We start from the raw sequence: 57,432 nt of genomic DNA on the forward strand, positions 1-57,432 counted from the left end.
GCTCGTCAGGCTCATAACCTGAAGGTCACAGGTTCAAATCCTGTCCCCGCAACCAAAATTAGAAAAGCCTCCGCTCACAAAGCGGAGGCTTTTTTGCATGCGAACACCCCCATGATCGCGGCAGGTGAATCTCTCCCCAAACCTCCGGATAACAGCGGACAAGGTCAGCGGCGGACGGCGCGCCTCCCCGAAGCGGTACCGCGTCTCTATGATGTCGGGAAGGGGGGATGACGTGACATTCCTCGCTCGGGCGCCGTTCATCTGCCGGCGGAGCCCGTCCAGGAGGGGTGACGCGGTCGCGTGCCTGTCCGGCGCACAGAACAAGGAAAGGTCCGTTTGTCGGGCAGCTTGGTTGGGGGGCGAAACCGAGGTGGCGCGCCGATAGGCCCCGGGAAGCGGCTTACGATCGAGATCGGATGGCCCGGCGGGCGGAGCGGCGCGACGAGGATCTGTTCATTTCCTCGCTGACGGTTGCGACAATCCGGTGCACAGCCGTTGCTCGCCGCGGAAACCTTCCGATTCCCATCGTTCCCCGTCGAGCCGAACAAGCCGGATCGGACAGCCTATAGTCTTCGCCTATGCTGCCACATCCGGATCAATCCAATTGTCATCGGTGTGCAACGGTGTTGACCGCACAGTACATTCCGTCAGCCCAAGCAGCCCGAATACCTCATCACCTCTACCGCCTCACATCGGCCCGCCGAAGCTGTGGGGATGACAGGGTTTGCCTCGAGTTTGGGAGACGCATGACTCGGGCCAACACCCCTAACCTACGGAGAATCATCGATGAGCGACACGCCGGTAATATCAAAGGGCAACTTTGGCTACCCCGACCCGGGACCCCAGAACCCAACGGCCACTGACGTCACCAACAGCGTATTCTTCGTCTCGGATGAAGATTGGGACGCGATCAGGCAGGCCGAATACGACTACATTGTGCTCGGTAGCGGATTTTGCGCGCTGGCCTTTGTTGAACGCATCTATAAGCACAAGCCCAGCGCCCGCATACTGATGCTCGAGCGCGGCCCATTCTTCCTGCCTGTTCACTTTCAGAACCTGCCGACACCCTATGAAGCGACCGTCGGCGGAAAAAGCGAGACCTTTCCCTGGACGCTCTCGGGACAGACGGCCCTGCAGCCCCCCGGCAAGATCCAGTGGCAGCACGGGATGGTGCCCTTCTTCGGGGGGCGCAGCATCATGTGGAGTGCCTGGTGCCCCGACCCGACACAGTTCGAATATACACTCAATGGGTGGCCACGGTCGCTCATCGACGCCTTCAATCGCAACAAGTCTGATGCCGCGCGATTGATGAATGTGGTTTCCACCGAGCAGATCGACTCCGATCTCAGCGTGGAGGAACGCATGGCAGTGGGCCAGAGCCGGCCGGTTTACGGCACCATGCAACGCGGCCTTCTCGATATGCTGGCGGAAAATATCGACAAGCTCACATCGCCCAACGGGCTGAGGGTCCAGTATGAGGCGGCCAAGATCGCGGCCCATTCCAGGGCGACGGCTGGCATCGACTTCGCGAAGTTCTCGACGCCCGCTCCCTTGCTCAAGATCGTGGCCGACCAGCAGGCGGCAGCCGCAGCCGGCAGGGGTGCCCCCCTTCATATCGTCAACAATTGCGTTGCAATCCGGGCCGAGGAGGTCAACGGCGCCGCGACCGTCATCAAGACCAGCCGAGGCGACATCAACGTAAACGCTGCCAAGGTTGTCCTGGCCATGGGTTCTGTTCCACCGACGACCTTCCTGCTCAACTCGTTTCCAGCGCTCGAGCGCGCAGGGCAACGCTTTGCAGCCCACTTCATCACCGCTCTCGTGGGGCGAATTCCGCGCAGCGCCTTTTCCTTCGGCGCCGACCTGGCGTCCATGGAGCTCGCTGCGATCTACCTCTCCGGAGCTATCCAGATCTTTGGCTTCAATACGCAGCAGATCCATATGCAGTTGTCGGTGCTCAACAACGAGAACCCGGCACAAAATGCAGAGATTGCCGGACGGTACATGCCCGACGTGGTCGCCACGGCATCACGAGCCCAGATGGAAAGCTCGCCCGACCATATCCTTTTCGTCTTTGCAAGCCTGGGCGAGATGGATCCGGCCAATGCGGACAACTGGGTGCACAAGAACGGGGGCAGCGATCAGACCACCAATATCGAACTTCAAGCTCTCGCCAACGACAACGATAACAAGACGTGGGACGGAATGGACGATCTGACCTTCCGAGCCCTGGAAGACGTCCTGCGGCCGAACAACGCAACGGTCGAATATTGGCATGGCGATGCCAATAGCGGAACTTGGAGTCTCGACAGGCCTCCAGTCGGGCAGCGGCGCGCACCGGCCCTCGTTCATGAGGCTTCGACACTATGGGTCGACGCCGTGCCCGGAAACGGCGTGGTCGGCGAAGACTATCGCCCCTATAATGTCTCCAATGTCTACGTGACCGGTGGCGGGCTGTTTCCACGCGCGGAGTCCTGGAATCCGACGTTCTTTATGGTTGCGCTGGCTCAGGACCTCGCCGACCAACTCACCTGAAACGCGCAAGCCACGCATATGTCGCTGACGGATCCCCGTATGCTGGCTCAGGGACGCTTTCCGGTCCCGTGTGAACGGCCCGCGCTAGCGATGATCGATTGGAGCGAGGGCTTGATGTTCCTGGCAGATCAGACCACCCCTGTGGGAACCCGCAGGGGTGGTTTTGCGAATTTCTGAAACCCTATTAGTCAGTTCCACTGACCTCCATGGAATGGGAAGCGAACCGCTGACGGGCTCAGCTTTGCCGCAATTGTCGGGCAGCGCTGAGGAATGTCCTGAGATGAGGATTGCTGCTATCGACCCGCCAGAACAAGGCAAGACGATGGGAGCCAATCGACGGGTCGGTGTGCTTGAGCACGAGATCGTCCGGAATAGGCACCGTGCCTTCGGAGATCAGGCAAGCGCCGAGCCCGGCCGACGCAAGCTGCATGTGGGACTGCGTGGTCAAGACCTCAGCGTGGACAATTCTCGGCTCGATTCCCAGGGAGCGTAGACCCCGGAGTTGATAGTCATAGTGCGTGCGATGGTAGTCGGGAGGAGCGAGGACAATGTCGAGTTTGGCGATGTCCTGGCCCGTAAGGACCAGCCGGCGTGCGACGGGATGAGCTTTCGACATGCAAAGCCGATAGTCCGCCTTCCATATAATCAAGGAGTCCATGGCTTCGGACAAAAGCGCCGGCGTCGGCAAAGACATGAAGCCGGCGTCCAGTTCCCCCTCGTTGAGCATACGGCTCATCTCTTCGGCCGTGGCCTCGATCATAAAGGGACTGATATCGGGATGTGCTGCCCGGAACTCGCCGAGCAGCAAGCTTATCACCGGGTAGGAGAGGTAGCTGGGCATGCCGATGCGCAGGCCCTGGCCGGTTGAGAGTTCGGCAAATTCCTCGATCGTCGCGCTCAGCAGGTCCAATACCCTCTTCGAACGCTCGAGCAGCAGCTTTCCGTGCGGGGTGAGCCGCAAAAGGCGCCCTTTGCGCTCGATCAGGACCGCGCCCAGGCTGTCCTCGAGTTGGGCAAGCTGTTGGCTGAGCGTCGGCTGGCTGATCGACAGCGCAGACGCAGCCTTGCTGAAACTGCCGGAACGGTGCAGCTCTCGAAAGTAGATCAATTGCCGGACGCTCAATCGGCGCATGCTCGCAAATGTCGCGTTGGAAAGCGCAGTTCGCGCCATATATGGCCTCCCGTCGATGACCTGCCGGATCGCCAATCTATAGGCAAAACCTATACGACAGATGACAACCCGATGGATCCGTCATCCTCGTGAAATCCGCAACCGATATCGCTTTCCAGGGTTCTCTCGAGATTCAAGCGGCAGGTCTTTGGTGCCCATTTCAGTCCATGTTCTCGGCTCTTCGGGCGGATATCCCGCCAACGGGCAACCATGTTCGGGCTATCTGGTGCGCGGCACGGCCGGCGCAATCCTTCTCGACTGCGGCCCAGGCGTTGCGACCGCGCTGCTGAGAGATGGGCCGCACTGTAATCTTGACGCGATCGCGATCAGCCATCTGCATCCTGACCACACGCTCGACCTCATTCCACTCGCCTATTCGCTACTCACCGAGTGGCTGGTTGACGGGCGGACGGTTCCACTGCCGTTGTTCGTGCCCCTGGGTGGCATCGACTTCCTGCGGCGGTTCTCCGATCTTTTTGGTCATCGCCAATGGCGTCTGCCGACAGACGGCGGCAGCCCGGGAAAGCAAGCGATTGCGACATCTCTGGCGCAAGGTCAGGATTGGGTTTTCTCGGTCTTCGACATACGCGAATACATGCCCGGCGACGATTTCGGACGGGGCGACCTGACCGTCCGCACCCATCCGGTCGATCACGGCGTGCCCACTGCTGCGATGCGAATCGATGACGCCGACAAGAGCGTCGTCTATTCGGCGGACACCCGCTTTTTGCCTTCCCTTGCAAGCTTTGCCTCGCGCACCGACCTGTTTTTCCTGGACGCCCATCTCTCCGGGCTGTTTGCGCCCGGCGGCGCACATATGACCCCCATGGAGGCTGGCCGTCTGGGGGCGATGGCCGAGGCAAGCGAACTGGTACTTTGTCATCTCGCCACGCCGGAGGATGGCGACAGCGCCCGGCGGGCCGCCGCGGTCGAGTTCAAGGGGCCGATCCATCTCGCCTGCCAGACTAGCGAATACGCCCTATGAGCGTCTCTCCAGCATCCGTACTCCGCCCGATCACCATGCCCCGGGTCGGATTTGCCCCCTTGGTCGCTCCCTATGTTCTGGTGGCGCCGCTTCTCGGGCTGATCTTTATCTTCGCGATCCTGCCTGCGGCGCTGGCACTGTTTCTCACCTTCTTCGAGACCGATATCCTGGCGGGAACCATGCGTTTCGTTGGCACCGCCAATTTTGCGCGGGCGGCGGACCGTGGGAATGTCCTCAACAGCCTGCGGGTCACCTTCCTCTATACCGTCCTGACCGTGCCTCCCTCGATGATCCTGGGTCTTTCGATCGCGCTGGCGATCAATGGCCTGCGGCGCGGTCGCATGTTCTGGCAAGCCGTCTACTTCCTGCCCGTCGCGGCGACGCTCGTTGCCATGTCGATCGTCTGGCGCTGGATGTTCGTCGGACGCAAGGGCATCATCGACCAGACGTTCGGCCAGGCAATCGGGCTCACCGACTGGCTGAACTCACCGGTTCTCTCTCTGCCAGCCGTCGCGATCGTCGGCAACTGGCAGCAGATCGGCTTCGTGGTCATCCTCTATCTGGCCGCCCTGACGGCGGTTCCCAGGCATCTGCTCGAAGCGGCGCGGGTGGACGGTGCAGGCGCCTGGAGCCGCTTCTGGCACGTCACATGGCCGTCGATCGGACCGACGACGGTTTTCGTCGGCATCATCACCTCGGTCGACGCGCTGCGGGTATTCGATACGATCTCGACGATGACCGGCGGCGGTCCTTCGCGATCGAGCCAGACGCTGGCCCATCTGATGTGGGAGCGGGGCATCTATTTCTTCGATATCGGCGGCGGCTCGGTCGTGACGCTGGTGCTGTTGGCTCTGGCGCTCGCGGCGACCGCGGTTCAGCGCCTGCTCACCGCGCGCCTGGAGAGGGCAGGGACGCGATGACTACACATGCCGGTGAAACCCGTTCCCGCATCATGCAGGCCGGAATCCATATTGCCCTCGCGGCCGGGGCGGTATTCATGCTCTTGCCGTTCTGGCTCATGCTGCGCACGTCCTTTACCGCGCCCGACCAGATCTTTTCGGGTAATGTTCTGACACTTACCCATTTCAGCCTCGACAATTATGCAAGGGTCTTCGCCGAAGTCCCGTTGCTGCGTTATTACCTGAACGGGTTTGTTGTCGTTGGCACGATTTTTCTCGGCCAGGTCGTCATCTGCGTGCCGGCCGCATATGCCCTGTCGCGCCTGCGTTTTGCCGGGCGGGAGCTGGGCCTTTGGATCGTGCTGGCTGCGATGATGGTACCTTATCACGCAACCGCTATCCCAATCTATGTGCTGCTCTCGCAGTTCGGCCTGATCAACACCCATGGCGCGCTGATCCTGCCCTTTATCGGTTCGGCCTTCAGCGTCTTCCTGTTGCGCCAGTTCTTCCTGTCCATCCCCCAATCGGTGTTCGAATCCGCACGGCTCGACGGCGCGTCGCCTTACCGAATCCTGATCCACATCGTCTTTCCCATGGCCCGGCCGGCCATCATAACGTTCGGCATCCTGAGCTTTGTTTCTCACTGGAACGACTATTTCTGGCCCTCCTTCGTGTTGCGAAACGACTTTGCAGCGACGGTGCCCTTCGGGATCGTCAGGTTTCTCGATCAGGAGCTCGGCGCCGACTATGGCCCACAAATGGCCGCCGCGACCCTCACGGTTCTCCCCCTCCTGATCGGGTTCCTCATCGCCCAACGCCAGCTCATTGCCGGAATCGCCATGTCCTCCGGCCAGGTCGATTAATCCTCCGCCATGCTCAACTGGAGTTTTGCCATGATCCGCCTGCTTTCATCCGTCGCCCTCGGAGCCATGATCGGGGCCGCACCGGCCCTCGCCCAGACCGAGATCCGCATCGTCTCAGGCCAGGAGCGCCAGAATGGCGCCGTCCTTGTCGACATCTTCAAACGTTTCAACGCAGGCCAGAACCGGGTTCTCGTCGATCTCGAACTGGACAATCGGTCCGATCTCGACACAACCCAAAAGGTGCTCGCCGATATCGTTGCCGGCACGACGCCTGACGCGGTGCGCATCACCGGCGCGGTGCTGCGCTCCTATATCGACTCCGGGCGCGCCCAGCCCCTCGATGCGTGTCTCGCCTCCGCGCCCAAACTGGCCGCCCAACTCGATACCGGCCTCCTTGACGGTTTCCGCGTCAATGGCACGCTCTACGCCATGCCCTGGTACGTGACGCTGCCAGCCCTGTTCATCAACGCCGATGCATTCCGCGCCGCCGGTCTCGATCCCGAAAGCCCGCCTGCCACCTGGAGCGAACTGGAGGCGGCTGCCGCGGCACTCAGCAACGGGTCGGGCGACCGCTACGGGCTGCTCATGTACATGCCCAACACTTATATGTTCGAGGGTCAGCTCGCCTCTTCGGGAGGTGCCATGGTCGGTCCCGACGGCCAGTCGGGCGTCGCCGGTCCGGCGGCAGTCGACCAGATGGCCTTCATGCGGCGGCTGGTTAAAGACAAACGCATGCCCGCGCTTTCCCAGGCCGTGTTCTGGGGCGAAGCCGCACGCCTGTTTCAGGCGGGAGAGGTGGCGATGCTCCTGACGTCGTCGTCGAGCTATAATAGCCTCACCGCGAACGTCAACTTCGATGTGGCGCTCGCCCCTATGCCGGCCCAGGACGGCCATGATCCCATCACGATGGCGTCCGGCAACGGTTTCGTGATGCTGGCGACCGATCCGGCACGGCAGGAGGCGACCTGTTCGGCGCTGCTCTCGCTCATCACGCCCGAAAGTGTTGCGGCGACCGTCCGGGCGACGGCGTCTTCCCCCCTCAATGTGGCGGCGGCGGAGATCCCCGAACTGCTGGGCGATTTCTACGCCAAAAATCGCAAACTGGTTGTGATTAACAGCCAGATGAGCCGTCCCTGGTACACGCTGCCGGGCCGCGCCAACAACGAGTTCCAGAGCAATTTCGGTGACATCCAGCACGAAATCCTGACCGGTGCGACCTCGCCTCAGGACGGGCTGAACCGCCTTGCTGCACTCATGAACGAGCTGAACGCAGGACAATGACGGTACACCCCTTGGCAACCAGGATCGGTGCACCCACTCCCGTGGCCGTTCACAATCTCGCAAAATCTTGGCCGGGCGCGCAGCGCCCCGTCTTCTCTGAACTCGACATCGACTGTCCTGCCGGCGGCATCACCATCATCGTCGGCCCCTCGGGATGCGGCAAGACAACCTTTCTGCGCTGCCTGTGCGGCCTCGACGTACCGACGAAAGGAGAAATACGCTTCGGCGACCAGGACGTGACGCGCATCGACGCGCAGCATCGCGGTGTCGCCATGGTGTTCCAGAACTACGCGCTCTATCCGACCAAGACGGCGTTCGACAATATCGCCTTCCCGCTGCGCATGGCACGTGTCGGCGCGGCCGAGACCGCCGATCGGGTTCGGGCGGCGGCGGCACTGACGCGCATCGAAGGTCTCCTCGAAAGGTTGCCTTCCCAGCTTTCCGGCGGCCAGCGCCAAAGGGTCGGCATCGCCCGGGCGATCGTGCGCGGACCGTCGGTTCTTCTGATGGACGAGCCGCTGTCGAACCTGGACACCAAACTCCGGGTCGAGATGCGCGCCGAGCTCAGCGCTCTGCAGCGGGAACTGGGGGCAACCACGGTCTATGTCACCCACGACCAGACCGAGGCCCTGGCGCTGGCCGACCATCTGATTGTCATGCGCGACGGCAAGATCGAGCAGCAGGGGGCGCCGGAGGAGATTTTCCGGCATCCGGCCGATGTCTTCGTCGCCGATTTTCTCGGGTCGATGAACTTGTTGGCCGTCCGCCGGGAAGGTGAGGGCATGGTTCTGGCGGACGGGACGCGGGTTTCCAGCCTGCCGGGAGCACCGTCATCTGGGTCCTTCCAACTCGGCTTCCGGGCTGAGGATGCGCATATCGGTGGCTTGGCCGGCGACCGTGCGACGCTCCCGGCGATGGTCAGGCGCTCAGAATTGATGGGCTCGGAACGCCTGGTTCATCTCCATTGCGGCGGCGTGGCCTTGCGCGCCCGTCTCAAGCAGGCCGTCGCGCCCGGGGAACATATCGATCTTCACGTACACGCCTCGGCGTTGCACTACTTCTCCGATGATGGCCAACGGGCGGGCGCGGTTGCATGAAGGACATCCACATCATCTGGGACTGGAACGGCACGCTTCTCGACGATTTCGCCATAACCGCGCAGATCACCATTGACGCAATGGCCGAACTCGGCCACCCCGGTATCACGCCTCAAATGGTGCGGCGTCACTATCGGCGGCCTCTGGCCGACTATTTCACCGCGCTCCTGGACCGGCCCGCCACGGCCGAGGATATCGAGCATCTCAGTGCCGCTTATGCCGAGCATTATGACAAGAAGATGCACGAGTTGCCTCTGGCTGCCGATGCCCGACAGGCGCTCACCCAGCTCAGGTCCTATGCGGATCAGTCGCTGCTCTCGATGGCGCCGCATGAGCAGATCACGCTGCTTATCGACCATCACGGCTTGGCCGGCCACTTCGTTCGCATACAAGGGTTCACAGGGGTTGGGCATCCGACCAAGCGCGACAGCCTCCGGAACCATGGTCGCGATCTTGGCGTGGCCTTCGAGCAAAGCTGGCTGATCGGCGATACGGTCGACGATTTCCTGTCAGCCGCCGCGCTCGGCATCCGGAGCGTGCTGGTCACCACAGGCATGCAGGCCCGGGAGGAATTACGTGCCACCGGGGCGCCGGTGGTCGACAGCCTCTCGCAAGCTGCCGAGTTCATCCTGGACAAAACTCATTCAAAACCTTAGGTCAAATGCCCCACGGTCAACTCATCTCCGAACTGGAGGCCGCCTTTTTCGCAAGGGAAGGTCACGCCGACGCCAGCCACGACATCAATCACGCCCGCCGCGTCATGCGGTCCGCTCTCGACATCGCTCATGCCGAAGGCGGAGGGAACGAACGCGTCCTGATCGCCGCGGCCTATCTCCATGACTGGGTGAACCTGCCCAAGAATCATCCCGACCGGACGCGTGCGTCTGCCTTGTCGGCGGAAGGCGCCCGCCCGATCCTCCTCGATCTCGGCTTCGACGCCGCCGAGATCGAGGCGACCGCGCATGCCATTGTCGCGCACAGCTTTTCCGCAGGGATCGTCCCGGTGTCTCTCGAAGCCAAGGCCTTGCAGGACGCCGACCGTCTGGAGGCGCTGGGCGCCATAGGCCTTGCCCGCGTCTTCGTCATCGCCGGCCAACTCGGAACGGCGCTCTTTGACGGCGACGATCCGTTTGCGCAGCGGCGGCAACTGGATGACCGGCGCTTTGCCGTCGACCATTTCGCAGTCAAGCTCCTGCGGCTGCCGTCGAGCATGCAGACGCATGCGGGCAGAACGCTGGCCGCCCGGCGCGCAGAGGTGCTGCGGGGTTTCCTGGTGGCGCTGGCCGAAGAGCTCAGGACAGAGATGCCATGGTGAGGACGGTCACCGAGCTGGATGGCACATGGCTGTTTCGACCCGATCCACGACGCATCGGCGAGCTCTACCCCGAAGAACTCCATTATACCCATGCTTATCAGGCCCGGTGGTGCGAACCGGATCACGGCGTATCGTCATGGGTTTCCATCACGGTTCCGGGCCTGTGGACCCGGCAGGGGCATCCCGACCTCGAATGCGGCTGGTATCGGCTCGACTTCGCGAGCGAACCTTGTGACGGGATCGCCGCGCTCATTTTCGAGGGGGTGGATTATTATGCCGACGTCTGGCTGAACGGTCATTATCTGGGCAGCCACGAAGGATGCTTCGGTCACTTTGACTTCGAGATCGGGGACCTGCTCGTGGACAGGAACACCCTGGTCGTCCGCGTCGATTCTCCGCCGGACGTATCGGGAGTGCGTCATGAAATCGGCCAGATGAAGCGCATGTTCCGCGGGGCGCTCGAACGCTGGGACATGAACGATCCCGAGAGCAAGCCCGCGGGCATCTTTGGTTCGGTTCGGCTCGAACGATCAGGGCAGGTGCGGGTGCAAGGCGTTTCGGTCGAAGCCAATCCGGTCACTCTGCCACCCGCCGCGGCGACGGATATGCCGGTCTCCGTCGAGGGCCATCTTACCGCCCAATTGCGGATTGCCGCGGCGGTCGATGCTGTTATCCGCTATCGGATCGAACCGATTGGCTTTGCAGCCGCGGCAACGGAAGGCCAAGTCTCCTTTCGTTGCGCGCCGGGCACGCGAAGCCTGTCCCTCGAATTCGTGCTCGACCAGGCACAACTCTGGTGGACGTGGGATCTTGGCAATCCGCGCCTTTATGAGGTCAACGTCGAGATTTGGGTTGACGACGAGGTTCACGACCGACTTTCCCTTACGACCGGATTCCGCCGCGTCCACCTCGAAAATGGCTGGGACCTGCGCCTCAATGGGGTTCCGCTCTACCAGCGCGGCGCCAACTATCTTTCCGATCTCGATCTCTCCAGCATGACGGCAGAGAGGTATAAGGCCGATCTGGCATTGATGCGGGGAGCCAATCTCAACACCGCCCACCCTTTTGCCGTGGTCGAGAGGGACGAATTCTACGCGGCGTGCGACGCGGCTGGCATCATCGTCTACCAGGACTTCCCCATCTGGATGATGTCAGACCCGGGGTCGGAGGTCGTGCGTGGAGCGATCCGCCAGTTCGACGCTATGCTGGATCGCTTGCGCAATCATCCCTCGCTAGCGATCTGGAATTTCGGCAGTCAGCCCAGTGTGGCTAATTTCGAGAAGCTCTGTGTTGCGCTGGTTCGCCACGCCCGGCAGCGCGATTCCGCCCGAATCGCCCATCACGCCAACAGCGCCATTTCCTATAGCGCTTGTGATGACTTGCATCCCTTGCGATCGTTCTTCTGGAAGGAAGAGCGGGCGCGTAACTTCGAGGCCCGCTATGGATGGCGGCGCGATTGTCACATGTATCCCGGCTGGTATTTCGGCCGCACAGTGGACATCGCTAGACTGCCGGACAGCCATTTCGGACTGGTCACAGAGTTTGGCGCGCAGTCACTTCCGCGGTCAGCAACGCCTGCCCTGGACGGCGGCGAGGACACCGATCCGATCCCCTGGCACGTCCTTGCAGCAAAAGGTGCGCAACCGGCGCTTCTGCAAAAACATCATCCGGACGCTAGGAGCCTTTCCCAACTCGTGGACGGCAGCCAGCGCCATCAGGCGGAGGTGCTTCGCCACCACGCCGAGTTCATCCGCCGACGCAAGTTGAGCGGAGGCAATGGGCTGCATGTCTTCGCCTTCAACGATTGCTGGCCAGCGGTCAGTTGGTCGATCCTCGAATACGACCGTACCCCAAAAGCAGCTTATGCGGCGGTCCGGCAAGCGATGGAGCCTGTGCAGGTCTTTCTCGACAACTATTGGGATATCAATGAAGCTGATGAACTGCCGACTGCAGTCACTATCATCAACGATACGCCAGTTGTTCTTTCAAATGCCAGGCTGGAGGTTGTCGTTGAGGGATTGCAGTCTCCTGGCGCGATAACTCTACCGGATGTTCCAGCTTCAGGCGGATTGCGGGCGGCAGTTCCACGGCCGCTCCAGCCTGGACCGCAAACCATCGTATTGCTGCTGACTTGGGGCCAAGAACAAAGTGTCAGTAACACGTATGTTATAGTCGGTATGGCATCATGAGCCCCAAATGACACATCGCATACTCGGACTTTAACCTCCGTAATGCTCTGCTCCCCAGCCTTGGATCGCTACCGTCTCTCCTGGCGCGATGTCGAAAGAAATGTCACGGATGACGATCTTCCGCCTGGCGCCGACCTTGAATGAGGTCGCGATTGCAGAAGTCGGGAGCCGTGGACACGGGAGCTTCACCGGCGACAATCTCTTGAATTGGTGACGTCATTGCGCGCTCCTTGCCTTTGGATCGATAGCGTCGCGCAGCGCGTCACCCAGTATGTTCAGGGCGAGTACGGTCAGGAGGATCGCCAGCGAGGGGAAGACAACCAGCCACCAGGCATTGAGAATGTTCTCGAAGCCCTCGCGGATCATGCCACCCCACGTCGCGGTGGGCGGCAGAACGCCGAGGCCGATGAAGGCCAAGGACGCTTCCGTGCGAATGGCCGACGCCATCCACAATGAGGCGACGACGACAATGTCGGACAGGATGTTCGGGAGGATATGAACGCCCATGATCCGAAACGGGGAGAAGCCCAGCGACCGGCCTGCCTCGACGAAGTCACGGCGCTTCATGGCGATCGTCGGGGCCCTGGCCACGCGGGCAAAGGGGGCCGTCTCGGTAATAGCTATCGCGATGATCAGGTTCTCGAAGCTGGCACCGAGCATGGCCGCGACCATCAGGCCCAACAGCAGCGTCGGAAACGACAGCATCACGTCGACGATGCCCATCACGATCTGATCGAACACGCCGCCGATATAGCCTGCCAGGATCCCGAGTGCCGAGCCGACCAGCATGGCGATCAAGACGGACAGGAATCCGATCGATAGCGATATGCGGGCTCCATAGAGAAGGCGTGAGAGGACATCGCGGCCGTAGCTGTCGGTTCCAAGCCAGTACTGGGCGGACGGTGGGCTTAGGCGATGGAGGATGTTCTGCTTCAAAGGATCGTAAGGTGCGACGAGCGGTGCGAAGACGGCGAGCAGAATGATCACCGCCAAAAGGCCGATGCCGATCCACGAAAAGCGGTTGCGACGAAATGCCGTGAAGACCGGGCTTGGCTGTCGCCGGGGGGCGACTTGAGAAACTGCTGCGTCGGTCATCGGGCAAGACTCACTCTGGGATCGACGAGGGCGTAGATGAGATCCGTGACCGTATTCACGACGATGACGAAGGTGGCGAAGACGACCATCAGTCCCTGGAGCATGGTGTAATCACGGGACTGCAGGGCGCCGAGAATGAGCTTGCCAAGTCCAGGCCGCGTGAAAACGATCTCGGTGAGAACGGAATTCCCGATGAGGGTCCCAAAATAGAGACCGACGACCGTCACGATGGGGATTAGCGCATTGCCCAAGGCATGCCGGATGATGAGGCCTCGCGGGCGGACGCCCTTTGCGCGCGCGGTCCGGATATAATCCTCTCCCATCACGTCGAGCATGGACGAGCGGGTGACGCGCGCGATGTAAGCCGTCATGATCAGGCCGAGATTCAGCGCCGGCAGCAGAAGATTACGAAGATGATCGATCGGATCGCTCGTGGCCCGGCTCATCACGGGCAGCCATTGCAGCCAGACCGCGAAAGCCAGAAGCATCAGGATCGCCGAGACGAAGCCGGGGAAGGATAGGCCGACGAGCGAGAGAATGCGGCTGAGGTAATCCGGCCACTGGTCGCGGCGGATTGCGGCAATAATGCCGAGCAGAACCCCGAGCAACGTCCCGATCAACATTGCCGCGGCGGCGAGCTCCAGCGTATAGGGAAGAACGGTCGCCACCTCGTCCAGTACGGTGCGGCCGCTGACCATGGAGCGGCCCAAGTCGCCTGTAAGCATATCTTTGATGAACTTCAGATATTGGACGCCGATTGGCTGGTCGAGACCAAGTTCCGCCCGCAGCGCCTGAAGCGTCGCATCACTGGCGCGGTCGCCAAGCATCGCAACGGCGGCATCACCGGGCACCAGGCGGACGAGAACAAAGACCATGGTGAGCATCGCGATCAATGTCGGGATCGCGAGGAGAAGTCTTCGGATCACATAACCGGTCATGCGGCAACCCTTTCGATAGCGATACGGCTCGCACGGAAGGCGTCGAGATTGTGGTTTGTATGACCCTCACAGATCAGATCGGCGACCACCCGTCCGACCGAGGGGACGAGCTGGAACCCGTGTCCGGAAAAGCCGAAGACATGGATCAGTCCCTCGACCTTCTGCGAGAAACCGATCACGGGGATGTGGTCAGGCGTCATGGCCTCCATGCCGGCCCATGTCCTGACCATGCGCACGCCCCGGAGCTCCGGGAAAACCCGGATCGCCGCCTGTACCGAGGAGGCGAGCGCGGTGATATCGACGGCGGCCGACTGCCGGTCGGCTGCAAGCTTGCCTTGCGAGCCGCCGCCGATGAGAAGGGTTCCTTGCGATGTCTGCTTGAGGGACAGCCTGCGCCCGAAGGAACTGACGACCGGCTTGATCCTGGGCGCGACGCGTTCGGTCACCACCATCATCGACGTTCGGATCGCGTGCCGCAACGGGTCGCCGGCAAGGACCGAGATATGGTCGGCCCATGCTCCTGCCGCGTTGACGATCAGGCGCGCTTCAAAGATGCCGCGTATCGTCTCGGCTCGCCAGTGGCCGGCTGATCGTGTCAGGCTGGTCACGAGGCATTCTTCGACGATCGTCACCCCTGCCTTTTTCGCGGCGTCGCGAAACGCGCGAATGGCGCGATGCGGGTCGGCCGAGCCGTCCCCGGACACAAACGCCCCACCCACGCAATGCGGCGATACGCCCGGCAGGACGCTCTGCACGTCGTCAGCATCGACAAGGCGCTCATGGTGGAGCCCCATCGCCTCGAGACGGGCGATCCGTTTGGCGATCTTCGCGAGCGCCTCGCCGTCCTCGGCAAGCTGTAATTGCCCGCAGGCGACGAAACCGCAGTCGTCGTCGACGAGCGCCTTCATGTGATGCCAGCTTTCCGCAGCCTCCAGGCTGAGCGGCAATTCCGCCACATTGCGTCCGAGGGTTCGCACACCTGCCGCAGTCGCCCCCGATGCGTGCCGGCCCACGAAGTGGCGCTCGACGAGCTGGACGGAGACGCCGCGCCGGGCCGCCTGGAGGGCGGCGGAAAGCCCATGCAAACCGCCGCCGATTATCAGGACGTCGGTGCTCATGCGGCGCCCTCCGCATGTTCCAGGGATGCGATTTCGCCGAGCGTGATCGGTTTGAGCGGCGGGCGTATGTGGAAGAAACTGACATCTCCGATCGGCAGACCGTGCACCTCCGCCAGGAGCGCCTGAACCGTGTAGCCGCATTGACGTCCCTGGCACGGACCCATCCCGCAGCGGGTCGCGGCCTTGACCGCGCTCGGATCGGCGGGGCTGTTTCGGGCGGCGGACCGGATCGCGCCGGCGGTCACCTCCTCGCAGCGACATGCGATGACGTCGTCTGCAAGACGAGTGCGGGGCGGGGGATAAAGCGCGTCGAGGAATGGTCTCAACGCAAGCGCACGCGCGCGGCGCTGGTCAAGATGCGCGGCTTGGCGCAGATCGTCAGGATTGGCCGCAATCCCGAGCTGTCCGGCAATGCCGAGGGCTGCTATCTCACCAGAGACGGTCGCGGCCATCCACCCGCCGATGCCGCCGGCATCGCCGGCGACGAACAGATCTTTTCGACTGGTTTGTCCCCAGCGGTCCAGCTTGGGCGCCAGATACCCCTGTTCCTCGTTCCAGATATGCTCGCATCGAAGTGCAAGCGTTTCGTGAATGCGGGGGACGACCCCCTCGTGAACCAGCAGCACGTCGGCCTCTACCCGATGGCGCTTGCCCGCCGCCTCCCAGGTGAGATGTTCAAGGCGCTCCTCGCCTTCCGCCCGCAGATCTGAAAACCCCTTGATCATCATCCCGCTGCGTCTGACGTCGCGAAGCCACCGCAATCCCTTGGCGAGATTGCCGAACTCACGCCATGCGCCGGGCAGTCGGGCGAGGGCCGAGAGTTTCGGTGTCGTTGCGGTATCGAGATATCCGGCAATGCGACCGCCAAGGTTGAGCAGTTGTGTCGCGTAGAGAAGCGGCAGGGGGCCTGCACCGGCGATCCATATCCGCCCCTCCGGCAACATGCCGCCTGACTTCAGCAGGATCTGCGCTGCGCCGACCGTCATGACGTTTGGCAATGTCCAGCCCGGGAAGGGAACCGGCCGTTCCTGCGCGCCATTGGCGAGCAACACCGCGCGGGCGGTGATGTGCCGCGCCTTGCGTTCCGTCGTCAAAAACAGGTTCCATCCGTCCTCGATCTGCCAGACCTGTGTCGACGGCAGATATTCAGCGCCTGACGCCCGAAAGGCGGCGACAAGGGCGCACCCTTTCGCGTAGTCTTCGCCAAGCGCCGGGAAAACCGGACTTGCGGCATTCCGTTCGATACCTCGGAATATCTGGCCGCCTGGCGCTGGCTGCTCATCGATGACGATGACGGCAGCGCCGAGCGCGCGCAGGCGCACCGCAGCGGACATGCCGGCCGGACCTGCGCCGATAATCGCGACATCATAGCTCATCGGGATATCTCCCGCGGTCCGCGCTGGCTTTCGATGCGCATGCCGGGCTGGACCGGGACCAGGCAGCCTTGCGTGGACGCGATCCCGTCCACGATTGCCAGACACTCGAAACAGACGCCCATCTGGCAATAGGGAAGCCGCAGCGTCCCGCTGATAGGCGAGCGTCGCCCGGCATCGGGTACCCGCAGAAGCACGCTGGCCACCGTTTCGCCGTCCCAGGCCGGGGTTTCGACCCCATTCACGAGCACCATCATGTCGGGCGGCACGCCCGGCCGCTCAAGCACACTTTTGAACATCGAATCTTCCATTTGAAAAAGCGGCCAGGTCACGCGACAACCGTCCCGCAATCATCGCGGGTGCCACGATCGCGGCATGGGCGGCGGCGAGCGTCACCCCCGAATGACAGGCCGCCGCGAAGAGACCGGGATAGCGCTCCGATTGCGCATAGATCGGCGAGCCGTCCGGGGGCATGACCCGGAAGCCGCTCCATTGACGCACGAGCCGCGCCGCGCTGAGAGCTGGGATGATCCGCGTCGCGCGAAGCGCGAGCTTTGTGGCCGATGCGACTGTCACGCCCCGGTCCGTGGCTTCTTCCTTCGTTGCGCCAATCATCACCGTGCCATCGGCCGTCTGCCGCAACCCGCTCGCGGGGTAGGGAAGGATCGGCGCCAATCGTTCCGTCACCAGCAACTGGCCGCGTTCCGATCTCAGCGGAATTGTGAAACCGAGCGGTTCCGTGAGAAGCGGAGTAGCAAGCCCTGCCGCAACGACGACCTTTGGCGCTCTGAAAGAGCCGGAGGTCGCGTGCACGGTGAACCCGGTCTTCTCGGGTCGGATCGAGCCAACCGTGCTGCGAAAAAGAAGCTTGCTTCCCAGCGCGGTGATCGCCTGTTGCAACGCCGCAAGGAGCTGCAGCGGATTTGCGTGGCCATCCGCCAGACAATAGCTCGCACCGACCACTTCAGAGCCGAAGGTCACGGCGGGCATCATCCTCTCCAGCTCGCGGCGGTCGACCATTCTGGTATCCGCATACTCAGCCTGATTGTGCATACGCTTGTTCAAGGCATCGCGCGCTTCGTATTCATGATCACTGAGGCAGTAAAACAGGCCGCCTGGTCGCGCGTAATCGATACGTGTCTCAACGCAACCTTCCAGTTCCTGCAGAAAGGTTGGCCATAAGTTCGCGCTTTGGCGGGTCAGATCATGGTAAGCGGGCGCCTTGGCGCCTTTTCCCTGGACCCAGACAAGCCCGAAATTGGCGCGAGCGGCACGCATGTCGCCATCTTCGCCGTCAAGGACGAGCACACTCAGCCCCTGCCTTGCAAAGCCATAGGCCAGCGCCGTTCCCACGACACCGCCGCCGACAACGATAATATCCGCGTTCACCCTCATTCTCCTTGATTGTTGCCGAGCTTAGAAATCGAGGGTAGAAAGTCAAAGTCGTTTATTTGGATGATGTATTCTTGGAGGTTATAGATGCGGGAGCCTAGCTTGCGTCAGCTGGAGGCACTGATGGCTGTCGTGGAAGCCGGGACGGTCAGCCGAGCCGCCGAGGTGCTTCGCATCTCACAGCCCGCCGCAAGTAAACTGATCCAGGACCTGGAAGCCGATACCGGCTTGCAACTGTTCGAGCGCGAAAGTGGGCGACTGGTTCCGACCGGTCGAGGGATGCGTCTCTACGAAGAAGTCGAGCGCGTGTTCGGGGGCGTTCATCAGCTCGCCCGGGCCGTTGATGCTATCCGCCGCGAAGAACACGGACATCTGCTGATCGGCGCGATGCCGGCCCTGTCTGGGCCCTTTATTGCCCGGGTGATCGCCAACTTCAGAAAACGTCATCCGGACGTGTTTGTCTCCATCGAGGCCCGCAGTTCCCAGTTCCTGACGGAGGCGGTCCTGCTCCGCCGCCTCGACCTGGCGCTTGTGATCAGTGCCCACGAGCATCCGTCGGCACATGTCGAACCGTTGCGGTGTCCGCCTGCGATCGTGGCTCTGCCGCCTGGCCACAGGCTCTCCAAAAGGCGGGAACTGACCCCCGATGACTTGAAGGACGAGCCCTTCGTGGCCTTTGCGCCGACAGGCACGATGCGCAGCAAGGTCGATGCCGTGTTTGAGCGGTTCGGGCAAAGGCCGAAAATCGTCATCGAGGCTACGACCGCGCCGAACGTCGCCGCGCTGGTGGCCGCGGGGCTCGGCGTGACCGTTGCGGATCCCATCGCGCTGGAATCTGCGGGCGATCAAATCACCGTAAGGCCTTTTCGTCCGGTCATCGATTTCAACTACGGGATCATTCGCCCGGTCCGCGCCCGAAACAGCAAGCTGGTCGAGGACTTCGTCGAGGACGTGCACGCGGCCGCTCTTTCGCCAATGCTGAGAGTATAAAAGGCCCGGCTCCACGCGCACACGCTCGACCGGGTCCAGGCAGGACAACGGCGGTCAGCGATTCAAGGTCGCCTGTTCCGTGATCGGCGGCGCAAGATTCAGTGAACCTTTGAGCACGTAGCCGTAGTTGAGCGCCTTGTTATGCACCCAGACCTGCATCAGGCTGAAGAGGGGAACGCCGCAGACCTGATCGAAGATCTTCTTCTGGGCTTCCGACCAAAGCTTGATCCGCTCTTCGTCCGTCGCGGCTTTCCGCGCGGCGTTGATATCCGCGTCGGCGGCGTCGCAATGCGCAAAATTCGTCACGGCGGTCGGCTTTCCGATCGATGCATCGGAATGGTAAAACTGGCTGAGGTAGCTGTCTGCGACCGGATAGCGTGCCGCCCCATAAAAGACCAGATCGCTGAGATCCTTGCGGATTTGCTCGTGATAGGTGGGATGGTCGACGACTTTCATCTGCATATTGATCCCGACGTCCGCCAACTGCGCCTGGATGACCTCCATGATCGGCTGCTGGGCTGAACTCGAGGACACCACGGCCGACAGGGTCAGCCCGCTTTTGAGGCCGGCCTCCGCCAGGAGCTGTTTCGACGTTTCCGGGTCATATTTGTAAGTCCAGGTGCAATCCTCGCCGAGATAATCGTTCGGTACCGAAGAGCAGCCCTTGAGCGCAACGCCGGCGCCGACGAACTGGACGATCTGGTCGACATTGATCGCGTGAGCGATCGCCTCGCGCACCTTCACATTGTCGAGCGGCTTGCGTGCCATGTTGATGAACACGGTGCGATATTCACCCGGCGCGAAGATGTCGACGACGGCATTGCCCCAGGATTTGGCCTGATCGACCCAGCGTTGCTCACGCTTTCCGTAGATCAGATCGAGTTCACCGGAGCGGAACGCCAGTTCGCGGCTTGAGTCTGAGGGAATGAGATCGACGCGGATGTCGTCAATCTTCGGTGCGCCGCGGAAGTAGTCTGGAAAAGCCTTCAGATAGACCGACTGTTGCGTCACCGCCTTGTCGAACTGAAACGGGCCCGTACCGACCGGCGCCGCCTTGAACTTCGCCCCGAGAGCCTCTGCCGCTTTCTTGCTGACGATATTGCCGCCATGATAGTTGGCAAGGAGACCAAGGAAGCCGGGGACGGGCTCGCTGAGCGTGATGCGAACGGTCAAAGGATCGACGGCTTCGATCGATGTGAAGGCGGCGTAGTCGCTTGAAAAGGAAGAGGTGTCGGGGCTTTTGGCGCGCTGCAGGGAAAACACCACATCGTCGGCGGAAACAGTCCCATAATCCCCGTGAAACTTCACGTCCTTGCGCAGCTTGAATGTCCAGACCAGACCGTCAGGAGAGCTTGTCCAACTCTCTGCAAGATCCGGTTCAATCCTTTTCGGATCAGCGCTTCCCGGGGCAAAGCGGACGAGACCGTTGAAAATCCACGAGACAATTGCCACGTCCTGCGTGTTGCTTGCCCTGGCGGGATCGAGCGTGGAAATATCGGCGGCGCCCACCGCGACCCTGAGAGTCGCGGCATAGGCGACCCCGGGCGCGATCCAGCCGGTCAACGCCGAAGCCGCAATAGCAGCGATAATGCTCTTCCCGAACTTTTTTGACATGTTCCGCTCCGTAATTTTCTTTTCTGACGAATTATTTGGTAAACGTCATAAGTGTCAAAGTCGCTATTTTAGGCGCCCTATTCGCTATGGTTATACCGAAGAGGTTCCCCGGCCGACGCCATGCGTTCTCGCCATAGCTCATCCGAGCACCATCGGAGACCGTAGCTTTCCCGAACGGGAATCATGAGAGACTGCTCACCGCGACTGGGCCTTCTGGAGCCCACGCCGGCCCACAAGCCCGGCGCCGCATGAGAGACGCCATACGGCGGCTTCTGTCACCGTGCGGATTGCGGCCAGCATGTCTCCTTAGTGCTCCCGCGCGGGCTGGACACAGAGTCCGTTCTCTGCATATCGAGCCGATATCGCCAATGTATTGGTCTTTGGATATCCCGCGTGGCATCAATCCTGTGTCTAGGAAATATATAAAATAAAAAGGAGGGGTATAATGCGCGAATCGCCAGCCACGATAGAGTCATCATGGTTGTTAACAGTCGCTGTAACAACAGTTTGCCTTTCGATATGTCTGCACGCTTCACCGTCCCGGGCTCGGTTTTCGAAGCGAATAAACTGATACCTGACGCGATGCGCGATTTATGTCCTGTTGACGAATAGGCGTGTCCACAGGCGGACGGCGGCTATAGAAATGAAACCGCGGCCGCTGTCTGCCTTCGTGACATAGCGGGTGCAACGCCGCCAGTTTTTTCAGCGCGTTAAGCAGTTGTCGATCCGGTTACGTAGCGCGCAGATGACGTCCTTATCTGGTTCCCGCGCGGTCCACCCTCCGCCGCCTCACGGGACGGCTTGCCCGGTTACTCTGCTCTCGATGAATTCCGCCGCGGCGGTAACACCATCGTCCTGCCGGATCGCGATGCCAAGATTGGATGCCCGCTTGCGCATGCGCGGGTCGTCCATCGCCAGGATCGCCGCCGCCAGGCTTTCGGCCGAGAGAGCTTTTCGGTTGAGAGCAGCCGGGCCTACACCCAGCGCCGCGACCCGTCTTCCCCAGAACGGCTGATCGCCGAAGAATGGACAGATGGCCGTGGGCTTGCCTGCACGGAGAGACGCAGCCGTGGTTCCGGCGCCGCCGTGATGCACGGTGGCGGCGACCCGTGGAAACAATCTGTCGTGGGGCGCCCCGGCGATGACGTGGACGTTGCGAGGTACACGCCGCGCCTCCAGCGCCCCGCCCCCGATCGCCAGCAGACCGCGCTTGCCGGTTTTGGCGAGAGCCTCGATGACGATCGCGGCCATTCGCTGAGGATCGAGCCCGGGCATGCTGCCGAAGCCGACATAGATCGGTGGCTCGCCGGCATCAAGGAACGCCGTCAACGCGTCGGGCGGTCGCCATGTCGCACTGTCGAGGAACCAATAGCCGCTGACCAGCACATCTGGGCCCCAATCGGGCGGCACCGGAACGACATGCGGGCTATAGGCATAGAGCGTGCCGAGGAATTGGCCGGCGCCGGAGCGGCGGCCCGTAAGTCCCAGCGATGTCGTTCGCCAGTCGCGAATCTCCTTGCCGAATAGGAAATCCGCCCCCTTGATCGCCAGGGCATGACTGGCGCGGTTCAGCGGACCGAGCGAAGCAAACGGGAGCATTGGGCTGGGAAAGGCCGAGGTCGGCGTGAAGCCTGGCAGCGGCGATGCAAGTATGTGCGGACATCCAAGCGATTCGGCCATATGTGGCGCCGCAATCGATTTGGGATGGTGGACGATCACATCCGGATGGAAGGCTCTGACGGCCGCCCACTCGTCATCCAGCAGGCGTCGCATCAACGGGCGCACATGCTTCAAGAGTTTGAATCCGGCGCTGAAGCCTCGACCGCCGGCGATCGCAGCCTTCCCCTCCGGCGTGTCCATCAGCGCCAGGAACTCACCCGGAAGCGCCGCAAAGGCGAGGCCATGCTCCCGGACCATGACGTCGAACTGGGTGGGTGCCGCGATTTGCACGCCGTGACCGCGCCCGACCAACCCCAATGCAAGCGCGATATAGGGCTGGACGTCGCCTCTGGTGCCGAGTGTCTCGATGGCTATGCGCACCCGGTGTCCTTTTTGGCATGCCTTGGCCATTCAAAAAAATAAATGGCAAATTCAAAGGCTTGGATGGTGTCAGATGATTCCATTCAAGGCGGATTTGCTCCAGCCTAGCGTGCAACCCTCCATATCGAAATCCGGGATCGAACAGCCGGGCAACTTCCTCGGATTTTCCGATGAAGCTCCACGGCAAATCTGCTTAGTGAACGTCGCGCCATTGCGTCGGCCAAGGATTGGACTACCGTTCACGCATGCGACGGCAGCGTCGGACATGCATGTCGCGGATGCGCATCGTCCGCGTTTTCAGGAGAACCACATGACTGCCCCACCCGTTTCTTCCAGGGACAACAAGCGCAAGATCGTGCTGGAATTCGAGCGCGGCGGACAACTGGTCGCGGATCTGTTGGACAACGATGCGCCGCAGACCGCAGAGGCCTTCTGGAAGAAGCTGCCGATGCGCGAGATGTGCGAGCATGCCAAGTTTTCCGGCTTCGTGCTGTCCATCCTGCCTGACCTCGACGTCGACAAGGCGGAAAACTCGCGCGCGATCGGCGTTCTGCCCGGCCAGATTCTGTTCAACCCCCATCTGAACAATTCGACCTGGCACAAACGTGAGATCTCGATTGTTTACGGTGTGGCGGCCATGCGTGACTCGTTCGGCTACGCGCCCTGCAACCTCGTGGCCAACATCGTTGGCGATCTCGACCTGCTGCGTGAAATCGGCATCCGGATTCATCACGACGGTCGCGAACACGTCGAGATCAAGCGCTACGAGCCGGAAGAATAGGCAAGCACTCGGGATCCGAAATTGCCGACGCATGGCGACATCCCCCGCCATGCGAGGGGTTAGCTGTGCCGCCCTGTGAGCGTTAAGTCATGCGCATGCGAGTTGTCCTGGCCCTGCTTCTGCCCGTGCTGCTGCTGCTCGCAGTGTTCTTCGTGGTGCCGATCATCACGGTTCTCGCCGCGAGCTTCGACACCAGCGATCCGCAACGGGTCGCCGGCTGGGCGGCCTACTGGAAGCTGGCTTCGGACACGTATTACGTGCGTGTCTTCATTCAGACATTCGTGTTCGCGATCGCGCTGACGGTGCTCACGCTGCTGTTCGGCTATCCAATCGCCTCCTTCATAGCACGCACATCAGCGGTCGAGCGCGGGATCGTCATCTTTCTGGTCATCGCGCCGCTGCTGATCAGCATGGTGGTGCGTTCCTACGGATGGCAGCTCATCCTCGGCAATAGCGGGCTCGTCAATACTGTCCTCGCGGCGGCCGGCCTCGTTCCGGTGCACTTCATGGCGGGCTGGACGGCTGTCACGATCGCCTCCGTGCATGTGCTGCTGCCCTTCGCCGTCATCTCCATCGCAGGCGTGCTGTCGAGCCTTGACAGGTCGATCGAGGAATCCGCCGCCGTGCTCGGGGCATCGCCCGTCAAGGTGTTCTTCCTCGTCACATTGCCCATGGCTCTCAACGGCCTCGTAACCGCTGCGACATTCGTCTTCCTGCTCGCCATGGGCAGCTTCGTCACCATCATGATGCTCGGCGGGCGCGGAACCATGGTCGTGCCGCTTCTGATCTACCAGCAGGTGACGATCACCTATGACCAGCCCTTCGCGTCCGCGATGGCGGCGGTTCTGATGGTGGTGACGCTGGGGATGCTCTTCGGGCAGTTTCGCCTTCTCAGGAAGAGGAGCGTCTGATGCGCAAACCGGCTCATCCCCTGCTGCGCGGCTATGTCTGGGTGATGATGGTATTCATGGCCCTGCCACTCGTCGTCGTCATCGGCGCATCCTTCAACCGCGGGGCCGCGATCAGGTTTCCTCCCGAAGGGATGACGTTGCACTGGTACGCAGAGGTATGGCGCAACGCCGACATGGTGCGCAGCGCCACCAACAGCCTGCTGCTCGCAGTCTGCGCGACCCTCATCTCCTTTATTATCGGCGTGCCGGCGGCACTGGCGCTGGTGCGTCATGTCCACAGGCACAGGGAGGCCCTGCAGGCGTTTCTTCTGTCGCCGATGACGGTGCCCGCGATCGTGCTCGGCATCGCCTTCCTCGTCTTCTTCGGCTGGACGGGCATGGGGCTGTCCTTCACCACGCTGCTGATCGCGCATGTCATCATCACCGTGCCCTATGTCATCCGCTCGGTCGCCGGCGTCTATCTCGGCGTGGCTGTTTCGATCGAGGAAGCCGCCAAGGTGTTGGGGGCCGATCCGTGGCAACTCTTCACCAAGGTGACGCTGCCGCTCATCATGCCGGGCGTGGTCGCAGGCGGGCTGTTCTCATTCATCATGTCGTTCGACAACGTGCCCGTGTCGATCTTCCTCACCCGACGCGAGACGCTGACGCTACCCGTCTATGTGATGAGCTACCTCGTTCACAATTTCGACCCGACGATCGCCGCGGTCTCCTCCGTACAGGTCCTCTTCACGACGGCCGCCATCATCGTCATCGAAAAATTCTACGGCATCCGCCGCCTCACCGAAACGATCTGAGGCACCCCGCAGGAACCCCACATGAACGAGCTCACACCAAAGCGGTCGATCAGGGTGGCGTCCATCCAGATGGCGTCGAAGGCCGGCGATAAGGCGGCCAATCTCGAGAAGGCCTCTGCCTTCATCCGCGAGGCGAGGGCGGATCTCGCGGTGCTGCCGGAACTGTTCTCGACCGAGTTTTTCGCCTCGGAGAAGGACACGGGTTTCTTCGACTACGCCGAACCGGTTGACGGCATCACCGTTTCGACCATGGCGAAGGTGGCACGGGAAACCGGCACCGCGATCGTGGCGCCCTTCTTCGAATATGCGCCGAACGGCGCCTTTCACAACGCGGCTGCCATGATCGACCGCGACGGCAGCGTCCTCGGCGTCTACCGGAAGACGCATATCCCGTTCACGAAGAGCTTCGAGAAGTTCTACTTCCAGCCGGGCAGCGCGTTTCCGGTGTTCGAGACGTCACTCGGCCGCATCGCGATCCTGATCTGTTACGACCGCTGGTTTCCGGAAGGCTGGTCACGTGTCCGCGAGGCCGGTGCGGAGATCGTCTGCGTGCCCATCGCGAGCTGGCGCTTCGAGGGCCAGTCCGAAGCGCCCTTCTGGGACGCCCTGCATCGGATCAGGGCGCGGGAGAACCTTCTCTACGTTGCCGCATCGAACAAGACCGGCCGCGAAGGCGACTACGACTACATCGGCCACAGTCTGATCGTCAGCCCCGGCGGCGAGGTCCTGAAGGAAGCGGACGAAGTTTTCGAAGGCGTGGTCATCGCGGAATGCGATCTCGACGCAGTGCGGCGCGAGCGCTCGCGCTGGCCCCTGCTGAGGGATCGAAGGCCTGAACTCTACTGAACGGCGGCTCCAGCAGCCGGCGACCCGCTGTCGGAGAAGAATGAGCTCCTCGCACCCGACAGACCGACAAAAACCAACTGCACCAATACCAGAGGGTCAGATCATGCAGATGAACAGACGCAATCTTCTCAAGGCTGGCGGCGCGCTGGGTGCGCTTATGCTCACGGGAGCCGGCCGTGCCCTTGCCGCCGCGCCGAAGCTCACCGTCAACACCTACGGCGGTCTCTATGCCAAGGCGGTGAACGAGAATTTCGTGGCGCATTATATCAAGCAGACCGGCGGCGAAGCGGTCGCTGTCGTCGACATTCCGTCGGCTGCGCTGTCGAAGATCCGTGCAACGATGCCAAAGCCGGACTACGACCTTTACATCGCCACCGCGAATGACACGCTGCGCGCCATCGAACTCGGTCTCGTCGAAGAGATCGCGCCCGCCGACCTTCCTGACCTGGTCAACCTGCCGGAACCCTCCTACGCCCAGTGGGGCAACAAGGCCGTAAGCTTTTCCTACGGAACGGGCGGCTTCCTCTATGACACGCGCAAGATCCCCAATCCGCCCAGGACCTGGGTGGAGTTTGCCGAGCGAACCGCCAAGGGCGAATTCGGCCGTGCTGTCGCAATTCCTTCGGCCAACCAGGCCGGCGTTCTGGAGGCGTGCGTGTTCCCGATCGTCCATGCCTTCGGCGGCACGATGGCCAATCCCGATATCGGTTTCAAGAAGCTCGCGGCGATGACGCCCTATGTCGCCAAGTTCTACAGCGACATGTCGGAAGTCGTGCAACTGATGGCCACGGGCGAGATCGCCATTGCGATCTATGTGGACGGCCGCTCCTGGGCGTTCGTTGACCAGAACCCGTGGGCGAACTTCATCGTGCCGGAGAAGGGCGGCACCTTCCAGTCGTCGCAGATCATGAAGGTGAAGAACTCTCCTGCCGATGCATGGAAGCTGATGAATGCCTTCATCAACGCCGACGCGGCGAAAGGTTTCGTGGCCATGATCAAGTATCCCGTCACCAACACCAAAGTGGTCTATCCGGAATCGATGAAAAACCGCGTGACGAACCCCAAGGATATCCTCTACCCGCCTTTCGCGGAGATCGCCAAGAACACACCGGCGCTCATCGAACGCTGGAACAAGGAAGTTGGCGGCTGATCGATGACAATGTCCGAGGATACGGGGACAGCCCGTTTTCAGGTCGAGCTTCGCAACGCCACGAAGCTCTACGGCGATTTCGCCGCGATCCGCGACATCAGTTTCGGCGTCGCCAAGGGGGAATTCTTCTCCATCCTCGGGCCCAGCGGGGGCGGCAAGACCACGGTGCTGCGCGCCATTGCCGGCCTCATCGACCTCACCTCCGGCGATCTTCTGATCGCCGGAGCCCCCGTCAATGGCGTGCCGGTCTACAGGCGCGGCATGGGCATCGTTTTCCAGAACTATGCCCTGTTCCCCCACATGAACGTGTTCGACAACATTGCCTTCGGCCTGCGGATGCGCAAGGTGGGCAAGCCGGAGGTCCATGCCCGCGTGACGGAGGCGATGGCGCGGGTGCATCTCGACGGCCTCGGGGGCCGGATGCCCTCCCAGCTGTCGGGCGGACAGCAGCAGCGCGTTGCGCTCGCGCGGGCCATCATCGTCAATCCGCGTGTGATCCTGCTGGACGAGCCGCTCGGCGCGCTGGATCGGAATCTGCGTATCGCGATGCAGGCGGAGCTCAAGTCGCTGCAGCGCGAACTGGCCATAACGACTGTCTGCGTGACGCATGATCAGGAAGAGGCTCTGTCGCTCTCCGACCGTATCGCCATTCTCAACAAGGGTGGCGTCGAGCAGATCGGAACGCCGATCGAAATCTATGAACGGCCGGCCAGCCGCTTCGTCGCAAGCTTCGTCGGCGGCACCAACCTTATCGAAGTGGTCGTGCACAGGAGCGACGCTGTTTCGACCGAGCTTATTCTCCCCGATGCGGATAGAACGCTTGTGCGCGTGAACAGCGGTGACGCGACCGTCGGTCGCGCGGTCACGTTGTCGTTGCGCTACGAGGCGATACGCATTGCGTCTTCCCCTTCGCCATCTCCAGGCGACGCGTCGGTTTTAGGCACCGTCACCAATATCGCGTATGGCGGCTCGGTGAGCATTTTCCACGTCGCGATCAACAACGGGCTGACGCTGGTCGTTGCCGCGAGCGGCAAGCCCCTCTTTGGACTGGGCGATACGGTCCATCTCTCATGGCCATCCGGCGCGGGACAGATCCTGCAAAGCTGACGGCGGAGGCTCCTTCTCTCTTCAAAACGCTACGAGGCAGACATGTATGAAAATGTGCAACTCTTCATCGCAGGCCGATGGAGGGAGGGGTCGGATGGTGCTTCACTTCCGGTCGTAAACCCCGCCGATGAACGGGTGATCGGCCAAGTATCCGTCGCAACGATTGCAGATCTCGACGAGGCGGCCGAAGCATCATGGCGCGGGTTCAAGGCCTGGAGCAAGGTGTCTGCATTCGAACGCAGCAAGATACTGCGCAAGGCTGCCGACCTCCTGCGCGAGCGCGCCGATGAGATCGGCCGGCTGATGACGCTTGAGCACGGCAAGACTCTGTTCGAGTCGCGTTTTGAAACCGTGCTCGGTGCCGATATTATCGACTGGTATGCCGAGGAAGGCAAACGTGCATACGGCAGGATCATTCCCGCTCGCCTCACTGGCGTGAGGCAAATGGTGATCAAGCAGCCGGTTGGACCCGTTGCCGCCTTCACGCCCTGGAATTTCCCGATCAACCAGGCCGTTCGCAAGATCGCCGGCGCGCTTGCCGCCGGATGCTCGATCGTGCTCAAGGGGCCGGAGGAAACACCGCGCTCCTGCGCCGAACTCGTTCGTGCATTCGTCGACGCCGGCGTGCCGGGCGATGCGGTCAACCTCGTCTATGGCGTGCCGGCTGAAATCTCCAGCCACCTCATTCCGCACCCGCTCATCCGTAAGATCACCTTCACCGGCTCAACGGCAGTGGGTAAGCAGCTCGCCTCGCTGGCGGGCGCCCATATGAAACGCATCACGATGGAACTCGGTGGACACGCACCGGTGGTCGTCATGGACGACGCGGATGTCCCGAACGCGGTGACCGCGCTGCGAACCTCCAAGTATCGCAACAACGGCCAGGTGTGTGTGTCTCCGACGCGCTTCCTGATCCAGGATGGGGTCTACGACCGGTTCGTCGCGACCTTCGTTGAGCAGACGAAGCAGATCAAGGTCGGCAACGGTCTGGAAGAGGACATAGATGTGGGCGCACTCGCCAATGACCGCCGGCTCTCTGCGATGGAAGTCCTGATTGCAGATGCGACCGCGCGTGGCGGCAAGGTCGCGACGGGGGGGCGGCGCATCGGCAATTCCGGCTTTTTTTTCGAGCCGACTGTGCTGACGGACGTTCCGACCGACGCCCGCATCATGAATGAGGAGCCGTTCGGCCCGGTGATCATCGCCAATCGTTTTGGCCACATCGAGGACGCCATCGCCGAGGCGAACCGGCTTCCTTATGGACTGGCGGCCTATGCCTACACCCGCTCGGCGAAGTCGATTGATATTCTTTCCGAGGCGTTCGAGTCCGGCATGGTATCTGTGAACCAGCAGGGGCTGGCCCTCCCCGAAACGCCGTTTGGAGGCGTCAAGGATTCGGGATACGGCTCCGAAGGTGGCTCGGAGGCGCTCGAGCCGTTCCTGAACACGAAGTTCGTGTCCCAGATCGGCGCCTGAGCAATCACGCTCCGAGGCGGATAGCCTGTCTCGGAGCGTCCGGCAAAACGCGACGCGCCTTGTCTGAGCGTGACAAGGCGGCCCTTATCATCCGAAAGAAACGACAATGACATTCTCGCTCATCGCACGCGATCCGGGAACCGGCATGTTCGGCATCGGCATCACAACGTCCAGCATCGCCGTCGGCAATCGTTGTCCTTGGGTGCGAGCCGGCGTGGGCGCCGTGACTACCCAGAGCCGGACTGACATCCGCCTGGGATCGCGCGGCCTCGATCTTCTCGAATCCGGGCTTTCAGCCCAGCAGACCGTCGATCAGCTTGTCGTCGAGAGTGAGTTTCCGGAGCGACGCCAGCTTGCCGCCATCGATCGTAACGGAAATGTCGCCTATTATTGCGGCCCCAATATTACGACGTTGAATTCAGGTTTTGCCGGCAAGAACTGCGTCTCGACCGGCAATGGTCTGGATAACACCGAAGTGCCGCGCAAGATGGTCGCGTATTTCGAGGCCGCCAGCGATGTTCCTTTCATCGCGCGGCTGCTTGGCGCGATCGATGCCGGCATCGCCGCCGGCGGCGAGTATGGCCCGGTGAAGGCCGCAGCCCTTCTCGTCGCGCATGAACATGAATGGCCACTGGTCGATTTGCGGGTCGACTACGAGGACGAGCCTGAAAAGAAGCTGAGGGAGCTATGGAACCTGTACGAGCCGCAGGTTGAGCACTACGTTACGCAGGTCTTGCGTCCGAACGAGATCCCCGCATCCAGATTTTGAAGCCGCATCTCAAGCTGCGGTGAATTTTCTCGTTTATTGTGGAGTGGAGCAAGTCCGCAAAAGACGGACTTGTTCCAGTGCGGACGGCGGCTGCCAAAAATACTGCCGAGATCCTCCCCCTTTACAGGGGCAGGGGATCGGGCCCCCGCGGCATCGGCGGCCGAGAAGATGAAGCTGTGGCAATGACACCGGTCATCCCCGGTTCGGCGCCGGCACGGTCATCGGCCTTGCGAGCCTCGCTTGCGCTGCCAGCCGGATACCGGCATTGGGAGCGCCGTAGCCGGCATAGCCATCGCGCTGGACGATCTCCAGGAAGAGCCCTCCGTCCAGCGTCTGTGTGTAGGCCTGGCGGAAGCTTCCGCCGGCGTCGGCGTCGTAGAGAATGTTCAGCGCTTTCATCACGGCAATATCCGCAGGCGCGAGTTCGCTCCGGGCCTCGAGGTCGTCATAGTAGTTCTCAGGGATCGGCAGCATCGCAAGGCCATTGGCGACGAGTTTCTGCACGGTATCGACGATGTCATTCGTGGCGAAGGCGATATGCTGCACGCCCGAACCGAAGAAATCGGTGACGAAGCGGGCCGACAGCGTGCGGTGGCTCTGCGAGCCATTGAGGATCAGCCGCAGTCCATGGCCGGTCTGACCGTCGAGGCCGCTCTCGATCACCTGGCTCTGGACGACCCCGCCCGGATCGAGGACCGCCTGGCTCGGCGCCTTTCGCGTGTCGAAGAGCGATGAATAGAAGAGCAGCCACGTCAGCATCTCCTCGTATTGCATGCTCTGCGAAACGTGATCGACGCCGGTGAGACCGACCCCGGCCGCGCTCTCGCCCGTCGCCTCGAAATCGACCTCGGACCAGCGCCCGAGCGCCGATGCCCGGTCGATGAAATAGATCAGGCTGCCGCCCAGCCCGCGTACGGCGGGGATGTCGAGTTCCCCGGGGCCGACCGCGCCTGCATGGGGAACATCGAGCAGCGCTTCGGCGCGCGCTGTCGCGGCCTGCGCATCAGGCACCCGCAGCGCCAGGGCGCAGACCGAGGTGCCGTGCGTAATCTGGTAGCTGTGGGCAAAGCCGTCATCCTCGCTGTTGAGGACGATACGGATGTCGTGCTGCTGCCAGAGGTCGACATCCTTGGAGCGATGCCTTCCCGTGCGGGCGAAGCCGAGCGTGCGCAGCAGCCGCTCAAAGCCGGGCCGCTCGACCTCCGAGACAGCGAACTCGATGAACTCGACGGCTTCGACCGGGCCGGGTGCGGGCATCGGCACGGCGCCCGGGATCGGCTGGCCGATCGTGCGCGCGGTCTCGTCGAGCAACCAGATTAACGAGCGATGGCCGTCGAGCGCGACCGAGCGCGCTGAACCTGCGCGGAAGCGGTCATTGAAGATCTCGAGGGACAACACGCCGTCATAGCCGGTGGCGACCAGCGCGCGCATGAAGCCGCTGAGGTCGAGTTCGCCCTGGCCCGGCAGGCAGCGCCAGTGCCGGCTCCACGACAGATAGTCCATCTGCAGCAGGGGCGCGTCGGCCATCTGCACCATGGCGATCTTCTCGCGCGGGATCGTGCCGATGGTGGACAGGTCGAGCCGGCGCGAGAGAACGTGGAAGGAATCGAGCACGATTCCCACCTCCGGCCGATTGGCGCGGCGCACGATCTCCCAGGCGTCGCGGTAGTCGAAGACGTGGCGGCCCCAGGCCAGGGCCTCATAGCCGACCTTGAGGCCGCGCCGGCCGGCGCGCTCACCGAGTTCCGTGAAATCGGCAGCGAGCCGCCCGATGCCGGAAAGCGCTTCGGGGGAGGTGTTGGAACAGACGAAGAGCAGGTCGCTGCCGAGTTCCTGGAGGAGATCGAACTTGCGTTCGGCCCGGTCGAAGACGCGCTGGCGGCGACCGTCCGGCATGCCTTCAAAATCGCGGAAGGGCTGGCAGGTCACAATGGCAAGCCCGAGATCGCCGCAGATGCGTTTGACTTCGGCCGGGGAACCGGGAAAGGCAATGAGGTCAATCTCGAAGATCTCGACCGCCGTGAACCCGGCGGCGGCGATCGCCTCCAGCTTTTCCTGCAAGGTCCCCGAAACACAGACCGTGGCGATGGACGGAATCATGGCTTGGCTCCATTGCTTCTCGAGCAAATTCGCCTTGAAGGGTATTGTCGGATACCATCCAGGTTGGTGAATTTGCTCGGCGATTGTCGCGCGGAGTAAGTCCGCGGAAGACAGACTTGCTCTAGAGCATTTTCGAGCGAAGTGGACACCGGTTCGCGTGAAGAAAATGCGCTAAAACAAAGACATTGAGCATTTTCGCGATTCGGAGAAACGCGAAAATGCTCTAAAGGCTGGCGGCGAGTTCAGGCCTCCCGATGCACCCTGTTTCAAGGACCAGAACGTGACCAGCCGCCGCTTCGCGTTGCCCCGCACCGGAGCGGGCGTTCGCCCAACCTGTTGGGCGCCGCGGGCAGGAGGTCAACCAGCATGGGGCGACGTTGCTCCTTGTGCGCTCGGCGCGACATGTCCGCCGAGGAAGAGCTGGCCCACACGCGGATCAGCCAGGAGCCTGTCTGCCCGCTCATGCATGCGGGTCTGGCCAAGTTCGAGCACGAGGCCATAGTCCGACATCGCCAGCGCGGCTTTGGCGTTCTGCTCGACCATCAGCACCGAAACACCCTGGTCGCGCAGGCGAAGGAGCGTGCGGAACACCTCCTGGACGAGGTTCGGCGAGAGGCCGATGGAGGGCTCGTCGATCAGGATCAGCTTCGGATCGAGCAGCAGGGCACGGGCGACCTCGAGTTGCTTCTGCTGGCCGCCGGAGAGCTCGATCGCCTTGCGGTCGCGAAACTCCCGCAGCATGGGAAACTGGTCCATCACCGCATCGATGCGTTTGCGCAGCTTGACCTGGTCCTGGGCCGTGATGCCGCCCAGCTCGAGGTTGTGATAGACCGACAGTTGCGGCACGACATTGCGTCCCTGCGGAACGTAGGTCACCCCATGGCCGATCATCTGGCGCGGCGACTGCCGCGTGACATCCTGCCCTTCGAGCAGGACCTGGCCGGACTGGATGTTGAGCAGGCCGAAGATTGCCTTGAACACCGTCGACTTGCCGGCACCGTTCGGTCCGATCACCGTGGTGATGGAGGGCTTCGGGATGGCGAAGGACACGCCGTTCAGGATCGTGATCTTGCCGTAGCCGCCATGTATGTTGCGCAGTTCGAGCATCATCACCCTCCGAGATAGGCGTCGATGACGGTCTGGTTCGCGCGGATCTCGTCGGGGCTCCCCTCGGCGATGACGGCACCCTCGGCGAGCACGATGATACGCGTGCACAGGCTCATCACGAATTCCATATTGTGCTCGATCACGACGAAGGTCGTGCCGTGTTCGGCGTTGTAGGCGGACAGGCGTTCCTTGAAATGCGACAGCATCGTCAGGTTCACGCCGCCGGCGGGTTCATCGAGAAGCACCAGGCTGGGCCCCGCCATGAAGGCCATGGCGGCATCGACGAGCTTCTGCTGGCCGTAGGAGAGCGAGCCGGCGAGTTCGTCGCGCAGATGTGTCAGGCGGAAGAACGCGATCATCCGCTCGGCCTCGCCGGTCAGGCCCGCATCCGGCGCGCCGAAGAGGCGCGAGAGCATCGTGCCGTGATGCTCCTGGCCGGCGAGGATGATGTTGTCGAGCACGGACATCTTCGGGAAGACCGAGAGCTGCTGGAAGGTGCGGCCGACGCCGAGCCTGTTCATCTGGGACGCGCGCATGCCCGCGACGCTGCGGCCGTTGACCGAGACCTCGCCGGCATCCGGCGCAAGCTGGCCCAGGATGCAATTGAACAGCGTCGATTTGCCGGAGCCGTTGGGGCCGATCAGCCCCAGAACCTCGCCCTTGTGAACGTCGAAGGAGACGCCGCGCACGGCGCGGATGCCGCCGAAGCTCTTCTCGATGTTGCGGATGGACAGTACGGGATCGCTCATTGGAGACCTGCCCCCTCCGCCATATCCGTTCGCACCTGTTGCTTCGGCCAGACCTTCGCCTTGAGCCGTCCCCAGACGCCGATCAGCCCCGACGGCACGAAGACCAGCATCACGATGACGAGCGCCGAATAGATGATGAGGTAATAGCCCTCGGTGAAGCGCAGCACCTCCGGCAGCAGGATGACGACCGCCGCGCCGATGAAGGGCCCGAAGAAATAGCCGGCGCCGCCGACCACCACCATCAGGAGGATGCGCAGCGAATGCGCGAGCCCGAACGAGCCCGGTTCGATGAATTGCACGAGGGGGGTGATGAGCGCGCCGGCCAGCCCGCCATAGACCGAGCCGATCGCGAAGGCGAGCAGCGTCACCCTGCGCGTGTCGACGCCGAGGCTCTCGGCACGGACCGGGTTCTCGCGCAGCGCCTTGAAGGCGCGACCCCAGGGCGAGCGCACGATGCCCCACAGCGCGAGCGCGGCGATGACCGTGATGCCCAGCGTGAAATAGTAGAACGGCAGATGCTTGTCGGTGGAGAACAGCCCGAAATCCGGCCGCGGCATGCCTGACAGCCCATAGGTGCCGCCGGTCAGCCAGTCCTCGTTGCGCAGGACGAGAAAGACCAGCGTGTTGAAGGCGAGTGTGACGAAGGCCAGGAAATGCCCTTTCACGCGCAGGGCGGGATAGCCGAGGATGAGACCGACGACGAAAGAGATGATCAGCGCGGGGGGCAGGGCGGCGAGCCAGTGCCAGCCGGCCAGCGTCAAAAGCGCCGTGACATAGGCACCGATCGCCATGAAGGAGGCCTGGGCCAGCGAGATCTGGCCGGCATAGCCCAGGGTGAGGTTGAGCCCCATGGCCGCGATGGTGAAGATCAGCCAGGAAGTCAGCACATAGATGATATAGTTCTTCTGGCCGATCGGCAGCAGGATCGCGGCCACCAGCAGAAGGGCGATCGCGACAGACCGCCAGACGTCCCTCACAGACAAGCCGCGCATCAGACAGCCCTCCCTTCGGAGGTTCCCATGATGCCCTGCGGCCGCACAAGAATGATCACGATGAGCAGCACCAGCGGCAGCGCGGCACGGTACTGCGCCGTGACATAGGTCGCGGTCAGATTGTCGAGCACGCCGATCAGGAGGCCGCCGACGAGCGCGCCGCGGATCTGGTTGAAGCCGCCGACGATTGCCGCGATGAAGGCGATCAGGCCGAGGGTCTCGCCGTTGGAGAACTTCGCCAGATAGACCGGGGTGATGAGGAAGGAGGCGAGGGCCGCCAGCGCCGCGTTGATCAGAAAGGTGTAGAGCACCATCCGCTTGACGTCGACGCCGAGGATCTCCGCGACGCCCGGATTCTGCGCCGTCGCCTGCATGCAGCGGCCGGTGCGGGTGCGGTTGAGGAAGAGCGTCAATAGAATGACGATACCCAGCGAGATGACGAGGTTGAGCAGATCGCGCAAGGACACCGCCGCGCCGAAGACATCGATCTGATCGCCGGGGAACATGGCCGGGAAGGGCTGTGCCTCGGCGCCGTAGAACTCCTTTGCGCTTTCCTTGAGCAGGATACCGAGCGCCATCGTCGCGATGATCAGGGTGATGCCGCCATGCGGCAGGATCGGCTCCACGATCAGCTTCTTGAACAGGAGGCCGAGCACGACGATCGAGACGGCGAAACCGAAGAGCAGCGCCACCCAGAAGGAGAGGCCCAGCCAGTGCATGCCGATCAGCACGAAGAAAGCCGGCACCATGACGAACTCGCCCTGGGCAAAGTTCACGGTCTGGGCGGCCTGCCAGACGAGGGTGAAGCCGATGGCGACGAGCGCGTAGACGGCGCCGGTCGCCAGGCCGGAGAGAAAAACCTGCAGGAATTGGGACATCGCGCGTCTTTTCGCTGGATCGCCGCGGCGGCACGCCGCCGCGGCCACGAGGAAAGCCGTCAGTTGGCGGGAACGGTGCCGATCACGACGGGTGAGCCGCCCTTGACCTGCACCATGAAGCTCGGCCTGGACATCTCACCGCGATCGTCCCAGCAGGTGTCGAGCAGGATCTTGGGGTGGTCCGCCGCCTTCAGGCAGAGCCCGTGCATGGTCTTGGCGAAGGCCTCGCCGTCCACCTTGCCGACCTTGTCGGTGACGTATTTTGTCGCCCAGACGCCGACATAACCCTTGATCGCATCATGGGTCGGCTTGCGCTTGAACGTGTCCTCGAAGGATTTGGCGAAGGCCGCGATACCGGGAACTTCCGTCGCCGTCGCCGTGACGCCGACATGGGCGATCGCGCCATCGGCTGCGTTGCCGGCGAGTTCGATGACCTTGGCCTCCGTCAGGGTGACCTCGCCGACCAAAGGCATCGGCAGCGCCTGCTTCTTCGCTTCGATCAGGAAGCGCGCGGATTCTTCCTGGTTCATATAGACGAAGACGGCGTCCGGGTTGGCACTCTTGATCTTCGCGACGTCGGCGGCGTAATCCGTCTGCGCCTGTTCCGAGGCGGCATCGACGACCACGTCGATCCCGGCCTTTTTCATCTCGGCGATGAACACGTTGCGCCCGCCCTTGCCGAATTCGTTGTTGACCCAGGCAACACCGACCTTCTTGGCCTTCAGCGTATCCTTGAAATAGGGGGTCAGAGCGGGAACGCCCTTCTGCGCACCGGAGGAGGTGCGATAGACGAAGGGATTGCCTTTCTCCACGATGGCCGGAGCTTCCGAGCCGACGAATTGCGGGATGCTGTTCTGCTTCGCGACGAGCATGTTGACCATGGTCGATCCGGAATAGACCGTGCCGATGATGGCGATCACGCCCTCATCGATCGCCTTCTGGACAAGCGCACGGGACACTTGCGGATCGGTCTGCGTGTCGTATTCGGGCATCTCGACCTTCTTGCCGAGGATGCCGCCGGCCGCATTGACCTCGGCGACGGCGAGCTTGGCGCCGTCACGCCAATTGGTGCCCGCCGGGGCACCCGCTCCCGACAACTCGGCGACAAGGCCGAGCTTGACCGTATCGGCCGCCTGCGCCGTACCGAGAGCGGCGGGCACGGCGATGGAAACGGCGAGCAGCAGGCTGCGGTATCTGTGCGATCGTGTCATGAATATCCTCCCAGCTATTGACGAGGGGTCTTTTAGGCACCGTCTCCCCCAAGCGCCACCCGTTCGACTTTTTCGTTCAGGAGACAGAACGTTAGCAAGTTCCCCGATAAGCCGTCTTCATGTCCTCTTCCAGCAGGAAATCCGTCAGGATCTCGGCCTGCGCGTCGAACATTCCGGCGCCGGTCATGGTCCGGCAGCCGCGCCGGCGGGCTTCTGTGATGAGTGGCGGGACCTCAGGCTTCGTAACCGCGCAGGCCACGAACTGTGACGACTGCAATCGCGACACATCGACCGGCAGCGGATCCGACGGCTGCATACCCATCGGGGTGGCATTGGCGACGAGGTCGAAGCCGGACGGATCGGCGCTGCCGCGCGTCACCCCGCCAGGGAAACGCTCCGCGAGCTTCGCAATCAGCGCATCGCGCCGCGTCTCATCGCGGTCATGGATGAGGACTTGGGCCGCGCCGCGCTCAAGCATCTCCAGCGCGATCGCGGATCCTGCACCGCCGGCACCGACGAGGAGGACACGCTTGCCGATGACTGCGAAGCCATTTTGGGCGAGGCCGTCGACATAGCCGCGGCCGTCCGTGTTGTCGCCATGCCAGCCCGACGGTGCGCGCCGCACGACATTGACGGCTCCGACGAAGGCGGCCCCTTCGGTCAGCGTTGCGCAGGCGAACACAGCGGCATGTTTATGCGGAATCGTGACGAGCAGGCCGTCGAGGTTGCGTACGGCCAGAAGCGTGTCGAAGAGCCTGGGCAGGTCGGCCTGCGCGACATGCATGGGCACCACGGCGGCATCGATGCCGCGCCTTTCCAGAATGCGCGTGATCGCGCCTGGCGAGCGCACCTGGGCGATGGGGTCTCCGACGACGGGAAAAAGACGTGTGGAGCCCGAGGGCAGGAAACCGTTCATCGGCCGGTTCCGCGCGAGACAAGCCACCGTACAGTGCAAAAGCCGTCGCACCGGCAGGACGAAGATGTCCGCGCAGCACTGTTCCGCAATTCCCTGGCGCCCTTCCTCATGGCCCTTGCATGTCCCTCTGCACGCATTCTTGGTTGAGGCGATGCTAGCCGAATTGAACGCTGATATCGCGTACCAAATCCTTGGGGAAGCATAACATGATGTTAAGGTCGGCGTTCGGCGGCGCTCCTGATCATGGGCCGCGAGCGCTGTGACCATGCCGTCATGTCTGCGCGTAGGAGGGTGAGGAACTGCTCTGCATAGGCGGAGAGGGGCAGGTCATTGCGATAGGCCGCGTAGGTGTAAAAGGCGTTCTCGGCGTCGATCTCAAGGCTCTTCAGCCCCCGGACCGCGTTGTGCGCGACCGTGAATTCGTCGATGATCGCGATACCAAGCCCGGCGGCGACGAGGCTGCACACGGTCGTGCCGAAGCGGGCCTTGATGTTCATGCGATAGTCTATGCCCGCCTCGGTGAACATCGCCGCCATGATCGATCCATAGGGATCACGGGGATCGATGCCGATCAACGGATGCTCGGCCATCTCGGCCGGAGTTATGCGGTCTCGTGCCGCGAGCGGGCTGTCCTGCGGGACGATGCAGAGCAGCCTGCCGCGTGCCAGCAGGGCGAATTCGATCAGCGGGTGATCGAAGCGCGAAGAAATCGCGACGAGCTCGCCACGCCCCAAGAGCAGATAGTCGATCGCCTCCTCGATCTTGAGGATATTGATGTCGAGGCCGAGATCGGGATAGCGCAGGCGCAATTGCGCGACAGCGCGCGGCAGCATGACATTGGCGATGCTCGGCACCGATGCGATGCGCAGCTCCTGGCTTGTCCCGCGGCCGAGATCGGCAATGGCCGCCTGCAGATCGGCAATCTTGCCGTGCACCGAATCGAGCAGATTGAAGATGTGGCGGGCCTCTGTCGTCGGAACGAAGCGCCCGGCGCGTCGGTCGAAGAGGCGCACGCCGAGCGAAGCTTCGGTATATTTCATCAGCCGGCTGAGGCCCGGCGCCGAGACGTTCAGCAGCTTCGCTGCACCGGCGATGCTGCCGGTGACCATGATTGCGCGAATGATCTCGATTTGCCGGAGCGTCAGCATCGCGTCCTCGGAGAACCGTCGTATCGCCTCATCACTATCATTCTTTCAGATTGCGGGGGTCTGGCGCTGATCTGCCGGGCCGCGCGCCTTCCGACCATCGCCGCTATAGGGGATCGTCATCGAGGAGTCATTCTGCTGTCAACGGGGCGACATGCGTCAGCCCCAACCTGTCGGCTCACTCCCGACCCGAAGAAAGACTCACTCGATGATGGTCCGTCTCCTACGCGCGATGCCGCTGACCGCCGTGCTCGCGACCACCGTTCTTGCTCAGCCCGCTCTTGCCCAACAGCCTGCTCCTGCCCAACAGCCCCTTCCTGCAACGCTTGCGGGTCATGCCATCCTGCCCGCGAAGAGCTTTGTCGCGGCGCCCGCGGATGCTCCTGCCGATCTCAGGACATCGGGCAAGTTCACGACCGGCAAGCGCGTCGACGCGGTCGATACGGTCGAGGGATTGTCCAACGGACGTCCCACCGGCCTGAAGTTGCCGTTCACCGGCCAACCGCTGCAGGGCCATTCCGGCATCAAGAAGATGGCCGACGGCACGTTCTGGGTATTGACCGACAACGGCATGGGCGCCAAGGCCAATTCCCCGGATTCGATGCTTTATCTGAACCACTACCGCATCGACTGGGACAAGGGCGTTGTCGAGCGCCTGGGAACCGTCTTCCTGAGCGATCCCGACAAGAAGGTGCCGTTCCGCATTGCCAACGAGGGAACCGACAGGCGCTACCTCACGGGTTCGGATTTCGATCCCGAAAGCTTCCAGATCATCGGCGACAGGATCTGGATCGGCGAGGAGTTCGGCCCTTATCTCATCCGTGCGGACATGACCGGCAAGGTCGAGGCGGTCATCGAGACGATGGTGGACGGCAAGCCGGCCCGCTCGCCCGATCACTATGCCGTCACGACGCCGGCTGCGCCCAATCAGCCGGTCGCTTTCAACGTGCGCCGCTCGAAGGGCTACGAGGGCATGGCGGCGTCGACGGACGGCCGCTTCCTCTATCCATTGCTCGAAGGTCCCCTGTGGGACGCCGAGAAGAAGGACTGGGAAAAGACGGCTGATGGCAAGGAATATCTGCGTATCCTGGAGTTCGATGTTGCCGCCGGGGCGTGGACCGGCCGTCACTGGAAATATGTTCTCGAGCAAAACGGCAACGCCATCGGCGATTTCAACATGATCGACCCGGCCATGGGCCTGATCATCGAGCGCGATAACGGTGAAGGCACGGCCGACAAGGCTTGCCCCGAAGGCCAGAAGCGTCCGGATTGCTTTGCCGATATCGCCAAGTTCAAGCGCATCTACAAGGTGGAGCTCAACGATGCCAACGCCAACGGCTTGGCACGCAAAGTCGCTTACATCGATCTGATGAAGATCGCCGATCCGAACAAGAAGGCACGCAAACCGCTGAACGGTGATGTGCTGACCTTCCCCTTCTTCACCATCGAGGACGTTGATCTGATCGACGACCGTCACATCATCGTCGGCAACGACAACAACCTGCCATTCTCTTCGAGCCGCGAACCCAACATCCAGGATGACAACGAGTTCGTGCTGCTGGACGTCGCGGATTTCCTGAAGGCGCGCTGATCGCGCGACACATCTGCACAAATGGAGCGCCTCCGGAGCCATCCGGAGGCGCTTTCGATTCAGGGGGTCTTCCTCTCCGCTGGGTCGACTGAGGTGAGCGTCAGGGGCCGGCTTCCGACACCGCGCTTCCTTGATCACTTTGATTTAAGAAAAACTTTCTTACAAATGCGAATGGATCGCACTTGCAAAAAAGCTCCGGGATGGGCATTTTTGTAATGCGACTTAATCGCAATAAGGAGAAATCGATGATGGGTTGGGCAAGGCGGTCAGTGCTGGCGGGGGCGTTGGGTCTCGCCGCGGCATCGCTTCTCACCGCCTCACCGGCGACAGCCGAGGACAAATTCAAGGCTGTAACAACCTTTACCGTCATCGCCGATATCGCCAAAAACGTGGCGGGCGATGCGGCCGTGGTCGAATCCATCACCAAGCCCGGTGCGGAAATTCACAACTACCAGCCGACGCCCGGCGATATCCAGAAGGCCCAGGGCGCGCAGCTCATCCTGTGGAATGGGCTCAATCTCGAACTCTGGTTCGCGAGGTTCTTCCAGAACCTCAAGGATGTGCCTGGCGTCGTGGTGTCACAGGGTGTGGAACCGATGAGCATCAGCGAAGGGCCTTATACCGGCAAACCCAATCCCCATGCCTGGATGTCACCGACCGCCGCGCTGATCTATGTCGACAATATCCGCGATGCCTTCGTCAAATACGATCCTAAGAACGCAGAGACCTATCGGGCCAATGCCGAAGCCTACAAGGCCAGGATCACTGCGGCGATCGATCCGATCAAGGCCGAGCTCGCGGCCGTTCCGGAGAACAAGCGCTGGCTGGTGTCGAGTGAGGGTGCCTTTTCCTATCTCGCCCGCGATTTCGGCCTGAAGGAGATCTATCTCTGGCCGATCAACGCCGACCAGCAGGGCACGCCCCAGCAGGTTCGCAAGGTTATCGATGCCGTCAGGAAGAACGGGATCAGGGTCGTCTTCTCCGAGAGCACCATCTCCGACAAGCCAGCAAGACAAGTGGCGCGTGAGACGGGGGCCAAGTACGGTGGTGTGCTTTACGTCGATTCGCTGACCGAGGCGGATGGTCCTGTGCCGACCTATATTGATCTTCTGCGTGTCACCTCCGATACGGTCGCCAGGGGACTTGCCCAGTGAATGCAATGCCCCAAGCTGTCGCCGCCCAACACGCCCAAGCCGCCTTAGCCCAAGCCGCCTTAGCCCGCACGGGCCCCGTCGCTGGCGAGGGATTGTCCGTGACGGGCGCGACGGTCACCTATCGCAACGGCCATACCGCATTGCGCGATGCGACATTCACAATCCCGACCGGCACGATCACCGCCCTCGTCGGCGTGAACGGTTCGGGCAAGTCCACGCTGTTCAAGGCTATCATGGGCTTCGTCCGCCTGGCGAAGGGCCAAATTTCCATTCTCGGCCAGTCCGTCGATGCCGCGCTCAAGAAGAACCTCGTGGCCTATGTGCCGCAGAGCGAGGAAGTGGACTGGAACTTCCCCGTTCTGGTGGAAGATGTCGTCATGATGGGCCGCTACGGGCATATGGGGTTCTTGCGTATTCCCAAGGCGGCCGATCGCGAGGCGGTCTCGGCCGCCTTGGCGCGTGTCAACATGAGTGAATTTCGCAAGCGCCAGATCGGCGAACTCTCAGGCGGCCAGAAGAAGCGCGTCTTCCTGGCGCGCGCGCTCGCCCAGGACGGGCGGGTCATCCTGCTCGACGAGCCCTTCACCGGGGTGGACGTGAAGACCGAGGATGCCATCGTCGGCCTTCTGCGCTCGCTGCGGGAGGAGGGGCGAGTGATGTTGGTATCGACCCATAATCTCGGCAGCGTACCGGAATTCTGTGACCGTACGGTGCTGCTCAACCGCACGGTCCTGGCTTATGGTCCGACAGCGGAAACCTTTACCCAGGCCAATCTGGAAGAGACCTTCGGTGGCGTGTTGCGCCATTTCGTGCTGCATGACGGCGCCGATGGCAGGCAGAAGCCGGTCGGCGTGCTGACCGACGACGAGCGGCCCCTGGTGCTGCGCGATGGCCAGCTCGTCCCCCGCACGCGGACCGAACGCAACGGGGGCCAGGGCTGATGGACCTCATGCTGGAGCCCTTTTCCTATCACTACATGGTCAATGCCATGTGGGTTTCGGCGCTCGTTGGAGGGGTCTGCGCCTTCCTGTCCTGCTATCTCATGCTGAAGGGGTGGTCGCTCATCGGCGACGCGCTGTCGCATGCGATCGTGCCCGGCGTGGCGGGGGCCTACATGCTCGGCTTGCCCTTCTCAATCGGCGCATTCTTCTCCGGAAGCCTGGCGGCGGCGGTGATGCTGTTCCTCAACCAGCGGACCAAGCTCAAGGAGGATGCCATCATCGGTCTGATCTTCTCGTCCTTCTTCGGGCTTGGCCTTTTCATGGTGTCGTTGTCGCCGACTGCCGTAAATATCCAGACGATCGTGCTCGGCAATATTCTGGCGATTACACCCGAAGACACGCTGCAGCTCGCCATCATCGGCTTTGTCTCGCTCGCCGTGCTGCTCATGAAATGGAAGGATCTGATGGTCGTCTTCTTCGATGAAAGCCATGCGCGTTCCATCGGCATCAAGACGACGGCGCTCAAGGTGATGTTCTTCACCCTCCTGGCAGCATCCACGGTGGCCGCCTTGCAGACCGTGGGGGCGTTTCTGGTGATCTGCATGGTCGTGACACCCGGCGCCACGGCTTTCCTGCTCACGGATCGGTTTCCGCGGCTCCTCCTCATCGCTGTCGTCATCGGCGTGCTGACGAGCTTTGTCGGGGCTTATGCAAGCTATTTCATGGACGGGGCGACCGGCGGAATTATCGTTGTACTGCAGACCCTGATTTTCCTGATGGCCTTCGTCTTCGCGCCCAAGCACGGCATGCTCGCGGCACGTCGGCGTGCCGCGCAGGCGGTGGAGGCGGGCTCATGAACATTGTCACCATTCTGGCCGAGCCGTTCCAGTTCGCGTTCATGGTCAATGCGCTCGTCATCGCCACGCTGGTGGCGGTGCCGGCTGCCATGCTCTCCTGCTTCCTCGTGCTCAAGGGCTGGTCCCTGATGGGCGATGCGATCTCGCACGCTATTTTTCCCGGCGTGGTGATCGCCTATATCGTCGGCTTTCCCTATGCGATCGGGGCCTTTGCCGCCGGCATGCTGTGCGCCGTCGCAACCGGCTTCCTGAAGGACAACAGCCGGGTCAAACAGGATACGGTGATGGGTGTGGTGTTCTCGGGCATGTTCGGCCTGGGGTTGGTCATGTATGTCAAGATCCAGTCCGACGTCCATCTCGACCACATCCTCTTCGGCGACATGCTCGGGGTCGGATGGCGTGATATCGCGGAAACGGCTGGGATCGCGGCTGTGACGGCGGGTATCCTCGGGCTGAAGTGGCGGGATTTTCTTCTGCACGCCTTCGACCCAGCCCAGGCGCGCGCTGTCGGCTTGCCCGTGCGGCTGCTGCACTATGGGCTGCTGTGCCTCATCTCCTTGACGATCGTCGGCGCGCTCAAGGCGGTTGGCATTATCCTCGCCATCGCCATGCTGATCGCCCCCGGTGCGATCGCCTTCCTCCTGACCCGCCGGTTCAGCCACATGCTGCTGCTCGCCATCGCGCTCGCCGTTCTGGCTTCCTTCGGCGGCGTTTATCTGTCGTTCTTCATCGACAGCGCGCCGGCGCCGACCATCGTGCTCCTCATGACCCTGATGTTCATCGTCGCTTTCATCGTTGCGACCCGCAGGGCCGCGCGCATGGAGACCGGAGACGTGAACGTGTAGGACCTGATCTCGCCGACGGTCGAGCGCCTCAAGTCTGCCCTGTTCGGCCGGATCTCTTGCGCGGGAGCGGCTTCACATAGATTTCGAGCCGATGGCTGACAATGCTGTAGCCGTGCTTGCGTGCGATTTCTTCCTGAAGTCGCTCGATCTCGTCCGAATGGAACTCGATGACGTCGCCCGTCTCGACGTTGATGAGATGGTCGTGATGGCCATGATCCGCCGCCTCATAGCGGGCGCGCCCGTCGTTGAAGGTATGGCGCTCCAGGAGGCCCTTGTCCTGCAGGAGGCTGACGGTGCGGTAAACAGTGGCTATCGAAATGCCCGGGTCGATTGCGTTGACTTGACGGTGGAGCTCGACAACGTCCGGGTGGCCCGTCGTCTCCGACAGCACCTTCATGATGATCCGGCGGGGGCGCGTCAGCCGCAGCCCGTTTTCCCGGCATAGCGTGGCGATATCCGTCCCGAACTTCATTGTATTCCGTATAGCGATTCAACCGGTGAATTGGGGCACTGCGATCGCTTTAGCGCAAACGCGCCGCGATGACAAAAGCAAAGCTTGCCCTTGCGGTCCCCGGCTAGTGGAGCGAATTTGACATTTGAGTCCCGCCTGACATCAAGCTCCAGATCAAATGTCAAATTCAAAAGCTCCACTAGAACCAATAACTTGCTAGTGGTTTTCTTGACTCCAACATTTGCTCCGAGGGTGGTATCGGGCGGATGCAAATGTCGGAGTCGAACCACTATGCTGTGTAACGCGATGCTCTGACGTGTTCAGGCCGGAAGCCCAGCCCGATCAGCCGGCCCGCGAGATGGGCGAGCACCGGCCATCGGGCGATGCCGCGCATGAAGGCCGGAGGCCGCGAGCGCCGGCTGTCATCGCCTTCGCGACGGCGCTTGTCGCGCCGCATCATCAACTGCAGCGTCTGAGTCGCGCGGGTGGGGAAGCGACGGCGCGCCTCGACCGCGGCGAGATCATCATTGGTCAAGGTCGCCTCGCGCAGCGGCCGGGTGAGGATATTGGCCGCGGCGACAGCATCCTGGATGGCGAGATTGACGCCTACGCCGCCGATCGGCGACATCGCATGGGCCGCATCGCCGATGCAGATGAGGCCGGGACGCCACCAGCGCTTCAGCCGGTCGATGCGGACGCTGAGAAGGTGCACATCATCCCAGGACGTGATCTCGTCCAGCCGATCGGCAGGAAGCGGCGACACCGATGCGACCTCCTGGCGGAAGGCATCCAGTCCACGGGCGCGAACATCAGCGAAACTGCCCTTGCGGACGACATAGCCACATTGCCAATAGTCGCCCCGGTCGATCATGACGAAGCCCTGGCGAGGGCCGGCGTGGCCCATGGTCTCCACCGGGTCGCCGGGTTGGCGCGACAGTCTGATCCACAGGACGTCGCTCGGGCTGCCGAAGCTCTCGACCTCAAGGCCGGCGCGCTCCCGTATGCGGGAATTGCGCCCGTCGGCTCCGATGACAAGCGGCGCCGAGATTTCGACAGTACCTTCGCTTGTTCTGGCGCAGACCCCTGTGACTGTGCCGCCGGCCTCGCACAGTGCTTCCACCTCGGTGTTCATCAGGAGGCGGAAATTGGGAAAGGCTGCGGCTTGCGCGGCGATATAGTTGAGAAACTCCCACTGCGGCATGAACGCGATGAAGCGGCATCGCGTCGGCAGGCGGGAGAAATCGGCTATGGTGACGTTGGCGCCGCCCATCGTTGCGTGAAGCGTCGGCGCCTCCGTATGGGGCAGGGCGAGCAGGCCGTCGAGCAGTCCGAGCTCGTGCATCACTTCCAATGTGGAAGGATGAACGGTGTCGCCGCGGAAATCACGCAGAAAGTCCCCGTGTCTTTCCGCGACGACAACGTCGATCCCGGCTCTGGCCAGGAGAAACCCCAGCATGAGACCTGCCGGACCCGCCCCGGCAATTGCGCAGCCGGTCTTGATCCTGGCTGGGCCGCCGGCCATCACGAAGCGGACTTGGTCTTCCGCGAACGCTTGGTGGGAGCCGGCGCCGCTGCTGGCTCGGCCTTGCTCTTTCGCGAAGCACGCTTGGGCGAGGCCTCCGGGGCAGGCGCGGCCGCCTCGACGGCAGGAGCTGGCTCGTTGCCGCGGGCGCCGCGGATCTGGCCAAGGCCGGAGGCCCGTGCCAGCGCCGAGCGGGTCGCGGCATAGTTCGGCGCGACCATCGGATAGTCAGCCGGCAGGCCCCATTTCTGGCGGTATTCAGCCGGGGTGAGGCCATAGTGGGCCTGTAGATGGCGCTTCAGCGACTTGAACTTCTTGCCATCTTCGAGGCAGATGATGAAGTCCGGCGTGATCGACTTGCGCACCGGCACGGCGGGCTCGGGCTTCGGCTCGCTCGCAGCGACGGATGGTGCATTCAGGGCGATCAGCGCAGAGTAAATCTCGCCGATCAACTTCGGCAGCTCATCAGCCGGGACGAGATTGTTCGAAACATAGGCCGAAACGACATCGGCGGAGAGCGTTACCAGATCGCTCGTGTCCGTCTGTTCCGTAGGCGTGGTCAAAGTTCTATCCTCTTCGATATTTAAGGGGTGGTTGGTGCGGATGGACATAGGGACTATTTCGCTGATTTTGCGAAAATTTCAAACATTAGATTGCCCGGCAATGCTTTTTTTCTTCCCCTGATGCCAAAATTCAGGGATCGCAATCACATTGGGTCACGCCCTATAAGAATGAAGGCGCCTGCGACGATACGCGACAGCAGATTGCAAAGCGATGCAAAACAATCCTATTCATCACGACATGTCAGTGCCGTCCTTTCAATTTCTCCATGCCGCCGATCTGCACCTCGACAGCCCTCTGCGTGGACTTGCACGGCGCGGGGAATTAGCTGGCGCCTTCATTGAAGCGTCACGCCAGGCGCTCGACAATCTGGTCACGACCGCGATATCCGAGCGGGTAGCCTTCCTCATTATTGCCGGCGACATCTATGATGGCGACTGGCGGGATTATGCCACGGGTCAATTCTTCGTCAGACAGATGGGGCGCCTTGCGCAGGCCGATATTCCCGTGTTTCTGATTCGCGGCAATCACGATGCTGATTCGGTCATCACCCGGAATCTGCCGCTTCCGACGAACGTCTACAGTTTCTCGGTCCGGTCCGTGGCGACAACCACGATCGAGCCGCTGCGTGTGGCGCTGCACGGCCGCGGTTTCGCCAACCGCCACGTGCCGGACAATGTGGCTCTCTCGTATCCTCCGGCTCAACCTGGGTATTTCAATATCGGTGTACTGCATACATCGCTAACGGGCCGCGACGGTCACGACGTTTACGCCCCCTGTTCTATCGAGGACCTTCAGCGGGCCGGCTATGACTATTGGGCGCTTGGGCATGTCCATAAGCGCGAGATCGTATCCGAGCATCCCTTCGTTGTCTTTCCGGGGAATTTGCAAGGCAGGCATGCGCGCGAGATAGGGGAGAAGGGGGCGACCCTCGTCACCGTCAAGGAGGGCCGCGTCACCGCGGTCGAGGCGCTCACGCTCGATGCCGCCCGCTTTGATCACGCGCGTATCGATCTTGGTGGCCTCGCCGAGAAGGCCGCGCTCATGGCAACGGCGCGCGAGGCGATCGGCCAGGCCCATCATCGCGCCGGCGGGCGCCCTCTCGCGCTCAGGCTCAGCCTCTCCGGGGCGACGCTGCTTCATGCCGAGCTTTGCGCCCAGGCCGATCAGGTGAATGAGGACATGCAGGCGCTGGCCTGGGAGGTCGGGCCCGACATCCTGATCGAGAAAGTCCGCATCGAAACGTCAAGGCCTGCGGGACCTCCCGCCGATCACGCCGCGCTCGGTGACTTCGCCGCGGTGCTGGCCGCTGCCGCCGCCGACCCGGCCTTCCGGGCCGAGATCGCGAAAACCTTGGGCGACCTGCGGATGAAGGCGCCCGCCGATGCAGCCGCCCTCGTCGGCTGGACGGAGGCTGACGTTGACGCCATCGCCGCCAGCGCCATCGCCGCGGCGGAGGAGGTTATCCTTGCAAGGCTTGCCGATGCCTCCCTCGGCGGGGGAGAGCGGCCATGAAGTTGCTGTCGCTCGGGCTGGAACGGTATGGCCGCTTCACGGATCGCCGGCTGGAGTTCGATCCTGCGGCACAGGTCGTCGTCGTGCAGGGCGCCAACGAGGCGGGCAAGACGACCGCCCTTGCGGCCGTCACGGATGCCCTGTTCGGCATCGAGGAGCGCTCCCGTTTCAACTTCCTCCACGAATACAAGGCTATGCGGCTGTCGGCGACGGTCGAGGGGGCCGATGGCCGGCGCTTGTCCTTCGCCCGCCTGAAGCGCCGCGACAAGACCCTGGTCGATCCTGAAACAGACGCCGTGCTGGCCGGCGATTGTCTCGCGCCGTTTCTCGGCGCCTATGATCGCCGCGCCTTCCTCGAGATCTTTGGCCTCGATCAGGCAAGACTGCGCGAGGGCGGGCGCAAGCTGCTCGCCGGCGGGGGCGATCTGGCCGAGACCTTGCTCGCCGCAGCCCCCGGCCTCAGTCAGGTCACGACCTTGCGGGATCGCCTCAGGGACAGTGCGGTGCAGATCTTCAATCCGGATCGCCGCAGCGCCTCGCAGGGGCTCTACCGTGCGCTGGATCGGCGCGCCCAGGCCCAACGGCGCGTGCGGGAGGAGGAAGTGCGCGTCGATGAGGTCAAGAAGGTGCGCGAGGAGGCGGAGCATTGCGCCGGCCTGCGCAAACAGGCCGTGGCGGCGGAAATCGAGGCCGCGCTGGCCCTCCAGCGTGCGGAGGCCCTGGCGCGCGGCGCAAGGGAACTGCGGATCATCGATGCGGAGCTCGCCGCGCGAGCGGGGATGGGTGATCTTCCCATCGTTCCCCCGGGGTTCGTCCGGCGGGTGAAGAGCCTCCTGGCCAATTTCGAGGAAGCCCGCGCGGCGGCCGAGCGGGCGGCCGGTGAACAGCGCGCGGCCCAGGCGGCGCTGGACGCCGTTGCGCTCGATGATGCCTTCCTGGGGCTGAGCGAGGCGGTCACGGCCTGTGACGAGGAGCGTGCCGCCGTCGCGCGCGAGCTTGCGAGTCTGCCGAAGCGGAGCGCGGAAGTCCTTGAAGCCCGGGCGGCGCTGAAGGCGCTGGCCCTTGGTCTCGGCCTCACCGACGACGCGGCGCTGCTGGCGCTGAAGCCGGCGCCGCCTCTCCTGGCGCGGGCGGACAAGCTGGTCGATGGGCTGCGCGCCTGGAGCGCGCTGGCTGGGGCCCTTGGACGAGACAAGGCGAAACTGGCCGATCTCAGCCGCAAGGTCGAAGCTGCGCGCTCTCAGCTCGGCCATGTGGCCGATCCTGCGCCGGTCAGGCGCCGCCTCGCAGCCCTGGACGGTGCGGAGGAACGCGAGCGGGCGGTGCAATCCCTCGATCACCGGCTGAAGGTCGGGCAGGCGGAGCTTCGCGATCGCCTCTCCCGCCTCGGCATCGGCGTCCCCGATCTCGAGGCCTTGGCGGGTGCGCCGTTCCCCGATCTGGCGGCGGCCGAAGCCTGCCTGCGCGGCACCGGCCACGCGGCCGAGCATGTCGCGCGGCATCGCCAGGCGGCGGCCGATCTTCGCGAGCAGCTCGCCAGGGCGGAGGCGCGCCTGGCCCTGTTGCTGGCGGGGCGCCCGGCGCCCACCGAGGCCGCCATCGCCGCGGCGCGGCAGGCGCGCGACGATCTGTGGGGCCACCTGCGGCCGCTGGCCTCCGGCGAGCGCGGTGCCGGGGCCGCCGATGCCGAGACCGCGCTGGCTTTCGAGCGGGCCGTCGTGGCTGCGGATCAACTGGCCGACGATCGGCTGACGGAGGCCAAACGGTTGGCCGATCTCGCGCGTGCGGAGCTCGATATCGCGGAGCTCCGGGCCGGCCGCGATGCGGCCGACGGCCGCCTTCAGGATGCGATCCGTGAGGAAGGGTTGCGCCTTGGCGAATGGGCTGCGCTCTGGGCGCCCGTTGCGCTGGCGCCTGCCGCGGACGATCGCGCGCCAGCGCTCCTGCGCGAGGTCGCGGCGATCCGGCAGGCCCATGCGGCGCTGCGCCGGGATGCGGCGGACAGCGAAATCCTGCGCGAGCAGGCGCGTGCCGACCGTGCCGAGATCGGGGCCTTGCGTCGGGATCTCGGGCTGCCGCCGATCGACGATGCGTATCCCGGGGCGGCCTCGCGCGGTATGGCCGAGGTGCGCCACGCGGTCGCCGAGCTCGAGCAGCGCTTTCTCGGCGCGCGCGACTACGAGCGCGACCTGCAGCGCCTCGGCGAGAATGGCGTCGACATCACCCGGCGGAGCGAGGATCTGGCGCGCGAGAAGGAGGCCCTGGCAAGGGAAGCCGCGGCGATCTTCCCGTCGCTCGCCATCCGGAGCGAGGCCTCCGCGGAAGAAGCGCGCGCCGCGCTTGACCTGTGGCGGCAGGCCTTGACCATTGCCGAAACGCTGGGCACGGCCGAGCACCGCGTTGCCGGCATCGAGCGTGATCGCGATGCCTTCGTCGATCATGCCATGGCCCTTGCCGCGCAGGCCGGGGCAGCGGCGGTAGAAGACGATGCCTTCTCCGTTGCCAGATCCCTGCGTGCCCGGCTCGATGTGGCGCGGCAGGCGCGCACGAAAGCCGACGCTGCGCGTGAGGCGCTGGAGGCGCGGCGGCGGACGGCCGCAACCGCCGATATCGCCCTGGAGCGTGCGCGGCAGGCCCTGGACGAACAGGTGGCGCTCGCCGATCTGGCGGATCCCGCGATGCTGGCCGGCGTGATCGAAGGGCTCGAGGCGGCCGAGGCCTCCACGCTGCGCCTCGGAGAGGCGCGCGCGCGCCTCGCGGATATTCGCGGCACCGGCAGCGAGGAGGAGATGCGCGTCGCGATCGCCGACCAGGATGACGACAGCCTCGCACGGGGGATCGCGGAGGCGTCTGCGGCGCATCAGGAGGCGCGTCACGCGCGCGATCTCGCCATTGAGCGCGACACGCAGGCGCGGACCGCCGTGGAGATGCTGGAACGGCGTGCGGGCGCGGCCGGCATGGCCCAGGAGGAGCAGGACGCCGTCGCGGAAATCGCCGAGGCCATCGAGCGCTTCACCCACGATCATGTGGCGGCGCGGCTGTTGACCGCGGCTATCGAGCGCTACCGCCAGCAGCACCAGAGCCCGATCGTCGAGCGGGCGTCACAGGCCTTCGCGACGCTGACCGGCGGCCGCTGGAGCGGGATCGCGGTGGACTATGACGAGGACCCGCCGCGCCTTGGCGCGCTGCGGGACGGGCGGCTGCTCGGTGTCGATGCCCTGTCGGAAGGAACCGCGGACCAGCTTTTTCTCGCCCTGCGGATCGCCGCGATCATCGACCATGCCGGGCGGGCGACGCCGCTGCCCTTCCTCGCCGATGATCTCTTCGTGACCTTCGATGAGGGGCGCACGGAGGCGGGCTTCCGGCTGCTCGGGGAACTGGGGAAGACCACGCAGGTCATCGTCTTTACCCATCACGCGCATGTCGTCGCTGCAGCGTCCCGCGCGCTCGGTCCGGCCGCCGCCGTCATCGAGCTGTAGCTCGCTGTTAGCGTGAGACGTGCGGGCGGCGGCTGGACGCCCGGACGTCTCATCAATCGGCGAGCTGCCGCATGACGGCGAAGAGTTCCGCCTTGGTCTCGAAGCCGATGCCGGGGGCGTCGGGGAGACCGACATAGCCGTTCTCGACGCGGATGCCGTCGGCAAAGCCGCAGAACGGCCGGAACACGTCCGGATAGGACTCATTGCCGCCGAGATGAAGCCCGGCCGCGATATTGAGCGACATCTGGTGGCCGCCATGCGGCACCACCCGCCGGCTCGACCAGCCGTGCTCGGCCAGCACCTCGAGGGTCCTGAGATATTCGACGAGCCCGTAGCTCAAGGCGCAGTCGAACTGCAGGAAGTCACGGTCCGGCCGCATGCCGCCATAGCGGATGAGGTTCTGCGCATCCTGGTGCGAGAACAGGTTCTCGCCGGTGGCGAGCGACCCGTCATAATGCTCAGCGAGCTCGGCCTGGATGGCATAGTCGAGCGGATCGCCGGCCTCCTCATACCAGAACAGGCCATAGGGTTTCAGCGCCTTGCCATAGGCGAGGGCGGTCGCGGCATCGAAGCGCCCGTTGGCATCGACGCAGAGCCGGGCGCCCTCACCGACGACCTCCAGCACGGCATCGATGCGGCGGAGATCTTCGTCGAGCGGGGCCGCGCCGATCTTCATCTTGACGACGTGATAGCCGCGATCGACATAGCTCTTCATCTCGTCCTGCAGGGCGCCGAGGTCCTTGCCGGGATAGTAGTAGCCGCCGGCCGCATAGACCCAGACCTTGTCATCGGCGACGCCGCCCCGATAGCGGTCGGCCAGCACGCGGTAGAGCGGGCGGTCCTCGATCTTGGCCACCGCATCCCAGACGGCCATGTCGATGGTTCCGACGGCGACCGAGCGCTCGCCATGGCCGCCCGGCTTCTCGTTGGTCATCAAGGTCGACCAGATCTTGAAGGGATCGAGATTGTCACCGGCGTCGGTGACGAGGGTCTCGGGCGCGGCCTCCTGGATGCGTGGCAGGAAGCGTTCGCGCAGGAGGCCGCCGGCGCCGTAGCGGCCGTTGGAGTTGAAGCCATAGCCGATGACCGGCTTGCCGTTGCGCAGCACGTCCGTGATAACAGCCACCACCGAACAGGTCATCTTCGAGAAATCGATATAGGCATTGGCGATCGGCGAGGCGATCGAGGCCGTCATTTCGCGGACATCGACGATACGCATCAAGAATTCCCTGTGGCTTCGGGCGCGGCAGGCCGGAGGATAGCACCCTTTGCTGCGACGTCCCCCCGCCCGTGTCCATCGGCGTCGGGACATGACGGCCGGTGATGCTGTATGTCGTCCCATGGGCGGCTTGGGTCAGCGAGGTTCGGATGCGCAAGGTTCTCATTATCGGCATTGGCGCCGGCAATCCGGATTATCTCACCGTCCAGGCCATCGAGGCCCTGAACGAGGCCGATGTCTTCTTCATTCCCGACAAAGGAAGCGACAAGGCCGCTCTGCGCTCGCTGCGGGAGGAGATCTGCGCGCGCTTCATCCGTCAGCCCGGCTACCGCTTCGTGCCGATCGCGGTGCCGGTGCGTGCCAAGAGCGACGATTACAAGGCCGATGTCGCCGACTGGCATGCGGCGATCGAGGCGCGTTATACGGCCTTGCTCCAGAGCGAGCTGGCCGAAGGGGAGACCGGTGCCTTCCTGGTGTGGGGGGATCCCGCCCTCTATGACAGCACGCTGCGCATCATCCAGGCGATCGATGCGAAGGCCCCGTTCCCCTTCGCCTATACCGTCATCCCCGGCATCACGAGCGTGCAGGCGCTGGCCGCCCAGCACCGCATCGCGCTCAACCGCATCGGCGAGCCGGTGCATGTGACGACCGGCCGAAAGCTGGGCGAGGCCTTGCCGGAAGGCGCCGACACGGTGGTGATGCTCGACGGCGAGCAGGCCTTCAAGCGCCTCATCGGGCAAGGTCTTGAGATCTACTGGGGAGCCTATCTCGGCACGCCGGAGGAGATTCTCATCTCCGGTCCACTCGACGAGGTCGCCGAGGAGATCGATCGCCGGCGCCGCGAGGCCCGCGCGGCGAACGGCTGGATCATGGACACCTATCTCCTCCGCAAGTCGGATTCCAAGCCCAAGTCCGACGCGCCGCCCAAGTCCGACGCACCGCCCAAGTCCTACGCACCGCCCAAGTGCGGCGCGCCTTGATCTTCAAATCCGGCGCCGCCGCCAGCAGCCGGCTTGCCGCGACGCTCTGCATATTGTATATTTTATTCATTGAAGGATCGTGTCGGGCCCGGACGGCCTCGTTCCCGCTGTTGGCCGAGGTGTTGCGGACAGTGCGCGCCTTGCCACGCGGACACGCATTCCATTGCTTTCGGAGGGAATAGGCATGTGGTCAGGTGTTCTTCCCGCAGTGACATCGAAGTTCAAGGAAGACGGCTCTCTCGATCATGACGAGATGACCCGCTGCTTCGGCCTACAGATGGATGCCGGCTGCGATGGCCTGATCGTCTGTGGTTCGCTGGGCGAAGGCCCGATGATGACGCTGGACGAACGCATCGCGGTGATGCGCACGGCCAAGGCTGTCAGCGGCGGTAAGCCCGTGCTGATGACGGTTGCCGCGGCCTCCACCCGCGAGAGCTGCGAGATTGCACAGCGCGCCGCCACGGCCGGCGCCGACGGGCTGATGGTGGTGCCGAGCCTCGTCTATCAGACTAACGACGCCGAGACGGTCGCCACGCTCCGCGCCGTGGCGGAGGCGGGCGATCTGCCGATCATGATCTATTCCAACAAGATCGCCTATCGCGTCGACGTCACGCCGGCCCTGATGGAGGAACTCGCCTCGGACAAGCGCTTCGTCGCCATCAAGGAATCCTCCGACGACATTCGCCGCACGACCGAGATCTTCAATCGTCTGGGCGATCGCTACGCGGTGCTGACGGGCGTCGACAATCTCGCCTATGAGGCGCTTGCGGTCGGTGCGGTCGGCTGGGTCGCCGGCCTCGTCTGCGCCTTTCCCAAGGAAACGGTGGCGATCTATCGCTTGATGAAAGAGGGGCGGAACGCCGAGGCGCTGGCGCTCTACCGCTGGTTCCGTTCGCTGCTTGACCTTGATGTGAGCACCTATCTCGTCCAGAACATCAAGCTGGCGGAGGCGCTGGCCATCGGCTCGAACGAGCGCGTGCGCGCGCCGCGCCAGCCGCTGTCCGGCGAAACGCGCAAGCGGGTGGAATCGATCATCAGGGCGGCGATGGAGGTTCGCCCTGCGCTGCCGGCCTTCGGCTGAGCAGAGGGGGCGGGCGTGGCCGAGGCCGCAGGCGATTCACCAAGCCATGTCGACATTGACGTCGCGATCGTCGGTGCCGGCATCATCGGCATCGCGGCGGCGTCCTTCCTGCAGGACGAGGGGCGCGACGTCCTCCTAATCGACAGGGGCGAGCCGGCGCAGGGTGCGAGCTTCGGCAATGCGGGCGCCTTCGCCTTCTCGGACATCCTGCCGCTGGCGTCCCCGCGCATCATGCGCAAGGCGCCACGCTGGCTCATCGATCCGCTGGGGCCGCTCTCCATCCCGCCGGCCTATCTGCCTGAGATCCTGCCCTGGCTCATCCGCTTCTGGCGGGCGAGCTGGCCGGATCGCGTGCGCGGCGCAATGGTGGCGCAGGCGGCGCTGATGCGCTTGGCCTCGCGGGAGATGGCCGCGCTCGTCGCGGCAGCCGGTCTCGACGGCATGGTGCGGTCCGATGGATCGCTTGAACTCTATGAGCACGAAGCCGAGCTGACGGCCGCCATGCCCGGCTGGGACGCCCGCGCGCAGGAGGGCATTGCCTTCCAGCATGTCCGCGGCGCCGCGATGGCGGATCTCCAGCCCGGGCTATCCCCGCGCTTCGTGGCGGGCACGTTCGTCCCCGGCTGGAAGACAGTGTCGGACCCTTACGACTTCGCCAGCGCACTCGCCGCGCGTGTGGTGCGGCGGGGCGGGCGCATCGCGCGCCATGAGGTCGCCGCCATCCGCCCCGTCGCGGGCGGTGTCGCTCTCGATTGCCGGGATGGCCGCACCATCACGGCGCGGCAGGCGGTCATCGCCTGCGGCGCCTGGTCGAGGCCCCTGGCACGCGCCCTGGGAGACGACGTGCCGCTCGAGACGGAGCGTGGCTACAACACCACCCTGCCGCCCGGCGCCTTCGACATCCGGCGGCAACTCATCTTCGGCGGCCATGGCTTTGTCATCACGCCGCTGTCGTCCGGCATCCGCGTGGGCGGCGCCGTCGAGCTCGGCGGGCTCACACGCGCGCCCAATTTTGCCCGCTCCGAGGCGATGCTGCGCAAGGCCGCGGATTTCCTGCCGGGACTGAAGACCGATGGCGGCCGGCAATGGATGGGCTTCCGTCCGTCGCTGCCGGACAGTCTGCCGGTCATCGGCGCATCCCGCGCCAGCGCCGACATCGTTTACGCCTTCGGCCACGGCCATCTTGGCCTGACCCAATCGGCGGCAACCGGACGGCTGGTGGCGGATCTCCTCGCCGGTCGCGCGCCGGCGCTTGATATCTCACCCTTCTCACCGCAACGATTTTGACCAGCAAGCTGATGAAAGATGGTCGTGTGAGCCGCTCAGTTGTCATCCCCGGCGAGATTGGCGAAGCCGATCGAGGGAAGGGGATCCAGAACTATCGAAGGCTGGCGTGGGTACCGTGGATT

50 protein-coding genes are annotated in these 57,432 nt (G+C 63.2%); 29 read left to right on the forward strand and 21 right to left on the reverse strand.

The annotated features are described in order from the left end of the window. Together C7450_RS34345 and C7450_RS28000 are read left to right on the forward strand one after the other, a co-directional pair. The coding region (locus C7450_RS34345) for a hypothetical protein (protein ID WP_210206561.1) at positions 1–231 on the forward strand (231 nt) is incomplete at its 5' end. 555 nt (positions 232–786) lie between these two features. After that, positions 787–2,535 carry a GMC oxidoreductase gene (locus C7450_RS28000; protein ID WP_110377792.1) on the forward strand — a complete coding sequence of 583 codons (1,749 nt, stop codon included), beginning with the start codon at positions 787–789 and terminating at the stop codon, positions 2,533–2,535. A gap of 235 nt (positions 2,536–2,770) precedes the next feature. Here the strand turns inward: C7450_RS28000 and C7450_RS28005 are convergent, their stop codons facing one another. Next, positions 2,771–3,742 (reverse strand): LysR family transcriptional regulator, encoded by a 972-nt coding sequence (locus tag C7450_RS28005; RefSeq protein WP_146227575.1) that lies wholly within the window; start codon positions 3,740–3,742, stop codon positions 2,771–2,773. Positions 3,743–3,767: 25 nt separating this feature from the next. Between C7450_RS28005 and C7450_RS28010 the strand changes: the two genes are divergently transcribed. The 8 genes from C7450_RS28010 to C7450_RS28045 are packed head-to-tail and all read left to right on the forward strand — an operon-like array spanning position 3,768 to position 12,335. Next, positions 3,768–4,691, forward strand: coding sequence for an MBL fold metallo-hydrolase (locus tag C7450_RS28010; protein ID WP_110377794.1), 924 nt, complete (start codon positions 3,768–3,770; stop codon positions 4,689–4,691). Then, positions 4,688–5,611, forward strand: a complete 924-nt coding sequence (locus C7450_RS28015) for a carbohydrate ABC transporter permease (RefSeq protein ID WP_110377795.1) — start codon at positions 4,688–4,690, stop codon at positions 5,609–5,611. The genes C7450_RS28010 and C7450_RS28015 overlap by 4 nt, the downstream gene beginning before the upstream one ends. After that, the gene (locus C7450_RS28020) at positions 5,608–6,453 is read left to right on the forward strand and encodes a carbohydrate ABC transporter permease (protein ID WP_110377796.1); all 846 of its coding nucleotides are present in this window, start codon (positions 5,608–5,610) and stop codon (positions 6,451–6,453) included. The genes C7450_RS28015 and C7450_RS28020 overlap by 4 nt, the downstream gene beginning before the upstream one ends. A gap of 30 nt (positions 6,454–6,483) precedes the next feature. Beyond that, positions 6,484–7,734: an extracellular solute-binding protein gene (locus C7450_RS28025; RefSeq protein ID WP_170147486.1), complete on the forward strand. Its 1,251-nt coding sequence runs from the start codon at positions 6,484–6,486 to the stop codon at positions 7,732–7,734. After that, on the forward strand, positions 7,731–8,831 hold the full coding sequence (locus tag C7450_RS28030; RefSeq protein ID WP_110377798.1) for an ABC transporter ATP-binding protein: 1,101 nt from the start codon (positions 7,731–7,733) through the stop codon (positions 8,829–8,831). Before C7450_RS28025 ends, C7450_RS28030 begins: the two co-directional genes overlap by 4 nt. Beyond that, positions 8,828–9,487: an HAD family hydrolase gene (locus C7450_RS28035; protein ID WP_110377799.1), complete on the forward strand. Its 660-nt coding sequence runs from the start codon at positions 8,828–8,830 to the stop codon at positions 9,485–9,487. Before C7450_RS28030 ends, C7450_RS28035 begins: the two co-directional genes overlap by 4 nt. 5 nt (positions 9,488–9,492) lie before the next feature. Further along, positions 9,493–10,146, forward strand: a complete 654-nt coding sequence (locus C7450_RS28040) for an HD domain-containing protein (RefSeq protein ID WP_110377800.1) — start codon at positions 9,493–9,495, stop codon at positions 10,144–10,146. Next, positions 10,140–12,335, forward strand: coding sequence for a glycoside hydrolase family 2 protein (locus C7450_RS28045; RefSeq protein WP_110377801.1), 2,196 nt, complete (start codon positions 10,140–10,142; stop codon positions 12,333–12,335). The genes C7450_RS28040 and C7450_RS28045 overlap by 7 nt, the downstream gene beginning before the upstream one ends. Positions 12,336–12,551: 216 nt before the next feature. Here C7450_RS28045 and C7450_RS28050 read toward each other — a convergent pair whose 3' ends face one another. Genes C7450_RS28050 through C7450_RS28075 form a run of 6 tightly spaced genes read right to left on the reverse strand, consistent with a single transcriptional unit; the run spans position 12,552 to position 18,254 of the window. Then, positions 12,552–13,430 carry an ABC transporter permease gene (locus tag C7450_RS28050; RefSeq protein ID WP_110377802.1) on the reverse strand — a complete coding sequence of 293 codons (879 nt, stop codon included), beginning with the start codon at positions 13,428–13,430 and terminating at the stop codon, positions 12,552–12,554. Beyond that, positions 13,427–14,368, reverse strand: coding sequence for an ABC transporter permease (locus tag C7450_RS28055; RefSeq protein WP_110377803.1), 942 nt, complete (start codon positions 14,366–14,368; stop codon positions 13,427–13,429). The genes C7450_RS28050 and C7450_RS28055 overlap by 4 nt, the downstream gene beginning before the upstream one ends. Further along, positions 14,365–15,486 carry an NAD(P)/FAD-dependent oxidoreductase gene (locus tag C7450_RS28060; RefSeq protein WP_110377804.1) on the reverse strand — a complete coding sequence of 374 codons (1,122 nt, stop codon included), beginning with the start codon at positions 15,484–15,486 and terminating at the stop codon, positions 14,365–14,367. Before C7450_RS28060 ends, C7450_RS28055 begins: the two co-directional genes overlap by 4 nt. After that, complete coding sequence (locus C7450_RS28065) at positions 15,483–16,862, reverse strand: NAD(P)/FAD-dependent oxidoreductase (RefSeq protein ID WP_110377805.1); 1,380 nt, start codon at positions 16,860–16,862, stop codon at positions 15,483–15,485. Before C7450_RS28065 ends, C7450_RS28060 begins: the two co-directional genes overlap by 4 nt. Beyond that, a complete protein-coding gene (locus C7450_RS28070) occupies positions 16,859–17,158 on the reverse strand; it encodes a (2Fe-2S)-binding protein (RefSeq protein WP_110377806.1) in 300 nt (99 codons plus the stop codon). Before C7450_RS28070 ends, C7450_RS28065 begins: the two co-directional genes overlap by 4 nt. Continuing rightward, positions 17,139–18,254, reverse strand: a complete 1,116-nt coding sequence (locus C7450_RS28075; RefSeq protein WP_245450162.1) for an NAD(P)/FAD-dependent oxidoreductase — start codon at positions 18,252–18,254, stop codon at positions 17,139–17,141. The genes C7450_RS28070 and C7450_RS28075 overlap by 20 nt, the downstream gene beginning before the upstream one ends. Before the next feature lie 84 nt (positions 18,255–18,338). On the opposite strand from C7450_RS28075, the gene C7450_RS28080 reads away from it, so the two are divergent. Further along, positions 18,339–19,241, forward strand: coding sequence for a LysR substrate-binding domain-containing protein (locus C7450_RS28080; protein WP_110377808.1), 903 nt, complete (start codon positions 18,339–18,341; stop codon positions 19,239–19,241). A gap of 54 nt (positions 19,242–19,295) precedes the next feature. Here C7450_RS28080 and C7450_RS28085 read toward each other — a convergent pair whose 3' ends face one another. Together C7450_RS28085 and C7450_RS28090 are read right to left on the reverse strand one after the other, a co-directional pair. Next, positions 19,296–20,855, reverse strand: coding sequence for an ABC transporter substrate-binding protein (locus C7450_RS28085; RefSeq protein ID WP_110377809.1), 1,560 nt, complete (start codon positions 20,853–20,855; stop codon positions 19,296–19,298). Between the two features lie 789 nt (positions 20,856–21,644). Further along, entirely contained in the window at positions 21,645–22,895 is a 1,251-nt protein-coding gene (locus C7450_RS28090) for a glycosyltransferase (protein WP_110377913.1), read from the reverse strand. 73 nt (positions 22,896–22,968) lie between these two features. Here C7450_RS28090 and C7450_RS28095 point away from each other — a divergent pair, with 73 nt between their 5' ends. The 8 genes from C7450_RS28095 to C7450_RS28130 all read left to right on the forward strand — a co-directional run bounded on the left by C7450_RS28095 (position 22,969) and on the right by C7450_RS28130 (position 30,729). After that, the gene (locus C7450_RS28095) at positions 22,969–23,676 is read left to right on the forward strand and encodes a DUF3830 family protein (RefSeq protein WP_170147487.1); all 708 of its coding nucleotides are present in this window, start codon (positions 22,969–22,971) and stop codon (positions 23,674–23,676) included. 89 nt (positions 23,677–23,765) lie between these two features. After that, positions 23,766–24,587 carry an ABC transporter permease gene (locus C7450_RS28100; RefSeq protein WP_110377810.1) on the forward strand — a complete coding sequence of 274 codons (822 nt, stop codon included), beginning with the start codon at positions 23,766–23,768 and terminating at the stop codon, positions 24,585–24,587. Further along, entirely contained in the window at positions 24,587–25,381 is a 795-nt protein-coding gene (locus C7450_RS28105) for an ABC transporter permease (RefSeq protein ID WP_110377811.1), read from the forward strand. Before C7450_RS28100 ends, C7450_RS28105 begins: the two co-directional genes overlap by 1 nt. 21 nt (positions 25,382–25,402) lie before the next feature. Further along, positions 25,403–26,227 (forward strand): carbon-nitrogen hydrolase family protein, encoded by an 825-nt coding sequence (locus C7450_RS28110; protein WP_110377812.1) that lies wholly within the window; start codon positions 25,403–25,405, stop codon positions 26,225–26,227. Positions 26,228–26,330: 103 nt separating this feature from the next. Beyond that, positions 26,331–27,377 (forward strand): ABC transporter substrate-binding protein, encoded by a 1,047-nt coding sequence (locus C7450_RS28115; protein ID WP_170147488.1) that lies wholly within the window; start codon positions 26,331–26,333, stop codon positions 27,375–27,377. A gap of 3 nt (positions 27,378–27,380) precedes the next feature. Continuing rightward, a complete protein-coding gene (locus tag C7450_RS28120) occupies positions 27,381–28,484 on the forward strand; it encodes an ABC transporter ATP-binding protein (RefSeq protein WP_245450166.1) in 1,104 nt (367 codons plus the stop codon). A gap of 42 nt (positions 28,485–28,526) precedes the next feature. Next, complete coding sequence (locus C7450_RS28125; RefSeq protein ID WP_110377815.1) at positions 28,527–29,960, forward strand: NAD-dependent succinate-semialdehyde dehydrogenase; 1,434 nt, start codon at positions 28,527–28,529, stop codon at positions 29,958–29,960. Between the two features lie 106 nt (positions 29,961–30,066). After that, positions 30,067–30,729: a DUF1028 domain-containing protein gene (locus tag C7450_RS28130; RefSeq protein ID WP_110377816.1), complete on the forward strand. Its 663-nt coding sequence runs from the start codon at positions 30,067–30,069 to the stop codon at positions 30,727–30,729. A gap of 192 nt (positions 30,730–30,921) precedes the next feature. Here the strand turns inward: C7450_RS28130 and C7450_RS28135 are convergent, their stop codons facing one another. The 8 genes from C7450_RS28135 to C7450_RS28170 all read right to left on the reverse strand — a co-directional run bounded on the left by C7450_RS28135 (position 30,922) and on the right by C7450_RS28170 (position 39,830). Next, positions 30,922–32,829: a bifunctional sugar phosphate isomerase/epimerase/4-hydroxyphenylpyruvate dioxygenase family protein gene (locus C7450_RS28135; protein ID WP_110377817.1), complete on the reverse strand. Its 1,908-nt coding sequence runs from the start codon at positions 32,827–32,829 to the stop codon at positions 30,922–30,924. 357 nt (positions 32,830–33,186) lie between these two features. Then, a complete protein-coding gene (locus C7450_RS28140; protein WP_110377818.1) occupies positions 33,187–33,936 on the reverse strand; it encodes an ABC transporter ATP-binding protein in 750 nt (249 codons plus the stop codon). Between the two features lie 2 nt (positions 33,937–33,938). Next, on the reverse strand, positions 33,939–34,685 hold the full coding sequence (locus tag C7450_RS28145) for an ABC transporter ATP-binding protein (protein ID WP_110377819.1): 747 nt from the start codon (positions 34,683–34,685) through the stop codon (positions 33,939–33,941). Further along, positions 34,682–35,677 carry a branched-chain amino acid ABC transporter permease gene (locus C7450_RS28150; RefSeq protein ID WP_110377820.1) on the reverse strand — a complete coding sequence of 332 codons (996 nt, stop codon included), beginning with the start codon at positions 35,675–35,677 and terminating at the stop codon, positions 34,682–34,684. The genes C7450_RS28145 and C7450_RS28150 overlap by 4 nt, the downstream gene beginning before the upstream one ends. Continuing rightward, positions 35,677–36,555 (reverse strand): branched-chain amino acid ABC transporter permease, encoded by an 879-nt coding sequence (locus C7450_RS28155; RefSeq protein WP_110377821.1) that lies wholly within the window; start codon positions 36,553–36,555, stop codon positions 35,677–35,679. Before C7450_RS28155 ends, C7450_RS28150 begins: the two co-directional genes overlap by 1 nt. 59 nt (positions 36,556–36,614) lie before the next feature. Next, on the reverse strand, positions 36,615–37,766 hold the full coding sequence (locus C7450_RS28160; protein ID WP_110377822.1) for an ABC transporter substrate-binding protein: 1,152 nt from the start codon (positions 37,764–37,766) through the stop codon (positions 36,615–36,617). A gap of 91 nt (positions 37,767–37,857) precedes the next feature. Continuing rightward, positions 37,858–38,682, reverse strand: a complete 825-nt coding sequence (locus C7450_RS28165; protein ID WP_110377823.1) for a shikimate dehydrogenase family protein — start codon at positions 38,680–38,682, stop codon at positions 37,858–37,860. Positions 38,683–38,894: 212 nt separating this feature from the next. Continuing rightward, positions 38,895–39,830: a LysR family transcriptional regulator gene (locus C7450_RS28170; RefSeq protein ID WP_110377824.1), complete on the reverse strand. Its 936-nt coding sequence runs from the start codon at positions 39,828–39,830 to the stop codon at positions 38,895–38,897. A gap of 205 nt (positions 39,831–40,035) precedes the next feature. On the opposite strand from C7450_RS28170, the gene C7450_RS28175 reads away from it, so the two are divergent. From C7450_RS28175 to C7450_RS28195, 5 genes are all read left to right on the forward strand, one after another. Next, the gene (locus tag C7450_RS28175) at positions 40,036–41,418 is read left to right on the forward strand and encodes an esterase-like activity of phytase family protein (RefSeq protein ID WP_245450168.1); all 1,383 of its coding nucleotides are present in this window, start codon (positions 40,036–40,038) and stop codon (positions 41,416–41,418) included. Between the two features lie 245 nt (positions 41,419–41,663). Continuing rightward, complete coding sequence (locus tag C7450_RS28180; protein ID WP_110377826.1) at positions 41,664–42,572, forward strand: metal ABC transporter substrate-binding protein; 909 nt, start codon at positions 41,664–41,666, stop codon at positions 42,570–42,572. Between the two features lie 98 nt (positions 42,573–42,670). After that, positions 42,671–43,513, forward strand: a complete 843-nt coding sequence (locus C7450_RS28185) for a manganese/iron ABC transporter ATP-binding protein (protein WP_245450169.1) — start codon at positions 42,671–42,673, stop codon at positions 43,511–43,513. Next, positions 43,513–44,370, forward strand: coding sequence for a metal ABC transporter permease (locus C7450_RS28190; RefSeq protein ID WP_110377828.1), 858 nt, complete (start codon positions 43,513–43,515; stop codon positions 44,368–44,370). Before C7450_RS28185 ends, C7450_RS28190 begins: the two co-directional genes overlap by 1 nt. Then, positions 44,367–45,215, forward strand: coding sequence for a metal ABC transporter permease (locus C7450_RS28195; protein WP_110377829.1), 849 nt, complete (start codon positions 44,367–44,369; stop codon positions 45,213–45,215). The genes C7450_RS28190 and C7450_RS28195 overlap by 4 nt, the downstream gene beginning before the upstream one ends. Before the next feature lie 28 nt (positions 45,216–45,243). Here C7450_RS28195 and C7450_RS28200 read toward each other — a convergent pair whose 3' ends face one another. The 3 genes from C7450_RS28200 to C7450_RS28210 form a co-directional block, all read right to left on the reverse strand. Further along, the gene (locus C7450_RS28200) at positions 45,244–45,687 is read right to left on the reverse strand and encodes a Fur family transcriptional regulator (protein ID WP_110377830.1); all 444 of its coding nucleotides are present in this window, start codon (positions 45,685–45,687) and stop codon (positions 45,244–45,246) included. A 268-nt stretch (positions 45,688–45,955) separates the two neighbouring features. After that, complete coding sequence (locus C7450_RS28205; RefSeq protein ID WP_110377831.1) at positions 45,956–47,188, reverse strand: FAD-dependent oxidoreductase; 1,233 nt, start codon at positions 47,186–47,188, stop codon at positions 45,956–45,958. Then, complete coding sequence (locus C7450_RS28210; RefSeq protein ID WP_110377832.1) at positions 47,188–47,799, reverse strand: Ros/MucR family transcriptional regulator; 612 nt, start codon at positions 47,797–47,799, stop codon at positions 47,188–47,190. Before C7450_RS28210 ends, C7450_RS28205 begins: the two co-directional genes overlap by 1 nt. Before the next feature lie 196 nt (positions 47,800–47,995). Between C7450_RS28210 and C7450_RS28215 the strand changes: the two genes are divergently transcribed. Beyond that, positions 47,996–49,264 (forward strand): metallophosphoesterase family protein, encoded by a 1,269-nt coding sequence (locus C7450_RS28215; protein ID WP_245450170.1) that lies wholly within the window; start codon positions 47,996–47,998, stop codon positions 49,262–49,264. After that, a complete protein-coding gene (locus C7450_RS28220; RefSeq protein ID WP_110377834.1) occupies positions 49,261–52,743 on the forward strand; it encodes an AAA family ATPase in 3,483 nt (1,160 codons plus the stop codon). The genes C7450_RS28215 and C7450_RS28220 overlap by 4 nt, the downstream gene beginning before the upstream one ends. Positions 52,744–52,795: 52 nt before the next feature. Here C7450_RS28220 and C7450_RS28225 read toward each other — a convergent pair whose 3' ends face one another. After that, positions 52,796–53,962: a mandelate racemase/muconate lactonizing enzyme family protein gene (locus C7450_RS28225; protein ID WP_110377835.1), complete on the reverse strand. Its 1,167-nt coding sequence runs from the start codon at positions 53,960–53,962 to the stop codon at positions 52,796–52,798. 149 nt (positions 53,963–54,111) lie between these two features. On the opposite strand from C7450_RS28225, the gene cobF reads away from it, so the two are divergent. The 3 genes from cobF (at position 54,112) to C7450_RS28240 (ending at position 57,310) form a co-directional block, all read left to right on the forward strand. Beyond that, a complete protein-coding gene (cobF, locus tag C7450_RS28230; RefSeq protein WP_110377915.1) occupies positions 54,112–54,942 on the forward strand; it encodes a precorrin-6A synthase (deacetylating) in 831 nt (276 codons plus the stop codon). 184 nt (positions 54,943–55,126) lie between these two features. Further along, entirely contained in the window at positions 55,127–56,023 is an 897-nt protein-coding gene (locus tag C7450_RS28235; RefSeq protein ID WP_110377836.1) for a dihydrodipicolinate synthase family protein, read from the forward strand. A gap of 15 nt (positions 56,024–56,038) precedes the next feature. After that, a complete protein-coding gene (locus tag C7450_RS28240) occupies positions 56,039–57,310 on the forward strand; it encodes an NAD(P)/FAD-dependent oxidoreductase (RefSeq protein ID WP_245450172.1) in 1,272 nt (423 codons plus the stop codon). Positions 57,311–57,432: the final 122 nt, after the last annotated feature.

Source organism: Chelatococcus asaccharovorans (genome assembly GCF_003201475.1).
In the GTDB taxonomy this organism is placed as follows: Bacteria; Pseudomonadota; Alphaproteobacteria; order Rhizobiales; family Beijerinckiaceae; genus Chelatococcus; species Chelatococcus asaccharovorans.

Excerpts from the sequence above, each read along its gene's own strand:
- C7450_RS28155 (WP_110377821.1), bottom strand. The coding sequence starts at position 36,555 with ATGTCCCAATTCCTGCAGGTTTTTCTCTCCGGCCTGGCGACCGGCGCC.
- C7450_RS28235 (WP_110377836.1), top strand. The coding sequence starts at position 55,127 with ATGTGGTCAGGTGTTCTTCCCGCAGTGACATCGAAGTTCAAGGAAGAC.
- C7450_RS28205 (WP_110377831.1), bottom strand. The coding sequence starts at position 47,188 with ATGGCCGGCGGCCCAGCCAGGATCAAGACCGGCTGCGCAATTGCCGGG.
- C7450_RS28070 (WP_110377806.1), bottom strand. The coding sequence starts at position 17,158 with ATGTTCAAAAGTGTGCTTGAGCGGCCGGGCGTGCCGCCCGACATGATG.
- C7450_RS28045 (WP_110377801.1), top strand. The coding sequence starts at position 10,140 with ATGGTGAGGACGGTCACCGAGCTGGATGGCACATGGCTGTTTCGACCC.
- C7450_RS28085 (WP_110377809.1), bottom strand. The coding sequence starts at position 20,855 with ATGTCAAAAAAGTTCGGGAAGAGCATTATCGCTGCTATTGCGGCTTCG.
- C7450_RS28145 (WP_110377819.1), bottom strand. The coding sequence starts at position 34,685 with ATGAGCGATCCCGTACTGTCCATCCGCAACATCGAGAAGAGCTTCGGC.
- C7450_RS28010 (WP_110377794.1), top strand. The coding sequence starts at position 3,768 with ATGACAACCCGATGGATCCGTCATCCTCGTGAAATCCGCAACCGATAT.
- C7450_RS28125 (WP_110377815.1), top strand. The coding sequence starts at position 28,527 with ATGTATGAAAATGTGCAACTCTTCATCGCAGGCCGATGGAGGGAGGGG.
- C7450_RS28150 (WP_110377820.1), bottom strand. The coding sequence starts at position 35,677 with ATGCGCGGCTTGTCTGTGAGGGACGTCTGGCGGTCTGTCGCGATCGCC.
- C7450_RS28050 (WP_110377802.1), bottom strand. The coding sequence starts at position 13,430 with ATGACCGACGCAGCAGTTTCTCAAGTCGCCCCCCGGCGACAGCCAAGC.
- C7450_RS28130 (WP_110377816.1), top strand. The coding sequence starts at position 30,067 with ATGACATTCTCGCTCATCGCACGCGATCCGGGAACCGGCATGTTCGGC.
- C7450_RS28110 (WP_110377812.1), top strand. The coding sequence starts at position 25,403 with ATGAACGAGCTCACACCAAAGCGGTCGATCAGGGTGGCGTCCATCCAG.
- C7450_RS28165 (WP_110377823.1), bottom strand. The coding sequence starts at position 38,682 with ATGAACGGTTTCCTGCCCTCGGGCTCCACACGTCTTTTTCCCGTCGTC.
- C7450_RS28195 (WP_110377829.1), top strand. The coding sequence starts at position 44,367 with ATGAACATTGTCACCATTCTGGCCGAGCCGTTCCAGTTCGCGTTCATG.
- C7450_RS28055 (WP_110377803.1), bottom strand. The coding sequence starts at position 14,368 with ATGACCGGTTATGTGATCCGAAGACTTCTCCTCGCGATCCCGACATTG.
- C7450_RS28065 (WP_110377805.1), bottom strand. The coding sequence starts at position 16,862 with ATGAGCTATGATGTCGCGATTATCGGCGCAGGTCCGGCCGGCATGTCC.
- C7450_RS28000 (WP_110377792.1), top strand. The coding sequence starts at position 787 with ATGAGCGACACGCCGGTAATATCAAAGGGCAACTTTGGCTACCCCGAC.
- C7450_RS28095 (WP_170147487.1), top strand. The coding sequence starts at position 22,969 with ATGATTCCATTCAAGGCGGATTTGCTCCAGCCTAGCGTGCAACCCTCC.
- C7450_RS28030 (WP_110377798.1), top strand. The coding sequence starts at position 7,731 with ATGACGGTACACCCCTTGGCAACCAGGATCGGTGCACCCACTCCCGTG.
- C7450_RS28210 (WP_110377832.1), bottom strand. The coding sequence starts at position 47,799 with ATGTCCATCCGCACCAACCACCCCTTAAATATCGAAGAGGATAGAACT.
- C7450_RS28170 (WP_110377824.1), bottom strand. The coding sequence starts at position 39,830 with ATGCTGACGCTCCGGCAAATCGAGATCATTCGCGCAATCATGGTCACC.
- C7450_RS28075 (WP_245450162.1), bottom strand. The coding sequence starts at position 18,254 with ATGAGGGTGAACGCGGATATTATCGTTGTCGGCGGCGGTGTCGTGGGA.
- C7450_RS28105 (WP_110377811.1), top strand. The coding sequence starts at position 24,587 with ATGCGCAAACCGGCTCATCCCCTGCTGCGCGGCTATGTCTGGGTGATG.
- C7450_RS28160 (WP_110377822.1), bottom strand. The coding sequence starts at position 37,766 with ATGACACGATCGCACAGATACCGCAGCCTGCTGCTCGCCGTTTCCATC.
- C7450_RS28120 (WP_245450166.1), top strand. The coding sequence starts at position 27,381 with ATGACAATGTCCGAGGATACGGGGACAGCCCGTTTTCAGGTCGAGCTT.
- C7450_RS28060 (WP_110377804.1), bottom strand. The coding sequence starts at position 15,486 with ATGAGCACCGACGTCCTGATAATCGGCGGCGGTTTGCATGGGCTTTCC.
- C7450_RS28140 (WP_110377818.1), bottom strand. The coding sequence starts at position 33,936 with ATGCTCGAACTGCGCAACATACATGGCGGCTACGGCAAGATCACGATC.
- C7450_RS28135 (WP_110377817.1), bottom strand. The coding sequence starts at position 32,829 with ATGATTCCGTCCATCGCCACGGTCTGTGTTTCGGGGACCTTGCAGGAA.
- C7450_RS28175 (WP_245450168.1), top strand. The coding sequence starts at position 40,036 with ATGATGGTCCGTCTCCTACGCGCGATGCCGCTGACCGCCGTGCTCGCG.
- C7450_RS28220 (WP_110377834.1), top strand. The coding sequence starts at position 49,261 with ATGAAGTTGCTGTCGCTCGGGCTGGAACGGTATGGCCGCTTCACGGAT.
- C7450_RS28025 (WP_170147486.1), top strand. The coding sequence starts at position 6,484 with ATGATCCGCCTGCTTTCATCCGTCGCCCTCGGAGCCATGATCGGGGCC.
- C7450_RS28190 (WP_110377828.1), top strand. The coding sequence starts at position 43,513 with ATGGACCTCATGCTGGAGCCCTTTTCCTATCACTACATGGTCAATGCC.
- C7450_RS28200 (WP_110377830.1), bottom strand. The coding sequence starts at position 45,687 with ATGAAGTTCGGGACGGATATCGCCACGCTATGCCGGGAAAACGGGCTG.
- C7450_RS28115 (WP_170147488.1), top strand. The coding sequence starts at position 26,331 with ATGCAGATGAACAGACGCAATCTTCTCAAGGCTGGCGGCGCGCTGGGT.
- C7450_RS28080 (WP_110377808.1), top strand. The coding sequence starts at position 18,339 with ATGCGGGAGCCTAGCTTGCGTCAGCTGGAGGCACTGATGGCTGTCGTG.
- C7450_RS28035 (WP_110377799.1), top strand. The coding sequence starts at position 8,828 with ATGAAGGACATCCACATCATCTGGGACTGGAACGGCACGCTTCTCGAC.
- C7450_RS28225 (WP_110377835.1), bottom strand. The coding sequence starts at position 53,962 with ATGCGTATCGTCGATGTCCGCGAAATGACGGCCTCGATCGCCTCGCCG.
- C7450_RS28100 (WP_110377810.1), top strand. The coding sequence starts at position 23,766 with ATGCGCATGCGAGTTGTCCTGGCCCTGCTTCTGCCCGTGCTGCTGCTG.
- C7450_RS28020 (WP_110377796.1), top strand. The coding sequence starts at position 5,608 with ATGACTACACATGCCGGTGAAACCCGTTCCCGCATCATGCAGGCCGGA.
- C7450_RS28040 (WP_110377800.1), top strand. The coding sequence starts at position 9,493 with ATGCCCCACGGTCAACTCATCTCCGAACTGGAGGCCGCCTTTTTCGCA.
- C7450_RS28015 (WP_110377795.1), top strand. The coding sequence starts at position 4,688 with ATGAGCGTCTCTCCAGCATCCGTACTCCGCCCGATCACCATGCCCCGG.
- cobF (WP_110377915.1), top strand. The coding sequence starts at position 54,112 with ATGCGCAAGGTTCTCATTATCGGCATTGGCGCCGGCAATCCGGATTAT.
- C7450_RS28180 (WP_110377826.1), top strand. The coding sequence starts at position 41,664 with ATGATGGGTTGGGCAAGGCGGTCAGTGCTGGCGGGGGCGTTGGGTCTC.